57 protein-coding genes and 1 tRNA gene (2 of these 58 only partly in view) are annotated in these 57,671 nt (G+C 50.8%); 11 read left to right on the plus strand and 47 right to left on the minus strand.

Annotated elements, in window-relative coordinates; genetic code table 11:
* Positions 1–2,105: the 3' portion of an AAA family ATPase gene (locus tag AC5JQH_RS23260; protein WP_493806180.1), read on the plus strand. It extends 232 nt beyond the left edge of the window; 2,105 of the gene's 2,337 nt are visible here — the last part of the coding sequence; its start codon lies off the left edge, out of view; it ends in the stop codon at positions 2,103–2,105.
* On the opposite strand, the gene AC5JQH_RS23265 is transcribed toward AC5JQH_RS23260, so the two are convergent.
* Together AC5JQH_RS23265 and AC5JQH_RS23270 are read right to left on the minus strand one after the other, a co-directional pair.
* Positions 2,102–2,611: a hypothetical protein gene (locus AC5JQH_RS23265; protein WP_136629479.1), complete on the minus strand. Its 510-nt coding sequence runs from the start codon at positions 2,609–2,611 to the stop codon at positions 2,102–2,104. The two genes, AC5JQH_RS23260 and AC5JQH_RS23265, sit on opposite strands and share 4 nt — an antisense overlap.
* A 3-nt stretch (positions 2,612–2,614) precedes the next feature.
* Positions 2,615–3,802 carry a coiled-coil domain-containing protein gene (locus tag AC5JQH_RS23270; RefSeq protein WP_136629478.1) on the minus strand — a complete coding sequence of 396 codons (1,188 nt, stop codon included), beginning with the start codon at positions 3,800–3,802 and terminating at the stop codon, positions 2,615–2,617.
* A gap of 180 nt (positions 3,803–3,982) precedes the next feature.
* On the opposite strand from AC5JQH_RS23270, the gene dnaG reads away from it, so the two are divergent.
* From dnaG to AC5JQH_RS23295, 5 genes are read left to right on the plus strand one after another with little or no spacing between them, the layout of a single operon-like run.
* The gene (gene dnaG / locus AC5JQH_RS23275; protein ID WP_493806181.1) at positions 3,983–5,827 is read left to right on the plus strand and encodes a DNA primase; all 1,845 of its coding nucleotides are present in this window, start codon (positions 3,983–3,985) and stop codon (positions 5,825–5,827) included.
* Positions 5,828–5,842: 15 nt separating this feature from the next.
* Positions 5,843–8,341: an ankyrin repeat domain-containing protein gene (locus AC5JQH_RS23280; RefSeq protein WP_493806182.1), complete on the plus strand. Its 2,499-nt coding sequence runs from the start codon at positions 5,843–5,845 to the stop codon at positions 8,339–8,341.
* Positions 8,342–8,356: 15 nt separating this feature from the next.
* Complete coding sequence (locus tag AC5JQH_RS23285; RefSeq protein WP_493806183.1) at positions 8,357–10,402, plus strand: RecQ family ATP-dependent DNA helicase; 2,046 nt, start codon at positions 8,357–8,359, stop codon at positions 10,400–10,402.
* A 55-nt stretch (positions 10,403–10,457) separates the two neighbouring features.
* Positions 10,458–11,168, plus strand: a complete 711-nt coding sequence (locus AC5JQH_RS23290; protein ID WP_136629473.1) for a hypothetical protein — start codon at positions 10,458–10,460, stop codon at positions 11,166–11,168.
* Positions 11,169–11,171: 3 nt separating this feature from the next.
* Positions 11,172–12,326, plus strand: coding sequence for an ankyrin repeat domain-containing protein (locus AC5JQH_RS23295; protein WP_153637274.1), 1,155 nt, complete (start codon positions 11,172–11,174; stop codon positions 12,324–12,326).
* 274 nt (positions 12,327–12,600) lie between these two features.
* Here the strand turns inward: AC5JQH_RS23295 and AC5JQH_RS23300 are convergent, their stop codons facing one another.
* The 24 genes from AC5JQH_RS23300 to AC5JQH_RS23415 all read right to left on the minus strand — a co-directional run bounded on the left by AC5JQH_RS23300 (position 12,601) and on the right by AC5JQH_RS23415 (position 29,718).
* Positions 12,601–13,122: a hypothetical protein gene (locus tag AC5JQH_RS23300; protein ID WP_493806184.1), complete on the minus strand. Its 522-nt coding sequence runs from the start codon at positions 13,120–13,122 to the stop codon at positions 12,601–12,603.
* Positions 13,123–13,150: 28 nt separating this feature from the next.
* On the minus strand, positions 13,151–13,588 hold the full coding sequence (locus AC5JQH_RS23305; RefSeq protein WP_153637272.1) for a type II toxin-antitoxin system VapC family toxin: 438 nt from the start codon (positions 13,586–13,588) through the stop codon (positions 13,151–13,153).
* The gene (locus tag AC5JQH_RS23310; RefSeq protein WP_136630282.1) at positions 13,588–13,806 is read right to left on the minus strand and encodes an AbrB family transcriptional regulator; all 219 of its coding nucleotides are present in this window, start codon (positions 13,804–13,806) and stop codon (positions 13,588–13,590) included. The genes AC5JQH_RS23305 and AC5JQH_RS23310 overlap by 1 nt, the downstream gene beginning before the upstream one ends.
* Positions 13,807–14,045: 239 nt before the next feature.
* The gene (locus AC5JQH_RS23315) at positions 14,046–14,177 is read right to left on the minus strand and encodes a hypothetical protein (protein WP_264766268.1); all 132 of its coding nucleotides are present in this window, start codon (positions 14,175–14,177) and stop codon (positions 14,046–14,048) included.
* Positions 14,178–14,210: 33 nt separating this feature from the next.
* On the minus strand, positions 14,211–14,465 hold the full coding sequence (locus AC5JQH_RS23320; protein WP_136630281.1) for a hypothetical protein: 255 nt from the start codon (positions 14,463–14,465) through the stop codon (positions 14,211–14,213).
* A gap of 29 nt (positions 14,466–14,494) precedes the next feature.
* Complete coding sequence (gene ybiA, locus AC5JQH_RS23325) at positions 14,495–15,115, minus strand: riboflavin biosynthesis intermediates N-glycosidase (protein WP_136630280.1); 621 nt, start codon at positions 15,113–15,115, stop codon at positions 14,495–14,497.
* A 48-nt stretch (positions 15,116–15,163) separates the two neighbouring features.
* The gene (locus tag AC5JQH_RS23330; protein WP_493806185.1) at positions 15,164–15,460 is read right to left on the minus strand and encodes a hypothetical protein; all 297 of its coding nucleotides are present in this window, start codon (positions 15,458–15,460) and stop codon (positions 15,164–15,166) included.
* Between the two features lie 25 nt (positions 15,461–15,485).
* Positions 15,486–15,722, minus strand: a complete 237-nt coding sequence (locus AC5JQH_RS23335; RefSeq protein ID WP_493806186.1) for a hypothetical protein — start codon at positions 15,720–15,722, stop codon at positions 15,486–15,488.
* A 32-nt stretch (positions 15,723–15,754) separates the two neighbouring features.
* Positions 15,755–15,970: a hypothetical protein gene (locus AC5JQH_RS23340; RefSeq protein WP_482901976.1), complete on the minus strand. Its 216-nt coding sequence runs from the start codon at positions 15,968–15,970 to the stop codon at positions 15,755–15,757.
* 28 nt (positions 15,971–15,998) lie between these two features.
* A complete protein-coding gene (locus AC5JQH_RS23345) occupies positions 15,999–16,283 on the minus strand; it encodes a hypothetical protein (protein WP_493806187.1) in 285 nt (94 codons plus the stop codon).
* 224 nt (positions 16,284–16,507) lie between these two features.
* Positions 16,508–17,113 carry a hypothetical protein gene (locus tag AC5JQH_RS23350; RefSeq protein ID WP_493806188.1) on the minus strand — a complete coding sequence of 202 codons (606 nt, stop codon included), beginning with the start codon at positions 17,111–17,113 and terminating at the stop codon, positions 16,508–16,510.
* A 29-nt stretch (positions 17,114–17,142) separates the two neighbouring features.
* Positions 17,143–17,700 carry a hypothetical protein gene (locus AC5JQH_RS23355; protein WP_493806189.1) on the minus strand — a complete coding sequence of 186 codons (558 nt, stop codon included), beginning with the start codon at positions 17,698–17,700 and terminating at the stop codon, positions 17,143–17,145.
* Positions 17,701–17,743: 43 nt separating this feature from the next.
* Entirely contained in the window at positions 17,744–17,974 is a 231-nt protein-coding gene (locus AC5JQH_RS23360) for a hypothetical protein (RefSeq protein WP_085682308.1), read from the minus strand.
* Between the two features lie 59 nt (positions 17,975–18,033).
* On the minus strand, positions 18,034–18,600 hold the full coding sequence (locus tag AC5JQH_RS23365) for a hypothetical protein (RefSeq protein ID WP_136630277.1): 567 nt from the start codon (positions 18,598–18,600) through the stop codon (positions 18,034–18,036).
* Between the two features lie 34 nt (positions 18,601–18,634).
* Positions 18,635–18,883, minus strand: coding sequence for a hypothetical protein (locus tag AC5JQH_RS23370; protein WP_493806190.1), 249 nt, complete (start codon positions 18,881–18,883; stop codon positions 18,635–18,637).
* Positions 18,884–18,926: 43 nt separating this feature from the next.
* Complete coding sequence (locus AC5JQH_RS23375) at positions 18,927–19,595, minus strand: hypothetical protein (RefSeq protein ID WP_493806191.1); 669 nt, start codon at positions 19,593–19,595, stop codon at positions 18,927–18,929.
* Between the two features lie 16 nt (positions 19,596–19,611).
* Positions 19,612–20,499: a hypothetical protein gene (locus AC5JQH_RS23380; protein ID WP_493806192.1), complete on the minus strand. Its 888-nt coding sequence runs from the start codon at positions 20,497–20,499 to the stop codon at positions 19,612–19,614.
* Between the two features lie 289 nt (positions 20,500–20,788).
* Positions 20,789–21,103: an antitoxin Xre/MbcA/ParS toxin-binding domain-containing protein gene (locus tag AC5JQH_RS23385; RefSeq protein ID WP_092033719.1), complete on the minus strand. Its 315-nt coding sequence runs from the start codon at positions 21,101–21,103 to the stop codon at positions 20,789–20,791.
* A gap of 612 nt (positions 21,104–21,715) precedes the next feature.
* Positions 21,716–22,162: a hypothetical protein gene (locus AC5JQH_RS23390; RefSeq protein WP_493806193.1), complete on the minus strand. Its 447-nt coding sequence runs from the start codon at positions 22,160–22,162 to the stop codon at positions 21,716–21,718.
* A 19-nt stretch (positions 22,163–22,181) separates the two neighbouring features.
* On the minus strand, positions 22,182–23,144 hold the full coding sequence (locus tag AC5JQH_RS23395) for an IS30 family transposase (RefSeq protein WP_493805864.1): 963 nt from the start codon (positions 23,142–23,144) through the stop codon (positions 22,182–22,184).
* A gap of 66 nt (positions 23,145–23,210) precedes the next feature.
* Positions 23,211–26,168 (minus strand): PIN domain-containing protein, encoded by a 2,958-nt coding sequence (locus tag AC5JQH_RS23400; protein ID WP_493806194.1) that lies wholly within the window; start codon positions 26,166–26,168, stop codon positions 23,211–23,213.
* Complete coding sequence (gene gapS6a / locus AC5JQH_RS23405; RefSeq protein ID WP_138437830.1) at positions 26,161–26,490, minus strand: GapS6a family protein; 330 nt, start codon at positions 26,488–26,490, stop codon at positions 26,161–26,163. Before gapS6a ends, AC5JQH_RS23400 begins: the two co-directional genes overlap by 8 nt.
* Positions 26,491–26,975: 485 nt before the next feature.
* Positions 26,976–27,590 (minus strand): tyrosine-type recombinase/integrase, encoded by a 615-nt coding sequence (locus AC5JQH_RS23410; protein WP_138437831.1) that lies wholly within the window; start codon positions 27,588–27,590, stop codon positions 26,976–26,978.
* Positions 27,591–27,834: 244 nt separating this feature from the next.
* Positions 27,835–29,718 carry a sigma-54-dependent Fis family transcriptional regulator gene (locus AC5JQH_RS23415; RefSeq protein WP_493806195.1) on the minus strand — a complete coding sequence of 628 codons (1,884 nt, stop codon included), beginning with the start codon at positions 29,716–29,718 and terminating at the stop codon, positions 27,835–27,837.
* Positions 29,719–29,927: 209 nt separating this feature from the next.
* On the opposite strand from AC5JQH_RS23415, the gene AC5JQH_RS23420 reads away from it, so the two are divergent.
* The 4 genes from AC5JQH_RS23420 to AC5JQH_RS23435 all read left to right on the plus strand — a co-directional run bounded on the left by AC5JQH_RS23420 (position 29,928) and on the right by AC5JQH_RS23435 (position 35,559).
* Entirely contained in the window at positions 29,928–30,851 is a 924-nt protein-coding gene (locus tag AC5JQH_RS23420; protein ID WP_475064055.1) for a transporter, read from the plus strand.
* 39 nt (positions 30,852–30,890) lie between these two features.
* Positions 30,891–33,002 (plus strand): PQQ-dependent dehydrogenase, methanol/ethanol family, encoded by a 2,112-nt coding sequence (locus AC5JQH_RS23425; RefSeq protein WP_493806196.1) that lies wholly within the window; start codon positions 30,891–30,893, stop codon positions 33,000–33,002.
* 14 nt (positions 33,003–33,016) lie between these two features.
* Positions 33,017–34,531 carry an aldehyde dehydrogenase family protein gene (locus tag AC5JQH_RS23430; RefSeq protein WP_069183782.1) on the plus strand — a complete coding sequence of 505 codons (1,515 nt, stop codon included), beginning with the start codon at positions 33,017–33,019 and terminating at the stop codon, positions 34,529–34,531.
* A 251-nt stretch (positions 34,532–34,782) separates the two neighbouring features.
* Entirely contained in the window at positions 34,783–35,559 is a 777-nt protein-coding gene (locus tag AC5JQH_RS23435; RefSeq protein WP_083231811.1) for a LuxR C-terminal-related transcriptional regulator, read from the plus strand.
* 518 nt (positions 35,560–36,077) lie between these two features.
* Here the strand turns inward: AC5JQH_RS23435 and AC5JQH_RS23440 are convergent.
* The 20 genes from AC5JQH_RS23440 to AC5JQH_RS23535 all read right to left on the minus strand — a co-directional run bounded on the left by AC5JQH_RS23440 (position 36,078) and on the right by AC5JQH_RS23535 (position 56,360).
* Positions 36,078–38,255: an AAA family ATPase gene (locus tag AC5JQH_RS23440; protein WP_493806197.1), complete on the minus strand. Its 2,178-nt coding sequence runs from the start codon at positions 38,253–38,255 to the stop codon at positions 36,078–36,080.
* Positions 38,248–38,688 (minus strand): VPA1267 family protein, encoded by a 441-nt coding sequence (locus tag AC5JQH_RS23445; protein WP_092032536.1) that lies wholly within the window; start codon positions 38,686–38,688, stop codon positions 38,248–38,250. The genes AC5JQH_RS23440 and AC5JQH_RS23445 overlap by 8 nt, the downstream gene beginning before the upstream one ends.
* A complete protein-coding gene (gmtX, locus tag AC5JQH_RS23450) occupies positions 38,681–39,316 on the minus strand; it encodes a gamma-mobile-trio protein GmtX (RefSeq protein WP_493805113.1) in 636 nt (211 codons plus the stop codon). The genes AC5JQH_RS23445 and gmtX overlap by 8 nt, the downstream gene beginning before the upstream one ends.
* Positions 39,309–42,608 carry a gamma-mobile-trio integrase GmtZ gene (gmtZ, locus tag AC5JQH_RS23455; RefSeq protein WP_493805114.1) on the minus strand — a complete coding sequence of 1,100 codons (3,300 nt, stop codon included), beginning with the start codon at positions 42,606–42,608 and terminating at the stop codon, positions 39,309–39,311. The genes gmtX and gmtZ overlap by 8 nt, the downstream gene beginning before the upstream one ends.
* Complete coding sequence (gene gmtY, locus AC5JQH_RS23460) at positions 42,598–43,977, minus strand: gamma-mobile-trio recombinase GmtY (protein WP_493805115.1); 1,380 nt, start codon at positions 43,975–43,977, stop codon at positions 42,598–42,600. The genes gmtZ and gmtY overlap by 11 nt, the downstream gene beginning before the upstream one ends.
* A 267-nt stretch (positions 43,978–44,244) precedes the next feature.
* Positions 44,245–44,970: an MBL fold metallo-hydrolase gene (locus AC5JQH_RS23465; RefSeq protein ID WP_493806198.1), complete on the minus strand. Its 726-nt coding sequence runs from the start codon at positions 44,968–44,970 to the stop codon at positions 44,245–44,247.
* Complete coding sequence (locus AC5JQH_RS23470) at positions 44,967–45,212, minus strand: hypothetical protein (RefSeq protein WP_493806199.1); 246 nt, start codon at positions 45,210–45,212, stop codon at positions 44,967–44,969. The genes AC5JQH_RS23465 and AC5JQH_RS23470 overlap by 4 nt, the downstream gene beginning before the upstream one ends.
* Positions 45,213–45,234: 22 nt before the next feature.
* Positions 45,235–45,540, minus strand: coding sequence for a hypothetical protein (locus AC5JQH_RS23475; protein WP_493806200.1), 306 nt, complete (start codon positions 45,538–45,540; stop codon positions 45,235–45,237).
* A gap of 40 nt (positions 45,541–45,580) precedes the next feature.
* A complete protein-coding gene (locus tag AC5JQH_RS23480) occupies positions 45,581–46,009 on the minus strand; it encodes a hypothetical protein (protein ID WP_493806201.1) in 429 nt (142 codons plus the stop codon).
* A gap of 335 nt (positions 46,010–46,344) precedes the next feature.
* Positions 46,345–46,563, minus strand: coding sequence for a hypothetical protein (locus tag AC5JQH_RS23485; protein ID WP_136630273.1), 219 nt, complete (start codon positions 46,561–46,563; stop codon positions 46,345–46,347).
* Positions 46,564–46,576: 13 nt separating this feature from the next.
* Entirely contained in the window at positions 46,577–46,882 is a 306-nt protein-coding gene (locus AC5JQH_RS23490) for a hypothetical protein (protein WP_227549471.1), read from the minus strand.
* 20 nt (positions 46,883–46,902) lie between these two features.
* Positions 46,903–47,262 (minus strand): hypothetical protein, encoded by a 360-nt coding sequence (locus AC5JQH_RS23495; RefSeq protein ID WP_136630272.1) that lies wholly within the window; start codon positions 47,260–47,262, stop codon positions 46,903–46,905.
* A gap of 30 nt (positions 47,263–47,292) precedes the next feature.
* Positions 47,293–47,685 (minus strand): hypothetical protein, encoded by a 393-nt coding sequence (locus AC5JQH_RS23500; RefSeq protein ID WP_482902086.1) that lies wholly within the window; start codon positions 47,683–47,685, stop codon positions 47,293–47,295.
* Between the two features lie 20 nt (positions 47,686–47,705).
* Complete coding sequence (locus tag AC5JQH_RS23505; protein ID WP_136630379.1) at positions 47,706–47,921, minus strand: hypothetical protein; 216 nt, start codon at positions 47,919–47,921, stop codon at positions 47,706–47,708.
* Positions 47,922–47,941: 20 nt separating this feature from the next.
* Positions 47,942–48,154 (minus strand): hypothetical protein, encoded by a 213-nt coding sequence (locus tag AC5JQH_RS23510; RefSeq protein WP_136630380.1) that lies wholly within the window; start codon positions 48,152–48,154, stop codon positions 47,942–47,944.
* A gap of 20 nt (positions 48,155–48,174) precedes the next feature.
* Positions 48,175–48,498 carry a hypothetical protein gene (locus tag AC5JQH_RS23515; protein ID WP_136630381.1) on the minus strand — a complete coding sequence of 108 codons (324 nt, stop codon included), beginning with the start codon at positions 48,496–48,498 and terminating at the stop codon, positions 48,175–48,177.
* 16 nt (positions 48,499–48,514) lie between these two features.
* Positions 48,515–49,180 carry a site-specific integrase gene (locus AC5JQH_RS23520; protein WP_136630382.1) on the minus strand — a complete coding sequence of 222 codons (666 nt, stop codon included), beginning with the start codon at positions 49,178–49,180 and terminating at the stop codon, positions 48,515–48,517.
* A gap of 202 nt (positions 49,181–49,382) precedes the next feature.
* Positions 49,383–50,318, minus strand: a complete 936-nt coding sequence (locus AC5JQH_RS23525; protein ID WP_153637267.1) for a hypothetical protein — start codon at positions 50,316–50,318, stop codon at positions 49,383–49,385.
* Positions 50,319–50,643: 325 nt separating this feature from the next.
* A tRNA-Phe gene (locus tag AC5JQH_RS23530) sits at positions 50,644–50,719 on the minus strand.
* 97 nt (positions 50,720–50,816) lie between these two features.
* A complete protein-coding gene (locus AC5JQH_RS23535; RefSeq protein WP_493806202.1) occupies positions 50,817–56,360 on the minus strand; it encodes an LPD23 domain-containing protein in 5,544 nt (1,847 codons plus the stop codon).
* Between the two features lie 128 nt (positions 56,361–56,488).
* On the opposite strand from AC5JQH_RS23535, the gene AC5JQH_RS23540 reads away from it, so the two are divergent.
* Positions 56,489–57,373 (plus strand): EAL domain-containing protein, encoded by an 885-nt coding sequence (locus AC5JQH_RS23540; RefSeq protein ID WP_493806203.1) that lies wholly within the window; start codon positions 56,489–56,491, stop codon positions 57,371–57,373.
* A gap of 11 nt (positions 57,374–57,384) precedes the next feature.
* Here AC5JQH_RS23540 and AC5JQH_RS23545 read toward each other — a convergent pair whose 3' ends face one another.
* A protein-coding gene (locus AC5JQH_RS23545) for an EAL domain-containing protein (RefSeq protein ID WP_493806204.1) crosses the window boundary here: on the minus strand, positions 57,385–57,671 show its 3' portion. It continues 1,321 nt past the right edge of the window; only the last 287 of its 1,608 coding nucleotides appear in the window; the start codon falls outside the window, past its right edge; the stop codon is at positions 57,385–57,387.

Below are 57,671 nucleotides of genomic sequence, written 5' to 3' on the forward strand. Positions count from 1 at the left end.
CCTTTGAGGCCATATTCCCGAACACAGCTTACGACACCCTTCAGTTTCTTTTAGACGGTGGCATTCCTTATCTGTCGAGCGTAAGAACGGCCATGGCCTTCATTAAGGCTGGGAACGGTGGGAAGATGCCATCAGGGCGTTGCTCGGCTATCCGACTGCTCGCTAGTAACCCTGAGGCGATTTCGATCTCGGGATTTCCGCAAGCAATCATCAAACAGATGAGTGATGCCATTAACACTGAAGGGCAGAGGATAACGACCATTAATTGGCTTGTCCGCAATATGGGCATCAAGCGTGAAGAGGCGATTTCTCTTGAGAGAAAAATCCCCTGTGACCCCGAGGAATACATTCGCAGATACCCATATAAGGCTGGCAAGTTATTCAACCTTGAGTTCAGTATTTGCGATCAAGTCGCAAGGGATTTTGGAGTTCTCGAATCTCAGAAAGGAGATCGCATTGACGCCGCTCTCTACTCCGCATTTAGAGATAAAATTGATCGTGGCTCTACTGCCATCCCGTTCAAGGAACTAAAGGACACTCTTACCAACAAGATTGGTGCTTTTCAGGACGCGAACAGCATTCTCGAAGCGCTTAAGGTGTCGGACAACTACACGCATATTCAGATTGGCGACCATCACGTAGTCCAGCAGAAAAAGTGGTCGCTGGTTGAAGAACAAATCGCCAAAGAGCTTCACCGCATCGCAACGGCCGAATCTGTGCTCCCGCAAAAAGATTGGAAACTACCGCCCCCTAAGCCTGGCCAAGAAAAGGCCGTAGATCAGGAGAAGGGGATACTTATGGCGGTTAAATCCAACGTCAGCATACTTACTGGCGGCCCTGGCACCGGTAAAACCACTACAGTCGATAAAATACTTACCATGGTAAAAGAAGCCGGAAAGAGTGACGGCTCACCAGTCCGCTTTTCATTGTCTGCACCTTCAGGTCTTGCAGCACTTCGGATGACGCAACAGACAAAGCTCCCTGCAAAAACGCTTCATAAAACACTTCAGATGACCCACACGGGGGAGCCTAAAAGAGGGAGAGAAAACCCTGTAAATGCTGATATGTTCGTCATTGACGAAGGTTCTATGCTGGAGGCCGAGATATTCCTCAAGGCATTGCAAGCTGTTCCATCGGGCTCAAAACTGCTTTTGGTAGGTGACCCTGATCAGCTACCTGCAGTTGGAGCCGGCAACGTTCTCGAAGATTTAATCAACTCTGAAAACCGATTAATTCCCAGCACCAGACTTAGGCAAGTTTTCCGTAACGCAGGTGACATAGCTACAAATGCTCACAAGATAAACGACGGTGATATGCCTGCTATTTCACAACGACATGTCGTTGATGAAAAGGAACAGTGGAATGTCTGGCAAATGAAGAGTGATGCTGAAAAGAAGACAGCCCTGAGGCAGCTGATCCGCAATGACCTTATTCAGAATTGCGGTTACAAACACAGCGACATACAGGTCTTGGCCCCACAGCACAAAGGCGAGCTTGGAACCGAATCGTTAAACGTCATGCTCCAGGAAGTCATTAATCCCATGGGACCAGGTAAAGTCTCGATGAAGATTGGCTCGAGCGGTGAGTATCGCACGGGAGATAAGATTATTTATCTGACCAACTCCCCTGAGAAGAACTTAGTCAATGGGGACACGGGTTACATCCAGATGATTGATGTGCGAAAGAAAGAGGCAACGGTTAGATTTAACGGCGTGGATGTGAAGCTCGATCGCCGCACGTTAAGCCAGAGGACCAAGCTGGCCTACTGCCTGACTGTCCATAAATCACAGGGTTCTGAGTACCCCTGCGTGATTCTGCCCATGTCTGAGAAACACAAGTGGACCCGCCAGCTTTACTACACAGGTGTTACCCGGGGAAAGGGGCATGTTTTCACGCTCACCGACGAGAACACGCTTGAGGCGGCCGTTAACGATTCCCACAGGGAGCACAGGATCACTGGCTTGCAAGCTGCGGTACATAAGTATTGCCCAGAAGGCTCTGATTTTGAGCTCAAGATAGATAATGGATTCGAGAAGCTTGTTCCGAAAGAAAAAGCGAAAACCCAAGAATATTCGACGTTGAAGGCGGAGCCACTTACATTCTAAGCGTTTTCCGAACTAATTCTTCGAAATCCCCAGACAAATGCTTTTCCGAGCGCCTTGAAAGCCACGACCAGTGGGTAAGTTATGAGCAGGCACAGCAGAAATATCCCGGCACCTGAGGCAATGGGACTTTCCACATAAGAGAGTTGGTTTGCGTTATATGCAAACATGGTTTGGACTTCTGGATTGTCAAACGTAGAGTTACCCGGGAATCGGACAGTTTGACTACCCGATTCAGCCTCAGCTCGGATTAATCTATGAAGCCTTTCGAAGCTTTCTGCTGTTGGCGCCTCAATGGCCGCGTTATATGCCACGATTATTTCTTGGCCTGCTGGTGTTGCCCCCTGGACTTCCATGTCCGCCAAAACTTCTTGCAGTGACTGAGCAGCCACACTCTTAACCTTGCTCTCACCTTTGTATGCCGTATAGGTGGCAATCACACCTAAAACAAGTGCAGTAGCAAATAGCCGTTTCGCGCCTTTAAGGCTGAGCTTGAAGATATCTAGCACTGTTTATTGCCACGCTAAGAAGAAAGCAATCATTGAGGCGGTGAAAGAGCCAACCAAGGCCAAGCCGATTAAAGCGAACATTTTGCCACGACGGGCCTGCTGCAACTGGGTCATCAGACGGATCCTCGCTGCGCGTTCTTCAGCAGCAGTTCCCGTTGCAGTTACTAGCTCTGCCTTATTTTGACGAATCTTACCGGTAAGTTTCCGGTTCAGTTTTTTGCCAGACTCAACCGATTGATTCAGGTTGTCGATCTCAGCGCTTTTTTCACGGATAACAACTGTGAGCTTCCTGTTAAGCTCACGAAGGAACGTTATCGTCCTTTCTTTCTGCTCGATTGTTACCCGGGAATCGTTCTTGCGATCTTGTATTTTCTTCAGGAATTTTCGGGCCTGCTCAGCTTCTTCCAAAGCGGCGTTAAGCTCAGCGCGATAATCGTGACTTACGTCCGATGGCTCGATTGAAGCGATTTCCCGCCTTAGATCCTTGATGAGGTCAGCGTTAGCCTTCAGCTCCAGAAAGGTCTGCTTAAGCTCTGTCTGGAGCGATTCAGCCTTGGCCCTTTCTTCTTCATAAAGGGATACAAGGTTGGCTGCATTGCCAAACCGCTCACTAAAGTCGTCAGGGATGCTACCCAGAAGACAAGTAAGATGATCAAGTTCCAGGCCTAGATCATACGCCTTGGCTTCTTTCTCGCTCTTTTCTACAGAAAGTGCGTCCAGTTGTTTTTTGAGATCAGCAAGGCGAGCGTCGCTGCGATTTTTGTTGGTAGCGGTGAGGACATGCCAAAGCTCTTGGGCGTCGGCTGGGTCGCGATCGAGCTGCTTCTTAACATCATCGTAGAACTCGATAACTTCTTGCGGGTGAAACTCTGACGAAATATTGTACTGCTTCGCGATTGCCGCGGCCCGGGCCTTGAATTCCCACTCAGTCCACTCAAAGCCTTGCCGCCCCGGCAGAGAGATGCTTGCTACAAATTCTTTCAGGGTGGTGTAGGTGCTGTCAGAACCGACAACCTTGATGCTGCCGTTTTTGTCACGGCTCCTGACGGTTGTGGTTGGCCTGCAGATGACGTGCTCAAAAAGAGGGACACCTGCCTGCTTTGCCGTTTGCTCGACCTCGCTATACCAGTCGAGTTGAACCGCCTTATTTGGCTCCTCAGTTACGCCAAATTTTAACACCTCAGCACTCATGAATTTACCCTCTAGCCAAAAGCCTTCTAAAAAGATATTTCAATATGATACATCAATCAAGTTGTTGATACGAGACATCTCCGATCATTTTTTACTCACATTTTGGAGTTGGCAGTTGCCACCCGACCGGCAACACTATAAAATAAGTTTTATAAAATATCGAAATGCTTTGAGGCGGACATGGCGAAAAAAGGAAAGCTTGTTTCTGACGCATTCATCTCTGAATTGCTTGACCGCGTTGACATTGTGAAAGTCATCGATTCGCGGCTCGGCGGAAAGCTCAAGAAAGATGGCGCCAACTACAAATGTCAGTGTCCTTTTCATGATGAAGATACGCCATCCTTTGTGGTGTCAGACAAGAAGCAAATATTTACCTGCTTTGGCGGCTGCTTCGGAGGCAAAGGTTCTAATGCAATTAACTTTGTTAAAGCCTTTGATCAAGTAAGCTTTCCTGAAGCCATCAAAAGATTGTGCGAAGAAGTTGGCATGGAGCCGCCCTTTGACAATGAGGAAAATCTCGATCCGAAGGCGGAGCGCAAGCAAAAGATTTTCGCTGCGCTATCTGACGCAAAAGATCTTTACCAGGGATTTCTCCGAGACCCGAAGTATCGGGACCGGGCAGTGGAATACTTGAAGATACGAGGTTTTACTGGCGAGGTAGCCAAAGAGTTCGGTATTGGGGTGGCTCCTAATGAGTGGGCTATAACCATGAAGCGCCTTAGCCAGAAGCATGGTACGGATGTCCTGAAGGATGCCGGGCTGGTTAGCGAGAAGAACGGGCGCAAGCATGACATGTTCCATGATCGGATCATATTTCCGATTAATGATCAGAGAGGACGAGTAATAGGCTTTGGCGGTCGGCGCCTTAATGATGAAAGCTCAGCACCGAAATACATCAACTCCCCGGAGACATTGGTCTTCCGAAAGTCCAATGAGCTCTATAACTTCGATAAGGCTCAAAATGCTGCTCGTAGAGCAGGGAAGCTTTACATCGTCGAGGGCTATACAGACGTAATTGCTCACGCTCAATTTGGAATTCACAACACAGTGGCACCTCTTGGCACGGCCTTCACTGATGGCCAGCTTTCGAAGGTGCTGACAGTAACAAGCGATCCGGTAATGTGTTTTGACGGTGACAGGGCCGGCAGACAGGCGGCATGGAAAGCAATGATGATGTCCCTGCCGCATTTGAACGATGGCATCCGCATGCAATTCCTCTTTTTCCCCGAGGGACAGGATCCTGACACATTGCTCAGGGCTGAAGGGGTGGATGCATACCAGGCTCGACTTGAGGACGCCATGCCTCTGTCGAGATTTGTCATTACTGAGCTGACGAACCGGTACGGAAACGATACTCCTGAGGCCAAAGCCTCAATTGCTTCCGAGGCGGCAAACGTCATCTCGAAAATGCCTCACGGGATCTATCGGGAGGTTATGCTCAAAGCAACGGCTCAGGCGATCGACCTGCCTGAGCAACGGCTTGTTGATGCAATGCTTAAACAGCACCCCCAGGCCACGGTTACACCAAGTCATCCGACAAAAGGGCGCCCTAATCCGGAGCCTGTTCAGCAAACCGCTTCGAAGACTCCGGCCCCAACTGCCAGCGCGAACCCTGCCAGCAAGCCGGGTAGTCACTTTACTGGTGGTGGCTTAATTCCAGGCATGCTCACCCCAAAAGTTGGGTCGGCGCCACGCTTTCAGCAATTCCAGGCCAGACACGAAAAAGAGATCAACACTCTCCGCTCAACCGGAGATGTGGAAGGCTTTACCCGAAAGGCTGTGAAAGCAGAACTGACCGCCAGCCGGGGCGCGGTAAACGCACGCTACCTGGCAGACAATCTGACCAAGACCATTGAGTCTTTCGTTGGGCAGGATTCCGCAAAGGACATGGCACCGAAGATCCGGAATTACACGCTTGCTGCTACACAGGAGTTCAACAAGCGTCTGGCAGAACAGGAAAACGGTGTAAAGCAGACAATGAAGCCGGGAAATGGTCCATCCCAAGGCATGGGCATGAGCCGATAGGCAAAGGAGCAGGTTATGAACGAGAGTTTGCGCAAATTACTCGACGAGCTGATGGACAACCCCGCATTGTCTTTGCAGGACTTTGCCCGGGAGTTGCAGTTGGCCATCACCTCAGGCGCTCGCATTGATATGCCTTCCCCTGATTCGAGGGAGAATCTTGCGTTTCTGCATGAGCTTGCCCGGGTCGCCCCGGATCGTGCTGACTTGATTTTGCATGCATGCACGGCCGACCCCGAAGCAAACATCAATGTTACAGACGTATATGGTCAGACGTTCGGCGAGCAGCTCGCCAGCAAAGGGAAGTGGGAGACTATTCGGGAGCTGGTTGATTCAGACACCCCGATATTTATTGATTCCCCGGTTTCACGAATGACAGGTGCAGAGTCTATTTATCGTCAGGCGATTAAGACTGCTCCAATGTCGATGGTGAGGGCGCTTGAGAGCTTTGCGGATAGGATGGAGGACCGTGGTGTCACCGCCAGCAAGCTTTATCGAGACAGGGCAGATCGTTTTGGGGAAACAGTTCTGCATGGAATTGCCTCCCGGAATGACCTCAATGCCCGGGACTTCAAGCAGTATCTTGATATGACCGCCAGCGACATGCAGGGCGAGGAACTGAAGTCGCTGCTCGAGGCACTCGGCCGCAATGGCGAGACCTTCTTCAATCGCATCGTATCGAGAGACCCACAAGTAGCGTTAGAAGTTCATCGGATGCTAAAGGCAGAGCTGGCGCCGGCTGAGTACGATGTTGCCGCAATTCTTGGTGGTGATGCGGAGCGGCCACTGAGCGACCGCCATTTCTCGTTACCCGAGAATACCGTTCCGGCTTTACAGCTAGCCGACAACAGTTCTCCTGAAGCAGAGCAGCTAATGATGGAGATCATCAACGAGGTTGGAGGTTCTAAGCTCCATTGCCAGGCGTCTAACGGGCAAACCCCGTTGAGCATCATGGCCAAGCACGGCTGGATCGATGGCATTGTTCGATCGATAGAGCAAGGCCTTGATATCAACTATGGCGTAGATGGTTATGCCAAGAACCCTCTGAATGAGGCAATGAACAATACGGCCCGCCCGGATGTTTCGTACATAACTGTGAAGCGTCTGGTCGGCTTTGGGATTGATAAGCGTTGGCTGGCGCCTGCCACGTTCAGTGATGCGTCCGTTGTCGGGTTTGCGGTCGACCATGGGGATCCGGAACTTCTGTGGGACGCCATCATGAAAGGTGCCGATCCCAATGGCCACCCGGCGGCTGATCGCTCACCCATCCGCTCAGCAATTGAAAACTACAGCCGGGACGCCGAAGCATACGAGGTCATTATGCGGCGCCTGATTATGAGCGGTGCATCGCTGAAGAAACTGGATTCTGACATGCTCAGTCCAAGTGACCGGTTGGAGCAACCGGAAATGGCTGCAGCCCGTGACTATGTTCACCGCCTGGCAACCATCAATGGCCTGAAGGACCGTTACGGGTATCAGTTCGCGGAGCTTGCTGTAGATGGTTTGAGTCAGCCCCATGGGCAATTGGCAAAGCCAGAAGTCTCTATTGGCACGCTCCAGATGATCCCGGGCGTCACCAGAGCGCTGTCAGATGCGGTGGCCCTTGAGGCATCCGGGCATGAGCGAGTAGCAGCGATGCTTAAGGTTAACCCGCAGCATGACCCTGAAGTGAATGTTCAGGACATGGTGAATATGTCGCGGACATTGCTGAAGGTGCCTGAAAGTAACCGGCAGAACATGCTTGTTGAGCTGGATAAGCTGCGCTCTGCACTGACCAATCTCAGCCCGGAACAAGTGTCGCCTGAGGCGCTGACGAAGTACCAGAATCAGGTGATGTCGGTTAACCGTATCCACAACTGGGTTCGAGGTAGCTTGACGCATTCAGACAACTTGATGGATGCCGGAATTCTGATGGGGGAGCATGGTCGTTACCTGGAACGAAGCCTCAGGGATCTGGCAGATGTGGCTGCTGCTTCTCCGCTGATGTTGAACCCGGCCGTCAGTGAGTTCCCGCTTACCATGAGCATTGATGGCAAGTGGCAGGCAGAGGTATCCATTGCCGGGGACACCAATCAGGCGCCGAGGCCGAACCAACCTGCCAGCTTCCTGTTTGCCCAGCGGAACGAGGGGAATGCTTTCTCTAGCGCCCGGCTTCATAACGCGCAGCCAACAGATAAGCCCATTGCGTATCTCTCGGATATCACCATGGGCAGTGACATCCCGAAAGATCTTACCGCAGGCTATATCAAGTTCGACAACCCGGCAGTTGTCCATGTCGAAAACAGCTTCATGAACGAATTTGATGTTGATGTGGGTATGATGCGCGAGATGGGTCATGACGGGGTGGTGGTCTACGACAGCCAGAAAAACTCAGTGGTCGGTGCGATCGATCTTGGTGGCCAGCGCATGGAGTTCCCGAAAGGCGTTACCGTCGAGAGTACCCAGGCACCGGAGGTTGAAGAGCCGGAAATGGACCTGAAGGTAAGCGAACCACAACGCAGGAGCCCGGGGTTTTAATCCCGGGAACCCTGAATGACTCCCCGGGATGCGTTACAGCATTACTTTGGGTACCCCGACTTTCGGGACGGCCAGGGCGAAATCGTCGAGGCCGCGCTAGAAGGTCGGGATATCCTTGCTATCCGGCCTACCGGGTCGGGTAAAACCGTTTGCTTCCAGCTCCCGGCCATGCTCAAAAAGGGCGTTACGTTTGTCGTCAGCCCGCTTATCTCTCTGATGCAGGATCAGGTGGATGAGCTTGAGGGTACCGCGGTCTCTGCAACCTTCCTGAATTCGCAGCTATCTGGGGGTGAGTACAGCCAGCGTCTGAAGGAAATTGAGGCTGGCCAGTACAAACTGGTGTACCTGGCCCCTGAGCGACTGACGCAGGAGAAGTTCCTGTTCTGGATGCGCAAGATCGAGATTGCCATGGTGGTTGTCGATGAGGCGCACTGTATCAGCCAATGGGGGTCTGATTTTCGATTCTCCTACGCTCAGATAGGCCACTCCCTCGACCGCTTGGCCAGCATCAAGAAGCGCAAGATTCAGCGGATGGCATTGTCTGCCTCGGTTACGGAGGAGATCCAGGCCGATATCCGCAATCGGCTGAACCTCTTTCACCCCCAGGTATTCCTTGGAGGATTTCATCGCTCAAACCTACGGTACCGCGCCATCTACTGCGCATCACCTGCAGGCCGGTGGCATCATCTCACGCGATTCCTCAAACGCCTGGAGGAAGGGGCCGGCATCGTCTACTGCATCAGCGTGAAAGACGTAGACCGTATCTGGGGCAAGCTTGTCGACGAAGGATACTCTGTCACCAAATACCATGGGCGCCTGAAAGCCAGTGAGCGGGAGGCCAATCAGGAAAGCTGGATGAACGGCGAGTCCCGGATCATTGTCGCTACCAACGCCTTTGGGATGGGGATCAACAAGCGCGATGTCCGGATGGTGCTTCACTATGGTTACCCGTCATCCCCCGAAGACTACATGCAGGAAGCGGGCAGGGCGGGGCGTGACGGTAAGGACTCCGACTGCGTTGTGCTATGGTCCAAGCAAGACGCCATGGTTCAGAGCATCTTGCTTGAGAGCCGTTTCCCCTCCCAAGAGCTGATGTCATGGGTACTGGCACGACTGCATAACCGGCCAGACGACAAGAAGACCATGCCTATCAATCCTGCCGATTACTCTCAGAAGGCACCGTACCGGTCATCTGCAGCGCTGATAGAACAATCCCTGCGTTTCCTCGAGCAGCAGAACATCCTGAGCCTGAAGCGGGGACCTCGACCGGGCCTGATCGGCATTGCGAACTACAACCCACAGGCCCAGTTTGATTACGGGATGGTCTCGGCCCGGCATTCCAAGGCCGACATGCGCCTTCGCAAGATGAAGGACTATCTGGAAGCAGTTGAGTGTCGGGCTGTGAACCTGGTGCGGTATTTCGACGAAGACACCGATGTTTCCGCATGCGGGGTTTGCGATAACTGCCTGACAGCTCAAAAACCGGTCGATGGCATTTCCTCTCTTGAACTGGCAGCCCTGCATTTGGTCCATGCCACGAAACAACGCTTTGGTCGATCAAAGATAACCCTCACCCTTGATGGGGTCAGGGATCCGAAAGTACTTGCCTCCAAGCTGCACCTGTATCCCGGGTTTGGGGTGTGTAAAGGCAGTGCCACGAAAGCCAGTTCGCTGATTCAGGATCTGCTGACCAAGAAACTTCTGCGGATGACCGTGGAACCTCAGTACAAAGTGCTGGCCTTATCCGATCTCGGGTACCGGATGCTCCGGGATAATTATCAATCCCTCCACGATTCCAATCAGGCAAAAGCAACGCCGGCCGAGCCGGAGCCCGACCTGGTTCAGGCGCTGCTTGATCTCCGCGCTGAGTTGGCTGACCGCTATGGCGTATCGGTTGATAGCATCTACTCGCGCAAAGAGGCGGACACCATCGCCAGCGCCTTTGATTGCGATGATCCCGACGACATGATCAACGGCATTATTGGCCCGGAGCGGGGTCTTCAGTTCGGTTTCAGGATCATCGAAACACTGGAGAATTTAACCGCTCAGAAGCCTTCCTGATCTTGATTATTTGTAAAATAAGTTTTATCGTAATGGGAGGCTATAGGAGGCATTTGTGAAGTATTCCCGATCCCTGATTATTGTTACCGGACACTCCGGCGCCCCGGTTCAGCCGATGGTTGATCACATCCAGTCAAAGTCTGATTATCAGGCTATTCGCCCTGTTGGTAGTGAGAAAGCAATCGGGTACTCGGGGTTCGATATCGAGAATGCGATGTCCCGTGGCCAGGCTGCGGTTCTGGCTACTTATGACCCGTCTTCTACAGCAAATCTTCAGGACTGGGCAGAGCGCGAAGGTATCAATACGTTTACTGTCTTTGTCAGTGCTCCCCAGGAGCTTTCGTTCTCCCGGGCCATGGGTAATGCGCAGCAGATGAAGCAGGGGAAGCCTATTCAAACCCTGCTTCCTGAAATTGAGCCCATGAATGAGCGTGCACTGCTGGAAGCTTACGAATCTGGCGAACTGGCATGTATTGATAAGCCGCACTACCAGTCATCAATGACGCCGGATGACTTCCTGGCCAAGTTCAGCTCCATTATTCACAGTGAGCCTCTGTGGCGCGACTCGATCGAGTACGATACCACTGTGGATTTTGAGCCGGCGTTCGGGCCTAGTCTGGAAGATCTGGCCGGGCAGGCATTGAGCCGCCATCAGAGCGTTGCCCTTGATGCAGGCTATGCCAAAGGCGATCCGGCCATGGAGCAGGCGCCGGCCGTACGCCAGAGCACCCCTGATTTGTCGAGCAGTCCGAAACCCAGGATGTAATTCATGAATAAAGCTTTTTCTTCCACGGCGGCCTTTCTGGCCGCCGTTTTAATCTCTGGCTGCGCCAGTCAGCAGAGTCTCACGGATGCCGCCAGCAGAAACGATATCGATGCGGTCGTCAAAATGGTTGAGGCCGGCATGGATCCGCTTGAGCCCAACGAGAATGGGCAGACCGCGTTTTCGATTGTCTATGACCATGCCTTTGAGAGTACCAGGACCGACCGGGCTGCCGAGGCCAGCCTTCCGGCATTTGCTCGGGAAATCGTGCGCAAGAGTGAACGCTGGGCCAGTGACTTGTGTGGCAAGGTACGAAATCGATCAATCACCGTTGAAGAGTTTGAAGACAAGCTGAACAACCCATGGGAAGGCGTGGTTCTCGACGTCCGTGGCAGCTACATGACGATGGACAACTACGTACCGTTAGCCCACTGCCTTGTGGTCGGCAACCGCACCGAATACCTCGATGTGCTGCTTGAGAATGGGGGTGACCCGAATGCAATTGGCAAGGACGATAGAAGAGCGTTGGACGTTGCGGTTTTCTATGGCCTGGTCAACGTCACGGAAATGCTATTGGACCGCGGTGCGGATCCGAAACTGACCATTGATGAAGAATCCAACGTTCTTGAGTACCTGGTCGGGAATTCCCAATTTGGCAACCGCGTCAATGACAAAGCGTTGCTACAGATGATCATTGCTGCAGGCATGGATGTGGATGCCCGAATCAAGGATTTGACGCCCATTGAGCATGCAATCCTCAATAACAATCTTGTTGCCGCTCAGATGTTGATCGACGCTGGCGCGGACCTAAGTCGGGCCCTCCATGTGGCCGGCTACTATGGAAAGGAGTACGCCACTGAGCTGCTCCTCCAGGCCAACGCGCCAACGGGCTCGCATCCGGAGTTCAGTGACGGCACAGCCTTACACACAGCCATCAGCGGCCTTGTTGACGGCCAGCACAGCAATGTAGATCTTGTCTTGGCCGTAGCTTCAGCCAGCACTCACTCTGAGCTAAATAAGCCAGATGATGGTGGGTACACGGTACTCTCCATGGCGAAACGCCTTGGTGACCAGAAATTGGTTAACGGTCTCAAAGCTGCCGGCGCTTCTCTCGAAGAGCAGGTGGTTTCAGCAGATGATTCAGCATCTGAAGGGAGCTGAGGAAATGGGGATTGAAGCGCTTGTTGGTAAGAGCCCTGCCCGAAGAGGGTTTAATAAGATGACAACAGCTGATCACCTGAAACTTGCCGTCAAAACAGCTCAGAGCCCTTTGGATTTTGTCTTCCACTTGGATACCAGCAGTTCGTACTCCCACGCTGGTTTCGTCGCTTATTCGCCCGTCAGAGTGTCCACAAAGCATGGCTCAACGGTTACCACGGATGGTGGATAGGAAAAGTGGGGGAGCGTAGCTTTTGATCGGCTTTCCTTGCCTTCGTTACTTCACCAATGATAGATGACTGGCGGTCTTGCCTTCGCACACCTTGATCGTTGGACTCATTCTCATGATCGTGAAGCCCATGTTTTTGAACCACGAACAGTCAAATCTTGGAAGATCGATAAAACCATTGTCCTCCGACCAGAAACGGCGACTAACTGAGTGAACCATGTCGACGTCACACATGCCGTCAGGATAAGCGCAGACGATCCACTGCCAGGAGCTATCAGGGCGTATTGGCCACGAGAAATCTTCAGGAACCAGCCGTCCGCGTTGCCCGCGATCGTCTCTGCCGCTGAGGCCATACACGAAAGCTCGGATGTGCCACATCGCTACAATTTTGTTTCGCCGTTCCCATTCCTTGGCGAGATGGCGAAAGGCTTGAAGTACCAATTCTCGCGGTAACCTTACCCGGAAACATGCCATGCCTTTTCGATACCACTCTTCGAAGTCCATGTTTGGGTAACCCGCCTCATCCACCGCTTTTAGATGAAAACTGGAAGCCGATAAGTCAGTCGTCATTGCAGAAAATCGAATTCCTATATAGCTACTATTTAGGCTCTTTAGTCCCATCAATCTTCAGTGCCGCTTTATCAAAGGTATACAGTGGGTACACTGACAGCGTTTTATTGATCCCGTATCTCTGGGATTTGTTCAGAATCAGTGCATCGGAAAAATCGGCTCGTTTGGTTTTCCCATTCACCTTTATGGGCTTGGCATTAACAAAATCATCTAGGGCGCACCAGACTGCATGGCCATCTTCCCACACGACATTCGGCTCTTCGGTTAGGCTGTGCACCACTTCCGCCAGCGCCTCTCTGGAGAGCGCATACCGCTTGCCTCGAAGCGTCCAGATAGTCTCAACTAAGACCACATCGGTGATTAGGATTTTCTCTGACCCCAGGAACAGGCTGCTTGCCTGTGCCGACTGCTTCGCCTCATCTTGCAGCAGATAGCGGAGTACCACATTTGTATCAACGGCAATCATCAGCTAACAGCACTCTCAAGAGATTCTTCATCGCTTACCTGGTCATTGACTGAAATCCCTTTAAGCAGACCACTGGCAGCTCCTTTGTGCTTAATAACTATGGAAATAACACCCTTTCGACTGACAAAGCTCTCATACTCATCGCCAGGCTGAATGCCTGCAATGGAGCACTGTTCAGCAGGAAGAGTCACCTGTCTTTTTTGGCTGACAACTGGCATACGAGACCTCTTTACTATGGAGTACAAGTAAAGCTTATCACCGATTTACAAAGGACGCAAAGTAAAGAGTGTGGGGCTAGCGGCCCGGCAAACTGCAAGCAGGGCGGTTTCCCATTGGTGGATCTATTTTTTCTGACGTAGATCTAATCTCGGGACCAGTGTAACTGGTCAAGAGAAAGTTACCAACTCTATTAGTAAGTTACCAACTTTATTGTGTTGTTACCGACTTTATTACGATCTCACAGTTCGTTACCCGCCGCCTCACGGTATTTGCGATTCTTTCGCGGGCTCTGGTTCAGTAGCCTACTTCGAATCTTCTGGCTCACTTCTTTGCGCCAGGCTTCTGAGAGTTGTTCAAGTGTGCGAGGCATAGTCGTATCCCGCCCGTTGTCAGTATGGCGCCTTCAACCGTTATCAGAACCAGGCTTGTTCATCATCGCCTGAAGCATGACATTCACCACCTCAATGCTTGAGGTCTTTTGATTTCTGGTAGAAAAGTTGATTCCGGCTAGCAATCCAGCAATCTGGGTTTTCGATGACTGAATTTCCTTTTCAAGCAGGTGATTTTCAGCGTGTGCCAACTCAAGCAATCTGCTTAGTCGAGCATTGCTCTCTATCAACCGTTCAATGATTTCGGATTTGCTCGTGCTATCAGCCATTCGATTTCCAATGTCAGTATTTCCTATGTTTATCCTGGCGACGGCCCCGGCTCATGAATTTCTTCATTGTCAAGCGCAAGAACAGAAGAGGCTGAATCTAAAGAAATTTCAGATAAGGCTTGCTTCATCGCCTCATGCGCCCGCTCAGGCAAGGACTGGTGTATGTAGTTGTTGATCAAGAATGAGCGCACCTCAGAGATGACCTTTCCGAGTCGGTTATCGCCGCGCCAGCGTTCAGGATAAATCGCATCGGGATGATCTGCCTTTAAACCAATTCCCCAGATTCTGTCGTAAGGGCTTGCCTCTACAATCATCCGGTCACCCGTCGCCAAAAGTTCCCTCAGCAGATCCGGGTTTTGCAGAAATTTCTCACGACATCCGATCCCAACAATTTTTTCGCACTCCTGGTCCCAGGTTTTCTCCACAAACCCACGAACCTCTCGACCAAGCGCTTTACATTTTCTGGGGTCCCGCGTGTTCAGGATTTCCTCAGCCACAGATCGGTCCCCAAAGAGCTGGGCTTTCCCGAACATCATGAACTGCTCGACATGGGAAAATGAATTCCCTTTGTAGCGGAACGGGGATGGGTGCCAGTTTGAAAAAGGATCTTTGTTACCCCAGAAGAACACAAAATCAGCCGTAGTTTTCATCGCAAACCTATTTGGTTAATGAAGGTTCCCAGCCGTCGGTTTCCTATGTCATTTCGCCCGAGCGTAGCCGTCGGCCTCAAGGCGTTTCATCAGTTGCTGTTCGGTGCCAGGCATGAACCAAGTGTCTTTGCTCCAAGTCACCGAACGGTTGCCGATTTGGCTTGAGCGGACACTGATTCCCGGAAGGCCACCGTCGAACTCGGAGTGTCCAGGCTGCATCACCCGAATGATCTCGATCGCGTCGGACGGGCCGCACTTTCGCCAGACCTGACCTTTGGCGAGCGGGCTCGGTGCGAATGGTTCAGTGAACTCCCAGCCGCCCGGCAAATTCTCAGGAAATTTCATGGCGTCCTCCCGTATTCCCATGCTGTTACTGATTAGGTACGACGCTGGCCTTGCTCAACCAAGCGCCAAACGTGGGTACCGGGGTCGGGGCCATACGTTCTTTGCCGCCCGGTACACGCCAGAAGACCTCTCCTAGCACGGTACGGTGATCAAACTGGCTGATCTCAAGCCCTGATACTCTAGTAACTTCCCGTCGCTTGCCGTCTCGTTCAAACGTCTTTCCAACAAGGGACTCTGCTTCTTCAATGCTTTTCAGCGCCATCATTGCCTCCGGCCCGAATTCCCATCAGAAATTTAGCTGTATGCGCCGCCGATCAGTCGCGTCAAAAGCGTCGATCCATGCAACGCCCAAAACAAGCTGGAACCACCAGTGAGGAGGCATGCTACGGACCAAAAGATCATCGCTTCCGGCAGCAAAGAATCAAATGACTCGCTCAGGAAGAACAATCCTCCGGATATGCCGGCCAGTCCTACTAACACCCCCAGCGCTCGCAATACCTTGTCGAACATATCCACGCTCCGGTTTCCCATCCTGTTATTACTGGTTCTTGAGCACTGCGAGGGCTTTCTCGTATTGCTCCCACTTACGATCTAAGACATCTTCGCGGCAGGTTTTGACCAACGCCTTAATAGGGTCGATTGTTGAAGCCATATTCGCGTCAATTTGGGTGATCTTGTCTACCCGATATTCAAACCCATTCACCAGCCCGCCGCCTTTCCAGCGGGGTAGAACAACAAACGCTTCGTTCTGACGTTCATCCACTCGTTCTTCGAGATGTATTTCTACTGTTCCACCTTCGAATTCAAATTCGTCTGCAATCATGCTCAACCTCGAATTCCAATTTCAGTGTGGGTTTGGGGTATTGGCTTCGCTACGCAATCGTTCAAGCTCCGCAACGGCGTCAGGATCATCACACGCAGCCATGCACATCAGGCAATCACCTCCGAGATTGCGATGCTCGGGCGCAGAGTCGAGGACAACCCTGCAAATAGCACACCGTGGTGCGTTGTACTCTGCCTGTGGTTCGCCGCTCATACGTTTTCCCATCAGTTAATTTGAGCGGCCAAGGTGTCTATCTCTTCCAGAATGGCGACTACCCGGCATCGCTCCCTCTCTAGCAAAAGTTTCAAATGACGTGCTGCGTCATCAACCTGGGATTGCAGGTTTGAAGGCTCAATGTCCGCTGTTACGCTAAACACAAACGCCCAGTTCGGATCGTGGCGCGATTTTCCGTCCACATCAGGGCCAGGCACCGGTAACGGTGGCTTAAATGACCAAACAATATTCCAGGCAGCCGGCTTGTATAGATCTTTTGCAAGCTCAAGCGTCCCTATCCTGACCTGTATGTGTTCGATGGTATTCTTGGCCTGCCCGCGAAGTTCACAGCTCCGCTTACTCTCGGCTTGAAACGCTTCAACAAGGTCATCGCTCAGTCGCCAGCCCTCTCCGCCTCTTGGGCCTGGCGCAGGGATTATCCACTTATGCTCCGAAAGCTTTAGCCACCCCAGAAAATCGTCCTTGGGCCAGAGCTCTTGTCCACCCGCATGGCGGTACTGTCCTTTGAATCGACGCCACAAGTCTTGACGGGTAAAACGTTCCGTGCCGAACCACCCCCAAAACTCTCGCATGACGATAGTGAGTCTTTTCCGCATCAGGCCTCACCAATTCCCATCCTAATTCTTCAGCCCAACCAGCTAGGGCGAGGTTCCGTTTCTTTAGCGTCGATCGGCCTATGGCCGGATCTCCATGCCAACCGATGAATGTCGAGGATAGATTGCGCCACTTTCGCGCTATCCACCGCATCGAGCCTTACGGTCGCTGTTACTGTGCTTGGCCCATCCATCTTCGATCCAAGGGGAACGAGCTTGAGGGTTATGTATGCGTCCCGGTAACCAGGAGCATCCCCATACGTTACGAACTTTGCCTCAAGATCTACTGGCTCGCCGTCTGCTGCCAAATCAACAAATCTCTGGTCAGCCTCTTGTTTCTTAACCTGGCGTCGGGTCTGCTCCACATCGTCCAACTGGGCAACAACACGCTTAGATGCCGTAGGTATCAGCGCAGACCAGTCCGGACCTACCCGGTCCAACGCCTCGGCGATTGTCATTCCGCGATCAGCCAGAGCGGCATGGTCATTGAGTATCAACGCCGCAACGAGCGCTTCCCCGGTAGAGAGTGTTCCATAACCGTTTCGAGCCGCAGCCAATGCGCTCGAAACCATGTGGGTTAAATGATCCATAACCGGATTCCCATTGGTGGATCTATTTTTTTCTGACGTAGATCTAATCTCGGGACCAGTGTAACTGGTCAAGAGAAATTGCAAGCAACACCGCCCCTAGTAATGCAAACACTCCGGTAACAACTTTTATAGTTAATCCGCCTTCAATAATCCCTTCGTAACCAAAAACAGTAAGGAGAGCGGCTAAAATGACCAAAATTGAGCCGGCCCACATAAATCTGGATGAATGGCCTCTGCTATTGTTGGTCTTCGCGTTATTAACAGGTCGTTCCATTTTAAGTGCTCCGTTTTCCCATGATAATCACCCAGTTTTTCGGGCGACGGATTTCTAAACTATCTTTCCAGACCGAAGCTTTCCCAGACACGATCGGCAACTTTTTTCAGATAGCCGGGCTCTTCCACCTGCCCGGCAACTGGCCACCAAACCTGAATAAAGCTTTCATGGACAGAAGTAGGGACTGCCAAAAAATCATCCCCAAAAATTCTAATAACGGTTCCACCTTCAGCCGAGATGTTGCGCATCACATCTTGTGGTTGGAAATAAGGAAAGAGATCGTTAATCCAATCTGGATACCCGGTTACCATTGGGTATTGGTCCTCAAAAACAAGGTCGAAAGCGCTCTCTTTCTGAAGTAGCCTTCTGAGATTACTACCCTCAGATTCTTGCATTGTTTTCAGCAGGTCTATCTGCTCTCTAACCAGCTCATCGGAAACTACCTTGTAAGGTTCACGTTTATGTCCGGCAGTTTTTGATAGCTCCTCTAATGCGGTGTTCATGTCGTTCTCTGCATCCGTGAACACCTCGATCAGAAAGGCTATGGCTACATGAAGCTGATGATAATTATTCGAGCTTCTGACAAGTTCATCGCTATATACTTCGAGGTGCTTTTTCTTAGTCATTTCTGATCCTATCTCCCCAGAACCGATTTCCCATCTATTTATGTCTGACCTTTGGCTTCTGAAAAGCGAACGGCAACCAACTCGCTGCAAACAAGAGAACACCAATGCCTGCCAGTAATTGACTGAAGGTGTATTTGGCACCGAAGAACATGACAGAAGTTGCACCAACTGCGAACAGAATCATCGGAATCAGAAAAGCCACGCGGGCGGAAAAGGTATTCAGCGGTCCATCAACCAATAGGCTCTCTACTTGGCGTTTCGTCAAAAAGTAGTCCTCATGCATCGATTCTCCCGGATTCCCATGTTCTGAAAATCTTGTTGATGCGTTAAAGCTCACGCATGGAGCGGGCGGTCGCAATCTTCTTTTGCTGGGCCTCATTCAAAAACATTGGGCTGACATCATTGGCAAATGGATGATCGAAAGTCTGTGCAAAGACCTTTAGCATTTTTGCTGAGAAACCACTGGAGTCATTAATCTGTCCAGAAAAGATCATAGGTAGTGATCCAAGGCCTCCGAAGCGGTTTTCTCCTTCGGCGTAGAAGTGCTTGAGTATCCCGTTCACCGCGCTCTCCAGAATGTCTTCTGTTCCGTCGTCGTCAATGATGATGACACCATTGAAATCATTAGGTGGTGCTGACCGCGTGTAGGTGGTCAGCCACGCATTCGTCCTCAGATCATGGGCTTGATAATTTCCCTCTTGCGCTCGTGCCACCAGGGTTTTGAGATAACTGAAAATCTGGCTCTCGGTCAGAGCTCCTTTGGTGGCGCTCTCTAGGGAGTCATCAAAGAGCTTGACCATCACACGGTCACGGATCTCGGGATAATCGCCAATCAACGTGTCTCGGACCCTGATGCCCAATCCTTTCCAGTCGGTCTGCTTGAGATTGTGGAAGGGCAGCGACCCCGTTTGAGCCACCTTTTCGCCGAAGCGGCGGTCATCGGTCAGTATCGATAATGAAAAAAACAGCGTGTATGTAGTGCCTTGTTTGTTCATGTTTGTCGAATTCTCATTAATTGATTGATGACCCATGGCTACGTATGGCTATCTCTCCAAGACATGCAGCAGCCTCCGAGAAAACGTTAAAGAAGATATAGGTCCCGTGTACTTGCGTTACGTGATGACCACTTTCAATGATCAGCTCACTTAGAGCTTGAACAGATGGGTTATCGCTGTGATTTTTCATGATCGATTGGATAGCTTTCTCAACCATGCTCTCGTTTTTAGCCAGCCAACAATCGAACACATGGAGGTAGGCGGGGGAGCCCTCGCCGGTGCGGTTCGTCAGCTTAGTTGTGAATTCGTCCCAGGTTATGGACCTCAACTCATCTCCCCACTCAACTGGCTCAAATACTGGGCGGAGGTATTTGCCTTCGGACTCGAACCTTTGTTCAAGGTAGGGCTCAGAGATTATTTCGCTGATCCAGTCCGAGATTTCAGCCAGAAGGGTGCTTCTGTTTGAAACAAAATAGTCCTTGATCAGTTCCGCAATTTGTTTAGCGTCGTCCTCGGATATTTTCGGTGCAAGCTTTGTGGATACACGGCCCTGGCCATCGATTGTGATACTCGCGATCAAATCTGCCTCGTTGCTCTCCTCAATCGTATTGTTGGGCCTAGTTATAAGCCCATAGAGTCTCCGTAATACGTTGACCAGATCACGCACAGGAATGCCACCGCATCGGCTATCCGCATAATCAGAACCTGAATCATTGAGTAGGTTATGGGGTACGCTGTCTAGGAATTTCCACAAATATGGCCCGGCAAGCTCTAAAGAGTCTCCATTCTCAAAGAAGACCGCTGCCGTCTCGGCTCTTTGATGCGCTACGTCGATAATGTCGCCTGCGCACGGTTTAGCCATTTGGATTTCGATATGCTGAAGACCAGGCAGTATTTTTTCCATGTCGCAACTATAACTATAAAAACTATCCCAATCGAGTGAGTGAGTGCGTAAATGCTCATTTTCTATATTAGTACCTGTACTAAACATGAATACTAAAACTCTCGTTGGGACTACCTACCAAGATTGAGGACAAAGCCCGCTCGCCGCAAGAGGCGATAAAAAAGGATCTTATGCTCACCCAGTGGTCGCAAATCGAACATTACGACGGGATATTTGACAAGATTTCCTGCACAGAGCTCTATCATTTCGCATATTCGTGTTTTGAGTAGACATAAATCCTAGGGTAGGCTCAACTGAAATCACCATGCTCAATTTTTTGAAGCACCGACGCTATCCGGCAACAACCGTCAGGGGTACCCAGCAGGTCGCAAGGTCTTTCATCTTCAAGCCCTGGAATCGGGCGCTGGATCCACTCCAGTGCTTGTTCCCGAGATTCCAAGATTCGTATCGACTGATGAACAACGTCGACTGAGTGCCGCGTGATGACCAGTTCCAATCCAATCGGCACCATCCGTTCCCACTCTCGAAGCGTGTCTGGAATCGGGGCGTCTGGGTCACACTGGGACACGAGATCACCCAAGTTGTAGGATTTTCTTTCCGTCATCCAGATCCCTCCGACTTGGCATCAAAAGTCCATTCTCCACCGAACAATCCACAAAAGGAAGGCGTCTTACGTTGCTCATATCGCGGCCTGTGGGCACTAGCGAGAGAATAGTAAGCTAAGAGTCTCCACATCAACATAAATTGGCTGCGCTTGGGTCGCAAAGCGAACATTCAGATGGTCCGATAACGCCAGCGGTATCCGGCACCGCAGCACAGGGAACCATAGCCCGAAAGCGATATGGTGTCCGGTTGACCGCCCGGTTAGGAACCGTTTACCCGTTGTTTTGCTTTTGGTACTCATTATCGAACGCCAACTCCCAATACTTTGTACCAGCTTGACCCAAAGCACCAGGAACCAGAGTACCGAACAAGCAGGCTTTCCCTTAGGCTAAACGGGATAGCCACGCAACCTTTGGACTGAATAACCGGCCGAAGGCGATAACCGACAAGGGGTGTGTTACTGCCGATGCCAAACCCCTGAACCGCCCTAACGGCCATCGGAGAGAAATTCCTGGTCAAACCACAGAGCAGACCGATAGCGTCTGGCCCCAAGGCCAACCTGATGATGGCCTTAGATCTGCTTTTGAATCCCTCTAAGAACGGGGGATTACTATTACTCGCCTTTAGCACCAGATTGAAGATCGCCTAGACAACTATTGATCTCAGTAATTGATAAGAAATGTCCTTTGGCATACACACTTCCAGCTCTTCTTACTAGGTTGATTAAAGACGGCATTTCGTGAATTGTGTCGAACAACTCAAGGAAAAATCGTGCAAGACGCTCTTCACGGGAAAGTTTTTCATCATTTAGTTGGATAGTAGACGCGATAAGACAGCATGTATAAAAAACGGACAGGGTACCACTACCGTGCCGGAGTTTTAGCCGGCCTTCAGAATCGATGACCTCCCCGGCGCGCATCGCACCTATTAAGTTTGCGATACAAATTTTCTTGATTATTGAAAGCGCGTTTGGAATGCAACTAAGTTCGTCCTGATACCTTATTAAGGCATCTTTCAAAATCTCGTCATGAGCGACTTCTTGACTCGTGGATTCAACCAATAACCGCAGCACCGCTCATTTATAGTGCCCCGGAATATTCACCCCAGAACACCTCTGCCGGTGTCCGGTAACCCAGCCGTTTCCTGGGTCGGTTATTCAGCTGCTCAACCACTCGATTGATTTGAGTTTGGGACAGCTTGGCGAAGTTCGTCCCTTTCGGGTAGTACTGGCGTAGCAAACCATTCGTGTTCTCATTGGTGCCTCGCTGACCCGAGCAATACGGATCACAAAAATAGGCGTCCAAGTTCAGCGCTTTGGCCATGTGTTCATGCTCTGAAAACTCACTGCCGTTATCCAAGGTCAAAGTTTGAGCCGCGCCCCGAATCGGCTGCAGAAGACGAATCACGGTTCGCGCTGTCTGTTTGGCCGTGATCTCGGGTAGACGACCTGCAAGCAAGTAGCCACTCCGACGCTCAACCAGAGTTACTACACCAGATTGCTTGTGGCCCTGAAGAACTGTGTCGCCTTCCCAGTGCCCCAGCGCGCCGCGGCTTTCAACTTCTTCCGGGCGATGTTCAATGCCCGTGCGATTGGGTATTTTGCCTAAGCCTGCATCCTTGGCATTGCGCCTACGACCGCGGCTGTTTCTGTGCCGGCAATAGCGCCAGAGATTGCCGCCGCTGAGCCGGTCACGATGGATCAGATCATAGATCCACTGGTGACTGACACGAACCGGCGTCTTCATGCGATTCATGAAGCCGGCGATCTGTTCAGGGCTCCAGTGTTGCTTTAATCGTGTGCTGACCCACTCTGTCAGCCACTGCAATCTTTTGTGCCATTTAAAGGCTCGGCTGCGCCTGGCGTTCGACTGTTGCTGCGCGTGCTCGGGGTCATAGCCCGAGGTGCTGTTTCGCCTTAACTCACGGCTAACGGTGCTGCTGTGGCAACCGATTATTCCGGCGATCTGTCGTTGGCTTTTGCCGGCCACACGCAAGGCCGAAATCTGATATCGTTGTGTCTGGGTCAGTTGTCGGTACTTCATCACTGCTTCACTTTGGTCGGTAAAGTCCGTGAGGGTACCGGCAACGGCCCTCCCATCTCTACCTGGTTACACCAAAGTGCTGCAGTTATTATCTGAATTCACGCTGAAAGCAAGTTGGATTAAGTGCTCAATAGTTATCGAACAGGGAAAGTCATGGAACAAATGAAGTTGAATTGCAGTGGCCATAGCTTCAATTTCGCGATTTGCACCAAGCTGCACCGAAAAACGAGAGACATTGACTGAACGCCCGCCTTTCCCACCCAGCAATCTTGCAAAAAAAGGATCGATCGACATCCAATCTAAATCGTTTGAAAACGCGAGAATAATACTCGATTCAACGGACTCATCGATTAAATCTCGACACTCATTAATTTCCTCTGGAAGGTCAACTGAATTAGGCGATTGGATTTCGGATGATTCGATAATAAATTTCATCCACTCCTGAAGATCAACGGTACCGTTATAGATTTCTGTACTACCTGACCGGATCAATTCCCCGTCGTCGGTCAAATCAATCGTCAAGTAATCGTCGCGATTAACATCATCAATCCAATTCTCTATGATAGCCTTAGTTTCTCGTGTAATAATCGTCGATATTCCGCTTGACCTAAACGTCTCAGAGAGTCCAGAATAAAAAATATAAGTTATTGACCATATATCTAGAATTATTTCTGTAGGATTTTCAGAACCAAAACTTGGGATGCCCGAGTTTTTGTATTTACGATCGAAAAGTATTGCGATCATACCCTTAATAGGATTAGAGAGGTCGAACCGCTTACCTCTCATGTATATTGGAATGTCTGAATTTTCTAAGATAGGATCAGCATCTTTCTTAAGAAACTGCATCTTCTTCTTTATACTGCTTATAAACTCCTCAGGGTCCGCTGGCATCGTGAAACTTTGAAATGAATCGGTACCATCATTGATTGAACTCCTAATCTTCGTAGAAATACGAAAAACACCAACATATGGAGGAAGGAATTCGTTTACCTCATACTCACTCATACCAATATTAAATTTGCTGCCTTTGCTTGAGTTGAGCAGGGCATCACCTAAAGGAGTACGAGAGTCTATGAACGCTGAGTGTTTGTATTCTGGATTTTTAACTATGAGTTTCAGCTGTTGTTCACCATCGACTGTATAACTGACGGCCAACACGCAATCGTCAACAGTATCACGAAGATCAAGATTCTGCCCCTTCATTTCTATTACAGAAAGATGGAAGTCAGTGATAAGCCTTGCCGACCCTTCTGGGTCTTCAAGAAACCATTTGATCAACTTGGTTTCCATCAGTTCAACGTGCCCTTGGGCAAGGAATTCAGATAAAAGCCTAGCCGCATTTTCTGAAGGCTTGTCCAAAATATCGGTAGATATTAAATCAAGTATACCGGCAATCTGTGAATCATCAGCACCTTGTCGTCTATTTAAATAAATCAAATTAAACCATGATTCGATCGACGTTGGTTTAAAGTGTAAGGCATTTTTTATAGCACCCACTGCATCTGGTAAATGGTTAAGAGTCTCCTGCTTTTTCGCCTCAATTCTCCATACATTATAATTCCAATATTTTTTTGGAATTCGATCCAGTGTCACACTTAAAGTATCCAGTTGAGTACTGTGTAAGAGCGCGTGCAAATACAATTCGACGAGTGGTGAGAGCCAGAGGTTACCCGTTGGTATAAAATGACTCAGTATCTTGCATGCAGGCGTACTTAAGTTCGCTTTCAGGAGATGGTGACAAAGTGCGTGAATTCTGAAAGGATTAATATCTTTTAGGGAATCTTTGTGATCGTCCAAGAATCGATCACTTTTCTCTCGTAACTGCAATCTCTCTTTTGGGTTGCTTTCCAGCACAAATGCATGCAACTCAAGCTCGACAAAGTCTTTAAGTAAAGCGCTATCTTCAGTAACGCCCCCGCCACTGTTAATCCACTCCTTTATTTTCTCCTTATCGCCAACATTAAGAAGAATCGCAGATTCATCAATGCTAATATAATTGCTTTTCAGTATCTCTGAAACTTTGTTTCTTCGAAAAATCTCATCTCTTTCGCACTTCCCAATCAAAAATGGTAGGCCATCTGAGTAATCAAAGTTTCCCGAGTTAAAGCCACGAATTGCCTTAGCTATATTTGGAGTTGTTTTCTCAATGGTGGCAATGAAATCAGTACAAATATCTAATAAATCAGAAATTTCACCGGCAGAAAATTCTAGGAGGTTGGCCGACCAAATAAATAGGCGATGCTCCTTCCCTTCAGTAAAATTTATTAAATCAATGATCTCATTGCAAATCCCAAGAAGGATTTGGTAGTTGTCATGATTTAATGTCCAAAAATTTTGAACGCCCTCAGTTTTAAAAAAGGATTGTATTCTACATGCAATATTAATCGTTTTACTATTGACACTATCATATTGATCTACCAGGTGGTCAGATAACTCCTCAGCAACTTCTGGCTCACCAACTCGTAGCAACCCCCTAATGAGCCCGCAAAGCACAGGCTCAGAAAATTCAAACCGCGTCCTCTCTGCTTCTTCACTGAGGCGGTCGATGTCTGCGACATATTCAAGATAGGCTTCCTTGCTTAGAAATTCTTCTTCAAGGGGGATTCTGATACCTGAAAAGTCCGGGGAATCCCTTGTAGCAATCGCTCTGATCAAAGTAGCGTTCGCTAAATCCTTTGCGAACGTACTCTTACACCCCGTCCTTAGCTCATTTAGTTTCTTGAAAGATGCCTTGGTATCTTTACCTACGGCAAAGTCCGTCAGGATCTTTATTAACTCCAGCAATTTCCTGGCCTCGCCCTCTAAACGCGACGAACCCTCTAGAGCTTCTACTGCCGCTTCGGCAGAATCGGTGATCCGATGCCGGATAAAAACTAAGATCTGTACCACTGAGCCTTCGATATCATCTACCGAAATACCGGGGGAATATATTTTATCCCCAGCTACATTGTCCCCTTGCCCTTTATGCTCTTGAGTTACTTGTGCTTGGCAACCGGAAGAAGTATGGGGTTCACGCTCAATCATCCTTCACCACTTTATCTCGACCCACGTTGTCACCAGTTCCATTGTGTATTTGGTTAATATTTGTTTGATTTGAAGGCTGTATTTCTTTCATTAATTGGGTCAAACGATCTGAATTCTGAATTTTCCTCTTGATAGCAGCTTCACTCATGTCCTGATTTATACCTATTCCATTGATCTCATTGGCAATTTCGTCAGCCGAGTCATCATCGAGAACCCACTCTTTGAGGCGGCTTTTAAGTGCTTGCCCTGTGACCTTCGCCTGGTATTTAAGAACATCATAGATTACGCCGGATAACACTGCTGCTGACATTAAATCCAACATTTTACTTTGTACTCCAGTTCGTGGTGTCTTGATTTATATGGCACGGGTTTCGTTCATATTGACAGGTTATTGGGCGGACAGATTTTAGCATCGGTATTGGATCGACCCTTTCCCGCAGACTGGTTCGATGTCTTTAGCAGAATCTCGTACCCAAAAGATGGTGTGAGAAGAATTCTAGTCTACATAACCGGTCTTTCTAGCCCAAGTTTTGACAGGCAGCTCAAATCCGGTCGGACGGGAGATAACTTTGGACTTACCGCAACAACCTGGATACGCACCATCAGTTAACCCTCTCGAACTCTGGCTGATTCTGCACCCCTTTTCGTGGCCACGTTGAGAAGGAGCTTTTCAGGATATCTTTCTAAAGGCAAATGTTCGCTTTTGTTTAACGACTGGAGAAGCCTGATCGAAACCCGAGGGTGATCATCGACCGGGGCTGGCAGCGTCTGCGGCATCCACAGTGACCAAGGAAACAAGTTACGCAGCTAGATCTCAATACTCTCAGCTATCTCCAGAGCATCCTCGACCTCGACACCAAGGTACCGCACGGTGCTCGACATATTTGTGCGTCCCAACAGCAACTGGACGGCTCGAAGATTCTTGGTCTTCTTGTAGATCAATGTCGCTTTGCTACGTCTCATTGAATGGGTTGCGTAGACTGAAGGATCAAGTCCAATGCTGGTAATCCACTTTTTGACAAGACGGGCGTATTGATGAGTGGTGATATGGTCATACTTTCGCATCCGGCTCGGCCACAAATAATCCATACCCGACAGTCCGCGCAACTCGATCCATGCTTCGACCGATTCGCGAGTCTTTTTGGTTATCTCAAACTGAACAGGCTGACTAGTCTTCTGCTGGATGACTTGCGCCCGATCCAGAACCTCACCGTTTCTGGAAATATCTCGAACCAAAAGCTTTACCAGATCGCAGGATCGAAGTTTGCAGTCAATAGCCATGTTAAACATCGCCAGCTCGCGGATGTTCTTCGCTATCTCTAGACGAATACGGACAGCCCATATTTGTTCGAGTTTGAGCGGTAGCTTCTGGCCGACGAGCTTCCCTTTGTTCCAGGGAGCTTTGCTGGTAGGAACCGTCATGACGTGGCCCTCTTCGGAGGGTAAGGGCCTTTAAGTATGGTTCAGAAAATTGTTCCCTGCTGGCCAGCCTGGTCGCAAAGCGGACATTTAGAATGGGCGGACAACGACCGGCACAGCCAAGCTAATGCCCCACAACTAAAAGCCGGATACACCTGACAAACTGTAATGCCCAGGCGCTTACTCGCTGAAAAGAGCGGCGCGTTTTATCCCCTCATGAGAAATTCGGGCTAGTCCACGAATTACCTCAGAGGACAAAATGTTTAATTTTCCGATAGAGAGTGGCTCGTGTTATTCCTAATTCTCGAGCCGCGGCACTGACGTTGTGATTGTGTTTCTCGAGCACACATCGCACCGCTTGGCGCTCCGCAGCGGCGAGTGTGCCGCCCTCGCCTACGTCCACATCCGCAGTATCATTTTTGGCCTTGATGTCCTCGGGCAAGTGCTCAACATCGATAATTCCCTGAGTAGAAAGCGCCTGGCCAAGATTCAGTGCCTGCTGGAGCTCTCTAATATTGCCTCTCCACGAATGGTGCCTTAAGAGATTGCGAGCCTCAGCTGTCAGAATTGGCGGGGAATCTTCCTGTGACATTGATGCCAGCAAGTGATCAATTAAAGCATCGAGGTCTTCACGCTCCCGCAGAGCAGGGAGCTGCACCCTGAGGCCATTGATTCGGTAGTAAAGATCGCTCCGAAAGTCCCCACTCTCCATAAGCTCATCAAGGTTCCGATGTGTCGCACAGACCAGAGAAAACGAGACGGGCCGAGACTTCTCTTCTCCAAGCTTGGTGACAATGCGTTCTTGCAAAACACGTAACAACCGTGCTTGAAATTCTACCGGCATATCGCCTATTTCATCCAGGAAGAGCGTACCGCCGTTCGCTTCCTCAAATTTCCCCTTGGCACCCCCACGTCGGGCACCAGTAAAAGCGCCGTCTGCATAGCCAAACAACTCTGATTCTATCAGGCCGGCAGGAATAGCCGAGCAGTTCACGGCAACAAACGCGCCTTTTGAAGAAGGCCCATTGGCATGTAGCGAGCGCGCTAAAACCTCTTTGCCTGTTCCGGTTTCCCCAGTCACCAGAACCGGAACTCCAAACTGAAAGGCCCGATGCGCCTTGTCGAAAAGTGGTTTTGTAGGCTCGCCCACGTAAAAAGACTGAACGATGTCCGGCCGTCTTTGCTGTGGCATCGAGTTGACGCTCAAAGGCCCTTTGCGAAGACTTTCAACTTTAAGAAAAAGCCTTGCCCCATTGTGACATTCAACCTCAAGAGGGCTTTGTTGTGATCCCTCAATCTCGGCAGCGCGGCATGAGAATAAGTCTTTGAAACAGACATGACTCTGCATCTTCTCGAGAGAATCGATATCCAGCATCTGCCTGGCCGAGGGGTTTGCACCTAAAACTTCACCATCCTCGCCGAAATGTATCAAACCACGCATAGGTGACTGCGTAAGCTCCGGGCGATAGTGAAGCGCGAGGACTAAGGCGCCACGCAAATCGTCGACCATTCGATTCTCAACAGACCGAGTTGCGAGCGCAACTGCCTCAAGAATCCCGACCGGTCGGCCATCATAAGGTTTCGAAGCATTCAAAGCCCCGACCAGCGTCCCTGCAGGGTCAAAAATGGGCACTGCCACGCAGGATAGATCGCGGAGAGAATGCAAGAAATGCTCACTTCCACACACAAGCGACGGCCTGCCTTCTATCAAAGCGCAACCGGGGGCATTGGTTCCAGCTATATCCTCTGAAAGGTCCATACCAGGATTCAAAGCGGCTCCCAGCAATTCGTAGCAGGGACTGTCATTGCCGAAATATTTAATGCTGTGGCCTTCTCTTTCCACACACGCCAAAACCCAACCTGCAGAACTGATTGCACGAAACAACCGATGCATTTCAGGCTCCGCAAATGTCATGAGACGCTGATGTTGATTGCGGATATGAGAAATCTGGTCGAATTGCGCGGCCTCAAGTAAGAGCTGATCAGAGGGGGACACGCCATGTTTTCTGCATCTTAGCCAAGAGCGCAAAACCTCATCCCGCACCCACTGGGATGGTACAACACGCCCTTCGTCAAACAACTCACGGGCTTGCTGGACCTGAGTGTTCAGATCAACGATCTTTTTATGCATAAGGACACCCACCACTCTGTATTTTTTTTATTCAACCATCCAATTTTAGTGTATTGAAACGATCCACTTTTTTCCAAAAACTAAAACATAGATGCTATAAAGCCGCATAAGTAATTGTTTCATAATAATTTCCTAAGGGTCAATCGATCTGGCATATTGATTGCTTAACTTCGAGTGCAATACCAACAAAACTAATAAGAGGCTGCATCATGTCATCTGTATCAAACTATAAGCACAAAAGTTTACTCCGTTCCAGAATTGGGAATTTCTGCGTCGCTTCTGCTGGCCTGGCCACTATGTTGCTGGCTTCTGGTAATGCAGTAGCTATTGAGGTTGATGCCGGGGATTACACAGCATTGCCCGCCGGCACCAATCTTGGAATGGTCTACTATCAATACGCCACTGCCGATTCCCTCTACTCGGATGGAGACAAGGCCCCCATTAACGCTGGATTGGACTCACAGGTAGGAATCCTGCGTGGGGTGCATTTCACTGAAATTGGCGGTTACACAGTAGACCCTCAATTTCTCCTCCCATTTGGCAAGGTGGAAGGAAAAGACGATACCTCTTCCCTTGGTGACACCAGTGGCATCGGCGACCTGATACTTGCGGCGACAGTTTGGCTTGTAAACGAGCCCGAAAGTAACACCTATTTCGGCATTACTCCGTTCCTGTATGTTCCGGTAGGGAGTTACGATCGAAATGACACATTAAATCTTGGCGAAAACCGGTGGAAATATGCATTGCAGGCGGGTTACATCACCGGTCTTACCTCTAAAATCTCGTTAGACCTGATTGGTGATGTCACTTTTTTCGGCAAGAATGACGAACTTGGTGCCTCCAAAGCCACTCTGGAACAGGATCCCTTGTACCAGTTCCAAGGCTTCCTACGTTATAACGTAACACCTCAATGGGATCTTCGCACCGGCATTTCTCATACCCTCGGCGGTGAGACACAAGTAAACGATATAAACCAGGACAATGACCTTGCAACTACCAAGATGACTATCGGTACGGCATGGTTTGCGAATCCGGGACTGCAACTAATCGCAAATTATGGAAGAGATTTGTCCGTAGAAAATGGATTTAAAGAACAGCACCGACTCAACTTTCGTATTCTAAAAGCGTTTTAAAATCCCATAAAACAGTAATAACAACGAAAGGATATAAAAATGAAACTGACTAATAATCACTACAGAAAACGTCTATCAAAAAAACTAACAAGTAGTGCATTAGTTCCATTTTTCGTAATCGGAGCCAGCACTGTTATTGCGGCTGATCAGGTAAATCAAAGCTATATCATTGAAAATGCCAAAACCGGCAAGGACTGGCCCACCCATGGTTTTGATTATGCGGAGACGCGCTTTAGCCCTCTTTCCCAAATTTCGGCGGACAATGTCGAAAACCTCGGGCTTGCATGGTCCTACAACCTTGGGTCTGAGCGAGGTGTCGAGGCCACTCCACTTGTTGTGGATGGCGTGATGTATGTCTCTGCCTCCTGGAGCATTGTACATGCACTTGATGCAAAGACCGGCAAAAAACTCTGGACCTACGACCCTGAAGTACCTGGGGAGGCGGGCTCCAGGGGTTGCTGTGATGTTGTAAACCGTGGCGTGGCAGTGCACTACGGAAATGTCTATGTTGCATCCTACGATGGTCGACTGATCGCCATTGATGCAAAAACCGGCGAAAAAGTTTGGGAAACGAATACTCTGCCCGACAACGGCATGAGCTACACGATTACCGGCGCACCTCGGATTGTTAATGGCAACGTGATCATAGGCAATGGTGGGGCCGAATTTGGAGTCAGGGGCTACATCACAGCTTACGACGCCAAAACCGGGGCACAGAAATGGCGTTGGTATACTGTGCCGGGAAATCCGGACGAACCGTTTGAAAACGAGGCCATGGCTCGCGCCGCAAAAACCTGGGACCCGAGTGGAAAATACTGGGAGGCCGGTGGCGGTGGCACTGTATGGGACTCTATCGTTTTTGATCCGGACCTGAATCTCTTATATATCGGCACGGGTAACGGATCTCCATGGTCACACAAGAAGCGTAGTCCGGAAGGTGGGGATAACCTCTATCTCTCCTCGATTGTTGCTCTCAATGCCGACACTGGTGAGTACGTATGGCATTACCAAGCAACGCCCGGGGACAACTGGGACTATACTTCAACGCAGGACATGATTCTCAGCGAGCTCACGATTGATGGAGAGCGTCGCAAAGTTATCATGCAAGCTCCCAAAAACGGCTTCTTTTTTGTTCTCGACCGGACAAACGGTGAATTCATATCGGCCGACAATTATGTCGATGTTAATTGGGCCACGGGATACGACAGCAATGGTCGTCCAATAGAAGTTCCTGAAGCACGATCCATGGACGAACCCTTCGATATCGTCCCTGGGCCTTTTGGTGGCCATAATTGGCACTCAATGTCTTTTAATCACCAAACCGGCCTGGCCTACTTCCCGTCTCAGCACATCCCTATCACAATGGTCGAGGACCCCTCCTGGGAAAGCATAGAAAGCAATGAGCCGGGACAACCCATGAGTGGCATAGGTTGGAACACCGCTTTCCAACTCAACGTAGCGCCACCATCAAGCAAGCCATTCGGGCGACTTACAGCCTGGGATCCCGTTACGCAGCAGGAAGCCTGGCGTTACGAGCACGTCTCTCCCTGGAACGGCGGAACCCTGACAACGGCCGGCGATCTGGTATTTCAGGGAACCGCAGACGCTCGCTTTATGGCGTTCAACGCGCAAACGGGTGACCACCTATGGGAATCCCCAATGGGTACCGGCGTCATTGCAGCGCCCATAACCTATGAAGTAGACGGCACTCAGTATGTCTCTATTGCAGCAGGCTGGGGCGGTGTTTTTGGACAATCCCAGAGAGCCTCCGACCTCAAGACCGCCGGTACTGTTTATACGTTTGTCCTGAACGGTGATGCCGAGATGCCTGAGTTCACCAAGTATCAGCTGAACTCACTGGTTTCCGGCGTTGACTATAATCCCGACTTTATTGGAGAAGGCACGGCTCTCTACGTCAGTAATTGCGTGTTCTGTCATGGTGTTCCTGGTGTAGACAAGGGCGGTAATATTCCAAACCTGGGCTACTCAAAGAAATCAGTTATTGAAAACCTGGACGCCTTCCTGTTTCACGGTCCATTCGTTTCCCGTGGCATGCCTGATTTTACCGAAACGCTGAATGAGATAGATGTCGAGAAAATAAAAGCGTTTATTCAGGGTACTGCAGATGCTATCCGTCCGAAAAGTCAGTGATTTGAGGGAAACCAATGAATACGTTCACAAAACATCCACATGATTTAGAGAATAAAACCCGGGCGTTCCTGGCTCGTCAAAATCACCGTATGCTGATAGGCGGACAATGGGTTGATGCTCTGGAAAACAAACGTATAGAGGTAGAAAACCCAGCTGAAGAAACGGTTATAGGAAGCATACCCCTTGCACATCCTGATGACGTTAACAAGGCCGTTAGCTGTGCAAAAAGTGCGTTCAATGGTGATGACTGGGGCCGAATGAGACCCTCCGCCCGTCAGAACATGCTTCTCAAACTTGCAGATCTGATTGAGCGAGATGCCAGAATCATTGCTGAGCTGGAAGCTATCGACAACGGCAAGTCTGCTGCTATTGCCGAAGCTGTTGACATAAGCCTGGGTCTGGAATTCTTTCGCTACATGGCCGGGTGGGCAACAAAAATTGAGGGCTCGACTCTTGATGTGTCCATGCCCTTTGCCCCGGCTGACTCTGACTTTTCTGCATATACCCGACGCGAACCCGTCGGTGTTGTTGCCGCAATCATACCGTGGAACTTTCCTTTTCTGATGGCCTGCTGGAAGCTGGCTCCGGCACTTGCAGCGGGTTGCACGGTTGTGTTGAAGCCTGCGGAACAAACTTCCCTTTCTGCCCTCTATCTGGGCGAGCTGATCGGAGAGGCAAATTTTCCTGACGGGGTTGTCAATATCATTACTGGCGAGGGCCAGAGCACTGGGTCGGCACTGATAACTCATCCTGACATCAACAAGATTAGTTTTACGGGATCCACTGAGGTGGGTCAGATCATAGGCCGTGCTGCGATGGATAATATGGCGCGAGTTACCTTAGAGCTGGGGGGCAAGTCTCCAATGATTGTCCTGGCTGACTGTGATCCGGAGAAGGCTGCGCAAGGGGCAGCGGCAGCAATCTTTTTCAACCATGGACAAACCTGCAGTGCCGGCTCGCGACTTTACGTTCACCGAAGCATTTCTGACAAGGTCCTGGATCGGCTCGCCGAGTTAGCAGAGGCAATCCCCCTGGGGCCTGGCCTGGATCCAGCTGCGCAAATGGGACCACTCGTGTCCAGGGTTCAGCTAGACCGGGTCTGTCGCTACATTGAGACGGGCCGCCAGGAAGGTGCCCGCCTGGTTACCGGTGGCGAACGTGCTGACCGCAAAGGTTATTACGTCAAGCCCACCATATTTGCGACCGAAGACGACTCTATGGTCATAGCCAAAGACGAGATCTTTGGTCCCGTTCTGGTGGTCATCCCGTTTGATGATATCGAGGATGTCGTAGACCGGGCCAATGATAGTCGCTATGGCCTGGCAGCGAGTATCTGGTCAAACAATCTTTCTCAAGTGCAACGCTTAATCCCGAAATTAAAGGCAGGCACTGTGTGGGTAAACGGGCACAACATGCTTGATGCAAACATCCCATTCGGGGGCTATAAACTCTCCGGGGTTGGACGTGATATGGGTAAACAGTCACTCGATTCATATCTTGAAACAAAGTCGGTTGTCATTGCCCTCTAGGACGAATGCTAAACCCCAGCTCTGAGAAGCAGGGGTTTAGCCTAGATAGGTCAACCATTCAATTTCCGAGAGTCGAATAACACCTTCCTCACAGGTGAGCCACAAAGCTTCACCGATATGGGGATGAAGAGAATGACGCAGGTCTGCTTTAAGGCTCCTTGCGCGATGCCGCTCGAAATAGTCAATCCATGCGGCGAGGAGTGCGGGCGGAGCACCGGTCAATGTATGTACAGTTTGGCGAGGAATAACAAATGCTAAAAGAAGCCAATAACTTCAGAAGCTTGGCAAAGAGCCAAGCTACGCTGCACTCGCTTCCAGTTCCTGACATTGGGCAGGACGAAGTTGAAATGGCGCGATTGCCCAAGGTCATGATTGCTGATCATCAGCCGCTTTTTCGCGACGCCATACGCGACATTATTTTAGTAAATCATCTTTGTGAACATGTCTTCGAGGTATCCAGCTTGAAAGATGCCATGGAAATCGTGAGTGAGCATGGCAGCCTTGGTCTCATCTTCTTCGATCTCGACATGCCGGAAATGCAGGGGCTTGGCGGTCTCGCTAGCTTAAATGAGATCGCACCTTCGCTACCCATCATAGTTATGTCGGTTAGAGTAAATAGGTATATCACTTCTCAGGCGATTGGCCGGGGGGCCATGGGAGTCGTAGCGAAAAATGCATCAAAAAATGAAATTGTCGACGCTATTCGACAGGTTTTGGATGGCAAGATTTGCATTTGTGCAGGCTCTGACGAATTCGAAAGTGGTAATGGTCTTGCTGCTGGCCGGGCCGGATCAGAAGCAGAGATAGATCGCAGCCAGTTTCAATCTTTAACAAAGCGCCAGTTGATAGTTTTAGAGAGAATAACACTTGGAGAGTCCAACAAACAGATTGCGTACAACTTACACCTGGCCGAAACGACCGTGAAGGCTCATGTTTCGGCTGTTTTACGTAAGCTAAATGTTCAGAACCGCGCGCAGGCGATCCTTGCAGCGAGTTGTCTCGACCTAGTTTCCCGAATGCGCAAATAGCCGGGTGTTTCGCTTCAGGGCAAACCTAAAACGGGGCCGGAGTCGAAAACTGACTGAAAAATCAAATCAGCCGGTGGGTGCTGAGAGAGTTCCAACTGACAGTTTTCGGAACGAATGTCAGGAACATTCGGAGCTTATGTAAACATCCCTGTTTTAGTTGCACCGCGGATTAGGGTTCTCCGCACGGTTGTGTTTTGCCAAACATTCCAATGTCGGAGGGTCTTTCGGTGACTCGTGGGGGGGAAGGCAACCAGGTCACGCGGCCGAAGAAAAGGTCCGCTTTATTGTTCAATTCGGTCGTTTCTGAATGTCCGCTTTTGTTTAGAAACAAACGTTTTGGATCGCTTCAAGTGCTTTCATGAACACAATTTGATGAACAGGAACAGGGCTCTGCCTTCTCGCCGCAAGCGGCGATTCACCAGAGGTATTTAAGGACCAGGGATGATCCGCTAAGCTGGAAATGCGGCACAGCCTGAGGCCCCATTGGCCGCGACCGGCGATGAGGGGGTAGTGCTCTGTCAGACAACCCCCGAATCCCTTTTCCTCTCTGTCAGTAGTTCTCTCAAAAAACTCGCTCGCCGATTCGCATGGCTTTCCGCTTTTGTTATTACCTCGAAATCGCTAACTTGCCCAACAATATGGATTTCTGCCTCGGCGCGGGTAATCGCGGTGTAAAGCCATGCTCGGTCGGAAATGCGGCCCTTCTGTACTACCACGATAATTCTTGGGAACTGGCTACCCTGAGCCTTGTGGAGCGTGATCGCATAGCCAAGTTCCATGCAGTCGAACACATCCTCGGTGATGTCTATCTCCTCTCCGGTATCCAGAGTTACGACACCAAATGTCTCCTGGTCGCCTTGAAAAGCGCGGTCTGCTGAGGATAGGACACCAAGAGATCCGTTCTGGATGCCGACAGTATAGTTGTTCCTAGTGAATAGGATCGGGTCGCCTACCCTCAGATCAATAAAGAAATCATCCCCATGCAGCTTGAACTCCAGCCTCTGGCCGCCTGGATTGATTAGCCGTTGACATTCCAGGTTTAACTCGCCAACCAGGGCCTTCGTTGCACCGATCATCTGTGTATTGTGAGCCGATTCTGCATATAGACTCTTGCACTTATCGACAACCAGCTCCGGAGGCGTCTCGTGGAAGGTGATTGCACCAAATGATAACGATGGAGGAACATCGCCCCGGTTGATGGTGGCAGAGTATTCAGGGATACCCGTTGAGCCTTCCTGACGCTTCACGATATTCAGCTCAACATTGGCAACTGCGCCAGATTCGATTATGTCTGAGAGGACTTTGCCACAGCCTATGGGCGGCAGTTGGTTTGGGTCCCCCGTCAAGATGATACGTACCGACGGATCAAGGTGCGTGATGATCCGATACATGGTCGGCAGGTCGATCATACTGCTTTCGTCGATAACCAAAAGGTGCTTGGGCTGAACCAATGAGGGTGAGATAGGCTCTTCCCGCAAAAGGCGAGCAATCGTCATTGTAAAAAAACCGATGCTTTCGTGCAGTCGCATAGCCGCCCGCCCGGACAAAGCCACGGCGTGTATTTCATAGCCCAATGAAGCATAAGCCTTTAGCACAGTCCGAAGTACTGTGGTTTTTCCAGTACCGGCTCCGCCGGTAATGCAGGACACACCGTTGGTAAGACTGGATTCGACCGCCTTCAGTTGCTGACCAGTAAGACTGTAGGGCAGCTCCAGGGCCGATTCGGTCATCGCTTTGAAGACGGATTCATCTTGATCCGTGATGATTGCCAGTGTTTTGAGCCGCTTGGCGACGACCGACTCCATCATTATCTGGGCGGTCGGGTGATAGGTGCCGGTCTGCGGCCTGAGAATGAACTGGCCATTGAGATAGCCATTGGCAAAGACCTCGGCAACCAGGTCTTTATCGCCCAGAAGCTTTATGATCTCGGGCCTTAAAACTTGATGCGTTGCGTAGGTGTGACCTTTTTCGACCTGCCTGCGGATTGCGCTTTCCAGGGCAGCTGCGAGCCTCACTGGAGCTGATTTCTCAAAGCCCAATTGCTCGGACATCGCATCGATGTCGGCGAACGGCATCCCAAAGCCCAGCAGAGCCCAGGGATTGGCTTTTAGGATATCGACAGTGCGCTCATCGTGATATTTGAGAATACGCTGCTGAATACGCAGCGGAATGCCCAGTGAAGCGAGCAAGTTCGCGTGTGCGAGATTCCGATACTTGGCGTAGCCGTTATGCAGGGCTTCAATTGAGGCGTCGCTCAGAACGTCTCTCAGACGCTCTCTGTGCTCTTCCGTGTCCGATTGGAGCAACGGGTGCAGGTCGCTCCCGAAGGCTTCCCAGAGGGCGCGAGCTTTCGACTCACCAATTCCAGTGAAGTCTTTCTCGGTAGCGATGAAGCGAATGAGCGCTTCACCCGTTTCCGGCAGCGTGCATTCCATCTCAGCCGGATCGTTATACAGATGCTGCTGAAGCTCATAACCGCCCGCCTGGACGGCCTCAAGGGCCCGCTGGCCGCGAACCCGCCACTGCTGCCCCACCGACGGCTGGATCGGTAGAGACTGGTTTTCGCATCGGATGCTGACAATGTACTTGCCCGAATTGATTTTGTAACTGTCGGCTTTGAGAGGTACGCCTGTGAAGATCGTATACTTTGAGCCACTGTGTTGGCAGCTGGTAACACGGAAATAGTCTTCATGCATCGGGCGCTACCCCGAACTCGGTTAGGACCTCCGATAGCTCGCCATAACGCTTGAGCTTGGCTTCGAGGGTTGCCACACGAGCTTTCAGCTCGATGTTTTCCTGCTCCAGTGCCGAGAGACGCCGGGACTCCAAAGCTTTCTGGTTGACCGTGGGATCATAGCGTTTGGGTTGAGACCTCTGAACCGAAGCCTCCTGAGTGAGTGGTGGCAGCACACCCCGCTCACGTAGACCTTGCTCTAACGTTTCCAGGGCCTCCTTGATGGCTGGATTCTGACGCAGAGCGCTTTTGCCGATGCCAATGGCTTTCGCTACCTCGCCACGGTTTAACTGGCCCCGGTGAACGATTTGCTCAAAATCCTCGTCCGTTTGCGTGGCCGCCCAGCGTTGGAAGCCAACGAGGTTCTGGCGAGCTTTCTCTTGTCCATTAGACATGCTTTAAACTCAGCACTTTTTCAATGACGTCAACGAAGCCATTACGGAAGATCACCTTGCCGTTTTGGTCCTTGATACTTCCACGTTCCCCTCGAACCCAACCCTGTCGCATCAGGAACTCATCAGAAATCGCTTCCTTCAGTGCGTCCAACTCATGACTCAGGAAATTTGGAAGTTGTGATTCAACCGCAACTTCCGAACCGGAACGGCAGTCAATTTCTAACTTTTTGATCGACGCAAACCCTTTATTTTCGGCTCTTAGGTGCCGCACTTGCGCAATCAAATCGAGGGCAAGGTAACGATGAGTTGGGTTTCCCAGCTCATCCACCCAGTCGTATTTCCCAGACGGAGTGATTCGACCTTTGATTTCTTTTTTCTTCTGATCGCCAAGCGCCTGCCATGCATCAATCACAGCTCGATACGGTTCGCCCGGCTTATTCCGAATCGTTTGAGTACTTGGAACCCCACGATTCGCGCCAAGCTTGGCAATCGTTGCGATTCTAAAATCAACGGCACCCGAACCATGATGCTCCTGACAGACTTCATGCAGCGCTTCCAGAGATTTTCTCGAGCGAGCGCTTTTTAGTTGGCTCAGAACCGCCTCGTAGACTTCGTTTGGATCACTCATCGCAGATCTCGATTCCTAGCGGGAATTTCAGAGACCCGTTCATGACCGATTCGATCTCTTTGCGTATGTCGCCGAATTTCAACGGTTCAGCAAGGTCTTCTAGCGAGATTTGACCGTTCACCAAGCTGTCAGCAAGGTGCCAGTCATTCCCTGTTTGCTTCATGAGCAATTGAACAACCTGGTTGGCAGCGCGTAGCTGTTGGTCATCGGTTAGCCTGAACATCGCCGGAGCGATCCCATTGGTGTCAGCAAGTTTATCTAACATCTGAGTGAGCAAAGGCTGTGCCCTGGACGCACTTGCGCTTTCGTAGATTTCGGCGTTCGCACACACTTCAGCCAATAGCCTGAAATCGCTTTGCTGCTCGTCCAGATGCATATCCATTTCCACGTAGTTTTCACTGACAATCAATTGCTGTTTATCCGTCTCAGTTTTGTTTAAGAGTTCCGTAGATTGAGTGATGAGCCGATATAAGTGCTGAAGGTCGCACGCCAGCATGTCGAGTTTTCTGGCTTTTTCTTCATAAGCAGCAGTGACTTTTTTGAGTTTTCTTTCGTTCCCAAACATCTTACCTGCACTCTCAGCATCGTAGCGTTCATCATCGAACGCTTGCCTTTGTTCCTCAAGCTCGTGGTATTCCTTACGGATGACGTTAATTTCGAGAATAATTTCGTTGACGATGGCCGATAAGCCACCAAGGAAAGCTGGGCCCGTGATGAAGAACCGGCATCGTGGGCAATTTCTTGTTCCCAGATAGCCGCTGGGAACCGGCGCGTAAAAGGCCTCTTGTTTCCGCTCGACCAACGGCTCACCACCTTGGTCACACTTGGCCCCGCCCACGGGACAAATTCCGATACTCATCAATTGAAAGGCGGCGGCTGGCCAGTTTGAATTCAAACACTGATCCAGAGTGGTTCGATCTGTGGCGATGAGTTCTGATCTAGCCTCATCGATCTTCTTCTGAATGATGAGGTCCTGGTAGCGGTCCAGACTTTGTTCGAGCGCCCGTTTCTCGGCAGCAGCCAATTCCTTTCGCATCATGCTATGGCCAACTTTCGTGTAGTAAATCGTCATTACGAGTGACGCATGGCCAACCAACTTCGAGATCACGGCGATGGACATTCGCCCATCGACAATATACGCCGTAATCAGACTGACCCGTAAGGCGTGGGGGGTGAACTGGCTTTTGTAGTCCACGCTGTTCTTTTTTTGAATTCGCTCAGCCAGATCCTCACCGGGGCTCTGGCTATGGAAAAGCAAAGCGGGCAAGGTACGTGCGAAGGCGGTTGTCGTGAACATGGGCGACACTTTGTCTTCGCAAGCCAACGAAGCCGGATTGCGAAACAAAAACGCCTGCTTCCCCCTTCTCTTGAGGATGTCCTTGTTGGTTCTTTGTCGAAGCTTGATTGCAGTCCAAGGGGTTAACGTTTCGATTGGGTTGTACTTGGCTTGCCAATCCCGTAATCGGATCACCCAGTAGGCGAGGTCGTCGGGCATATGGGGTACGCTGTAGCCCCCGAGTTTCTTTCCGGTTTTGTTCGTCGTGATGTAGGAACTCAGTTCGCCGTCTTCGCCTCTTCTCAGGAAGCCCTGATTGCGCTTCGGAGTGGCAAGATGGCTGATATTCTTGACCCAGAAAACCTTCCCGCCGCGCAAAACCGGAATAAACTCATCTCCCTCACCGCTGTCCAGCCAACAGATCTGTTGGCCTCGCAAGGGCATGGATAACAGCGTGTAATTCGCCACAATTTTGACCGGCGACCAAAGTTCGTAAGCCTCCTCAAAATAGCGCTCACCATTCTGCTTTTTTCGGTCCTTGGTCACGGTTCGATAGATGCAGTTTGGGTCATTCTCATCGATCAGTCTTGGATCGACCTCAAACCAACAATCCTCTAAAAACGGGTGCAACAGGTAGAGGTCCCGCAACGATGTTGCCTCAGGCGGAATCAGGTGCGTTTTGGCTCGCAAAATCGCGTCCAAGGGCAGTGGCGGTTTGTTGGACTCGCTCCGTCGGTAGCTGGGAAACTGATCCAGCAGGCCCTTGAGCACCGTTCGTAAGGGGTTGCGGAATCCTGGCAGGAAAATCAGCTCGCCCTCATCATCCACATCCGCGCAATAATTCTTCAAAACCCATTCGAGAAAATCCGCACAGATGTTATGCCTAGGTTTTTTTACGGTATCGCCCGTTGCGTGAACAAAAGCCTCATAAGCACTCTCATTAAAAGGGATGTCCCTCGACAGCATGGCCCCAGGATCGTCGATCAGCTTCTGCCCCGCCACGTAGACCCTGAGAAAAGCCCTCAAATGTGAGTATTTGGCGGCTTGGTTTGTGCCTGCCTCCACATAACGCTGGATGGCTTCCCAAAACCTCGGATAAATGGTCAGCAATTCAGGGTCAAAGGCGCTTTCGTTTCCTAGAAACATGGGCCAGCTTACCCAGTTCTCAGCGTAGATTTTATCAGGAACGCTCGGCAGACTGGGGTCTTGCCGGTAGCCCTTGTTGTATTCAGGTCGTGATGTTAAGCCCAGTTTCTGCGCGGCCTCGGACGCTTCGGCGTAGGTGGCGTAGAATTTCTCGCCGGGACGCTCTGTACCCAGAAAATCGTACCAGTCCACCCAGTTCTCAGCGTAGGTTTTATCAGGAACGCTCGGCAGACTGGGGTCTTGCCGGTAGCCCTTTTTGTATTCAGGTAGTGATGTTAAGCCCAGTCCCTGCGCGGCCTCGGACGCTTCGGCGTAGGTGGCGTATTTCTCGCCCGGGCGCTCTGTACCGAGAAAGTCGTACCAGTCCACCCAGTCCTCAGCGTAGGCTCTATCAGGAGCGCTCGGAAGCCTGGGGTCTTGCCGGTAGCTTTTTAGGTATTCAGATTGTGATGTTAAGCCCAGTCCCTGCGCGGCCTCGGACGCTTCGGCGTAGGTGGCGTAGAATTTCTCGCCGGGACGCTCTGTACCGAGAAAGTCGTACCAGTCCACCCAGTCCTCAGCGTAGGCTTTATCAGGGGCGCTCCGCAGCCTGGGATCTTGCCGATAGCCTTTTGCGTATTCAGATTGTGATATAAAGCCCAGTCTCTGCGCGGCCTCGGACGCTTCGGCGTAGGTGGCGTATTTCTCGCCGGGACGCTCTGTACCGAGAAAATCGTACCAGTCTACCCAGTCCTCAGCGTAGGCTTTATGAGGAGCGCTCGACAGGCTGGGGTCTTGCCGGTAGCCCTTGTTGTATTCAGGTTGTGATGTAAAGCCCAGTCTCTGCGCGGCCTCAGACGCTTCGGCGTAGGTGGCGTATTTAGTCGTCATGCGAGAGTCCTCTCGAAATTGCAGATATCGGATGCTGTTCGGGTGAGAGTCTCTTCAAATGCGCCCGCATCTGTTTCTCAGTGAGTTCGGTGTATACCTGCTGACTTTCTATTGATTTATGATGCAGCGCGTTTTTAATGATCAGGGAACTGGATTTGGCGTCAGACAAAGCCCGCCCGTATGAGTGACGATGGGCATGGGCCGTTGTTCCAGCTTCTTTTGAAAATGGTAGGCCGACCCGCTCTACTGCTCTTTTGAGCGACTGGTTGTAGCCTTTAATCGAGTGAGGAGCGCCAGTGCGAGTTGTAAACGCAAACGGATGCATTCCATCATCCGAATACCGCTGATACATCAAGTACAACCGCCATAGCTCATTGAAAGTTTCGCCGGCAGATTGCGGAAACCACCAAACCGTCATGAAGTGGAGGTCTTCGTTATCCTCCTTCGGATTTTTCCATCCTGCATGCAGGGTGTGAGACTTCGGATACTCGAATCGGGGCTTTAGTCCGAACCGCTGAAGCAGCTCTTCACGTCTACTTGGGCTGTTCGGACTTAGCTTCCCTTTTTCGGGGTGAAAAACTTTGACGAGCGCCGTTCCATCCTCCCAAGGGATAATGTCTTCTACCCAAAGGTGGAAGCACTCGCTGAGCCGAAGCCCTCCATAATGCATCAACATGGTGATCAGTACATTTTTCAGGTCGAGCCGCTCATGAATCCTATCGCTGGTCTCGAAGCCGTATCGAACGAATCCGTCCCAAAGCAAATCATCAATCCGTCCTTCCGGAAAACTTTTCGTGCTTTCGGTACCTTTTGAGCGAGAAACCTTCCTGGGCATGACATATCGAAAATAAGAGGGGTCCGGCTTGCTTGCCCAAAGATGGGAGAAAAAGGCACGGCGCTTTTTCTGATAATGGGCTGCCAAGCCCATCCATTCCTCATAACGGGTTGGTTTAACCTTCGGGTTTATCTGGTATTTTTTCTCTTCGTGTTGCTTAGCCAACCAGTCTGTGTAGTGTGTAATGAGCTTGATAAGAAAAGCTGCATCGTTGTCTGAGCGTGGCTTCCAACGCAACCAACTGGGGTCATTACCGTTTTCACCAATCGTTCCCGTGTACAGGCTGTTGGAAAACTCTCGGAAAAGCTGATAGTGCTTATCAAAACAGCCCTCGTTTTGCTTTGTGTAATCGATCAAAAGCCGGACTGCGAAGGCGCTTCTGTCTTTCCAGCTCCGTGACTTGTTCCGATGGACGATCAAATAGTCCAGATAGCTTCTCAACAGGCCATCGTGCGTCACGATTACCGGAAGACTGACCTGGAGTCCGGTGTTATCTACTCTGATGTTCGCTTCCAGACAAACACTATTAAGCACATTTTTTCTCGTATCTGTAGTATGTTTTTAATAGTACTATAGTGGGATTAAAGTGAAGAAGAAAGTGCGGATTAGGAACTTTGGGGGATTTTTAAGGTGTTTTTAGTACAGAAACTTCATTCTACTAATCGCTGAAGAAGACTGCAGTCTCGAAGTGGCATCCGAAAGGGCCTGCTAAATTATAAATATTGCGCATGTTTTTTAATTTCCAAGGCCGTTTTGGCGAATTCCCATATCGAAGATTTAGAAATTTATTTTATAACGCCTCTACGCTTTAAAAGAGTATCGCGAACCGGGTGACGCGGTTCTCCAGCCATCCTTCTCTGCAAGCAGGCGCTCCTGATCATTGGAGAAGTGATACAGTACGACTCGGCTTAAGAAATTGTGGAAAGCGTATTCGCGCTCGATATCTTCAACACCAGAATGCGATGGGTTTGAACTCATAGTTGCATCGTGGAAAATTATTTCGTCCCGCCCAGCATGTGCAACTAGCTGTTCTGGGATGGGCCGAGTATCTCCAGTGTAAACAAAGTGCCCCGGCAGACAGAGGCCGAACGCCTCACCCGGAAAGTGATGACGTACTGGAAACACATTAAAGCGATAACCCGCGTGATAGAAATACTCACCAACAGGAATAAGTTGAAAGCAGTCCCAAAAGTTTTTGCCACCTTCGGCGACCTGAGTACCGGCCATTGCGAGGACTTGGTGCAATCGGAGCACGAGGTTGGCTGGCACGAACAATTTGATCAGCGCGTGACTTGAGAAAGCAATGTGAAAAAACAGGCGCTCAAGTCCGCCAATATGATCAAGGTGGGCGTGTGTGATAAATATCGCTTCAAGGGGCAGATCTAAACTACGGACCTTAAAAAAAGTTTCAGAACCAAAATCGATAAGTAGATGCTCGTTGCCTGGCAGATGAATTAAGGCGCTTGCATTACCAAGGTCTTCGCTGTGGGCACCGCCACACCCAAGAAATTCCAGTCCTATGCTCATAGTAATTTACTCAGATTAACCAAGTTAATGATCAAAACTTCGCCGGGCTGTTGGCCCCGGTAGTTATCAGAAGGGTCTGGTGCTTTAAAGGGGCGAATGCGTTGTTTGACTGCCCCCACAACTTCGTCAGCATGCAGTGAAACAGGAATGCTAACTGTTGTTTCATGAATTTTGCTATTGCGGTCATCCTGTAAGGTAAAAGCTACCAGTAAGGTTACTGATGTTTCGTTGTGTTCATTCATGCCTGAATTCCCATGCTGTGATTTAGCCTTGCCTCTGGTGCGCGGTAGGCGCCCTGATCAGCTCAAGCTCTTTCATAATGTGGTCAGGGAAAACCTTACCCTCCTGAACGTAAGCGTTCAGATACTGACCGGCCCTTGAGTTGATCAATTCCCAGACTTCTTCCTTTGGCTTGTCTGAGTTGTGCATTGCGAGCGCAATGAGATCAAAAATATCCGACGCCAACATGGGTTGCTGTTCCGGTTTTGCGTGGGCAAGGCCTGTGCGTATTTTTTCAGTAAGCTCTGAATCCAGAGCTCCCTGGTACCCATATCTATTTTCGTCAGTCATTCCAGCTTCTCCCGGTTTCCAATCTGGCTTCTACTCACGCTCAGTCTTCATCGTCTCTTTCGGCCGCAAAATGGAGCAGGGACCCAATGAGCAATCCCAGCCAGAGCATCATTCCCCATCCGATGGTCCGGTGAAGGGGCTCGAACCCCCAGTGCTCAAATATTCGCGCCATAATGAAAATAGCGGCAAATGTCAGGATTACTCCGGCGGTGCTGGCCCAGCCTCCGTATAGACGGGCAATGGTCAGTCCAAATCGGGCCCCTTCACTGATAAGCAGGAGGGCTGAAAATATCAACAATAAACCCATCAAACTGGAGAACCAGCTTTCTGCCAGAGATAGCTGCCAAACGCCGAGAAACGCCGTTAGAGCAGTTAGCAGCGCGGTTCGTAGGAAAGAGTGGCTCTTGTAAGAGATGGCTTCGTGAACACCGTTGATCAGAGCATCGTCACGTTCCTGTTGAGTTCTCATGGCACTTCTCCGCATTCCCATTATCTGTGATCGATCATCAAAACGTTGCTGGACAGACTTGGGCGAGTGCCGCGCTCCCGGAAGAGCGCCAAGATTCTCTCCGGTACAACCCATTCGACCGATTCTTCGCTTGAGAAAAACCCCCGCTCATCAACCCAGAAACCATTCGAAAACGCCATGAAACCAAGCCCAGCAGGGGCGTGAGCGAATGCCTTTCCGCCGTATCTCTCATACTGGCAAAAAATCACGGAATCAGCCCAGTCGTGTTCTACACTGCTAGTGCTAGTGTCCTCGCTTATCGGCTCAAGCATTGCGTCTCACTCCGAATTCCCATGTTATGTGTCATCGCGACTTTTGACGGTCATGCGTTTCTTGTGCAGAGCAGATCCGCCGATAATTGCCAAAATACCGGTTAACGCAAATGCGCCAATTAATATTTGTAGCCATGCATTCAATTCAGGATTGATACCTTGCACGAGGCCGATTATGCCTCCAACAATCAGGCCGACTGACGACATGCTGCCAATAACAAAAACCTTAGTCAGTGTGCTCATGCCGATTTCCCATCTACTGAACGGTCACATGAACGCGATTGTTGGCGCTCTTCAGAATTTCATCGGCTTGAGACTTGCTCGTTGCTCGGGCCAGTGCATCCGGATCTGCCTCATTTTTTACTTGGACGGCAACGCCATGCTTTCGGCCATACATTCGAAAGAAATCGAGCACATGAGCTTCGCGTTCGGTGAGCATTGCGAATATCTTGCCGTCCAATGCCTTCACTTCATCTGTCGTAGGCAGGTTGTGTTTCTGGAACGCAGGGTTCAGTTTCTGGCCTTGGTTTTCGTCATCCATCACTTTCTTTTCACCTGTCATGCTCAGCTCCCGGATTCCCATCACGTAAATTCAATGTAGCACTGGCCTTTGGCCATATTGTTCGCGACATTTACCAAACTGATATGCACGCCTTCGATTGATTCAGGCGGCACCAGCCATTGAGCTTGCGAGTCTTCGGAAACCAACTCCCAGAGATCCCGACCAACGTTTGCGTCAGCCTCGTAACCAAGAATGCGAACTGCTTCAGCTACGAGCTGGCCAACTTTGGCTTCCTCCGGATGGACAGGCCGTGCATCTCGGTTTTCGAACGCATAATCAATCAGCCTTGCCATCTCTACGGAGAGGATGTCACTGTCTGCGTATGCTGGTTCGCGCCCAGCAATGACGCCGGACACCACTTCCTGCAATTTTGAACTCATGGACCGGTTTGGTTTCCCATCACTTGAAGTTCACAATCTCAATCCATTGGATTCAATCAGACCGATTGCCCAATCTGGACAGCCGTCTTGACTACTCTCATCCGAGAATCCGCCTGTTATTCTCATCGCCGCTCTTGACGCTTTCGCTATCCAGTGAATGCCACCGGCATAAGGCGTATACACTTCGACTGACTCTTCATCAGAGTACGTAGCCTCGTTGAGTCTTCGATAGAATTCGTCCAGACTTTCTTTTGGCTCTGGTTTGGATTCCCATGCATCCCATTCCGGATCGGGAAAGGGATCGTCAATTACTTCTTTTTCTGAAGAGACTAGGACGTAGTTGATGGCGCTGCTTGTGCCATGGTAGGCGGTATAGAAAACATCACCATTATCGAAGCGAACAACCGCAACTTCGTTACTCATATCGAATTCCCATTAGAAAATTAGCTGAATTTCCCGCCGATCAGTCGCGTCAAAATCACAGATCCACGCAGCGCCCAAAACAAGCTGAAACCGCCAGTGAGGAAGCATGCTAGGGACCAGAAGATCATCGCCTCCGGCAGTAACGAATCGAAAGACTCGTTCAAGAAGAACGCTCCAGCGGATATGCCGACAAGCCCCGCCAGCACACCCAGAACTCGTAGCACCTTGTCAAACATATCCAAGCTCCGTTTTCCTGTTAGTGTTTGATGCCAGTATCGCAACGGGGGCAGTCTGCGTCATAGCTTCGATCACGACCGCTTTCGATGAAATGCTTCATCAGCGCATCCTTACGCTCCGTCGTAATGGCCCGCGAAAGCCGTCCCTGTTCAAAATCGGTAAGGGTAACCGATACGCATCCGCACAGTTCAGACACTGGTGCTGTTTCAAAATAAAGGCGTCCTTCAGTCACGATCTTCCCCCAGTTTTCAACTAGCAATAATTGATGATTCGGTCCAGCGCTTCTAAGCGCTCCTTCTGAGCTGTCAGACGCTCAATCTCCGCATCTGCTTCATCGGAGAACGGTTTTTCGCGCTCCCGATAAATCCGTTCGGACAGCCTTCGGATGGTGCCAGTAATCTCTGTCCCGGCAATCAAGCCCTCCGTGACACCCTCTGCAAGGTTGAGGTGCGCAACAATCAGGGCCGTATTGTAGTGGGTATCCTGCTCAGCCAAGATTGCGGAGAAAGCCTCTTTTACCTCTTTCAGCATTGCAGCTTTGGTTATGCCTGCATCTTTCATCGCTTTCGTTCCCACAAACACCTCCTAACACTTATTCTGCCACACGGACCCGGCTATATATGTCCTTGAACACCTTCGCCAGATCCTGGATCGCGGGGCGAGTTTTTCTGTCGATCGTCTCTTTCTGTTTTATCCCGGAAACTCTCATCAAGTCCTTGTGATGACATCCATGATCAAACATTGCCTTGATCCAGCTATCGCGGAACGTCGCGACGGTTGCCCCCTCAATGCCTGCCTTCTCAATAAACGATTTCAGTTTTGAGTTCATGGTACGAGGCTGGTAGTCCGTGGAGCCTTTTTTCCTGGGCGACAACTTGAACGGTTCTCCCCGGTCATTCAAAAAGAAATGGCTCTTCGGGTCGACGCCCCGGTACCAAGGCTGATTGCAAGTACGGAGCCCCTCAGCCACTCTCCAGTCGATGTATTGCTCAAAGAAGGGCAGTACGTGATCCTCTGTATGCAACTCTCTCGCATCGCCGTTATAGGAAGCGCTCGCAGGGAGGGTCCAGATTCGGAAAAAATCGCCCGATTGGTCCATTACATCCTCCAGTCTCAGCAAGCTCAGCTCGTAAGGAGTAAGCCCCCAGTACAGGGCGCCCATGATTAAGGCGCTGTTTCGCTTCCCAAATGGCGGTGCCGCATTCATGTCGATCAGCCGCTGAACATCACCTTCGTTAAACAGTCTTTCAATTGGCATTCTGTTTGCTCAAATCAGGTTATATCCGAATATGTGACAATAATATCACAGCTTATTAATGTGTGTAAAACAGTTTATACACTGTTTTGTGACATTGCGTTGGTTCGATCGTCGTGCAGATCAAACCCAGGGCCACAACATCGTTGGCTTCATGGGAATCTAGGGGGTTTGACCAGGCGAGGCGCCCGCCTGGTCAGGGAGATCAGAGGTCAAGCATTAATTCCCGATCCTGAGGCGGCACTTTGTGAACTCGCCCACAAGGCACCAGGCGCTTGAGATCTTTGAGGTAGTCGAGGCAATAGGGTCTCAAATACTTTGCGGTGCGAGCGGTGAACTCGAACCAGCGCCGGGCTTTCAGGAAGTTCCCCTGCCGGTAGTATGCTTCCGCGAGATCATAGGTCACGTTGGAAAGCACATCATTGGCATCCAGTCGGGGGCAAAATGGCGCGGCACCGGTGCTGGGAAAGGTCTGAGGCAAGGTCTCAACCACCGCCGATTCGAAACCATTGAGGTCGCCGGCCACCGCCTCGAAGCTGTCACACGCCCGAACAAACGAGAACAAATGCTCAATGACCATGAGGTTCTCGGGCTGCGCTGCACGCCAGTCCCAAAGGCGCTTGCAGAATACCTCCCTATCAAGAAAGCCTCGCATCCAACACTGATGGTTCTCTTCGATGGTGGGCCACAGGTCACGTGAGCGCTCCGAGGGGAAAAATCGCCACTCCAATCCTCCTGTGTCTGGGGCGATACCACGGACAACATGGTTCACGGCCCAAACGGGCTCCGTGAGCACCGTGGATTGGGGATTGCGAGCCGAGACGCGCAATCGGAGCGCAACCCGCCGCGGTTCGCGGCCAATAAGAAAAATCTGGGACTTGATGGCGTCCTTCTGGAAATCAATCCGTTGTGATTGAACGGCGGGCGAGACATCTTCATCCATCGGTGAGGGAGGGTGAGATCGGGCGCGAGTCGCCTGCTCCAATTCATGCCACGAGGTGTAACCCAGCATTGCTGCTGTCACTCGTTGTGCGGTCGAGAGTGTCATGCCACGCCCCATATCAAAATCTGGACCGAAGAGGTTTTGAACACGACGGGCGGCTTTTTTGGGCAGTGTCAGAGAATGAAAGAAAATACGCATGACGGTTCTCCCACGGGCAACAGGCTAGCTCACTTAACCTTACCCTGGGAAAGACGGGAAAAGGTGGGTGTCATCGATTGCCCTGTCCGTGAGACTTCGCCAACGTGAGCGGCACGATTTAGGTTGACCGTTCATACAAGGATAGGTCAAAGGCTTTGGAATTCCAGCGGGAAGGCAGTCCCCATCTACCGTTATGTGAATGTTAGGGAGATGCACATGATGTGTGGGAGGGGAGAGCGAAGGGGCTATGCTGCCAGACCGCAAGCTGCCCCATTTGCCCCATAAACGAAAAAGCCCACCATGAGTGGGCTAAGTCTTTGAATCTTGGTGCCCGGAGGCGGAATCGAACCACCGACACGGGGATTTTCAATCCCCTGCTCTACCAACTGAGCTATCCGGGCGTGTTGGCAATTGAACTGCGTCAATGCAACGGGCGTGGATTAAACAGGGTGTGCCATTCAAAGTCAAGTTTTTAGGGCTATTTCTACTGCAATCACTTCACATGGCCAGATCCCTTACTGGCGCCTTAATCCTCGGATTGTCAGGGTCACGATGGATCTTCTGTTCGTTTGCCGCCGATACTATCGCTTTCGGTTGATAGCCCGGCTTCGCGCTTGACCAGCATCCCTCAACATTGAGAGTTGCTGCGTGCGCAAATTTGGCCGCTCGCTCCAGTGGCAATCCTGACAGGAAATCTGCATCGGCGGGCTCCAGCACCGCTAGATTCTTCTCAACGACTTCCCGTGGAACAGCGTCCAAACCTGCACATTGGTTCACGATGCTTTCAATGACCTTAGCCCGGTTCTGCTGAGTTGGAGCATTGTTGTAAAGTGCCCGTTGTATGGTTGGGTCGCCTATCCGCTCGAAGGTGTTGATAGCCTGGTTAATGCCTTTTGTCAGATAAGCGCCTAACTCCATGGAAGACAGATTGGGCGGTACCGTTATTACCCCACTGTTTTTGTCGAAACGTGTTTCAGGCCTTTCAGGACTCTGAGTGACCATGACATCTTCCAGTTCTGGGTAGGCGGTAAACACATCGTGATCGCCCATCAGGGCCGTCAGAGGAACTTCTTGACGGGTGATCTGGTTGTAGATGCTGGTTACACGGGTTATGTCGACCTGGCCGATCCTGATGCCCTCAGCAAGCTTCTGAACGTCGCGGGCAATAAATTGACTCACGGTCTGTTTAGCCCGAAGGTCTGGAACTGACAAATTAAACCTGAGATGGCCGGTATCATCGAGCGTCCAACCTGTTTTCGATTTCAGCTCACCGTTGATTTGCCCGGCGAGACGACTGAATCGTTCACGAAGAGCCACACCAGCTGCACTGTAGTCATGCCCGGCCAGTGCGTTGAGAACTTTTGGATAAGCCTCGCTAACACCCAGAGCTTTCTCGGATACGAGCTTTGCTGCAGTCTCAAGCGACGCTAGATTCACGCCCCGGGCATTGGGGCCAATTTTCATGGCCACGGGGCCGGCCCGGCTAACAATTTGATCTTCGGGAGACACGTCATAGCGGGACATCGGATGGACAGACTTCAGTTCCGGGTTCCGGTAGGTCGCTTCTACCGCTCTGGCCTCAACCTCGCCGGCTGTCCGGTAATAGGTGCTGAACGCATCGGACGTCTGCTGCTTGTACATGGGGGTGGTGGAACCCTTCAGGTCCGCACGAAGTTCGTTCGTGATCGCAACCGAAGGGAATTTCTGGTCGCTCGGGGTATCCAGATCCGCGTTAATTGAGCGCCACTCGACTTGCTGACCATAGCTTTTGAGGGCCTTGTTGATGGCCTTTGGAAGCATGTTGTCGTAGAAGGTTTCAAAGCCCTTGGCATCAGTCGTAATGCTTGGGCTGAACATGCTGCCAGACTCTTCCGAGAGAATGGCTTTGGCCGTCTTGCTGTCGAACAATTTCTTGATCTCGGCCACGGTAAACGCATCACTGATAACGTGCTCTTCACCACGCTCTGCCGTAACGAAGATCTTGTCGTCATCATGGGCAGGATGCCATTCCACTTCGTCGTACCGCTGACGCTCACCGCCGGCATACCGCTCAGCTTGAACAGCTGATGGAGACCAGGCTACAGAATCGAATCCGGTTTCAGCGGCGTAGCGAATGAGGCGTTTGGCAACTGTGGCGTACCAATCCTTCCCAAGTGGGAATGATTTCGGAGTGTCCGATGCGCTCCTAAGCGCCCTTGACCGAGCTTGATCGAGATCCTCATATTCTGCTTTGAGCAGCTCAATGTCAGTCACGAGTCCCAAGGAACGATGCACTTCGGAGTCGTAGGCGTCGGCAAGAAACTGGTCATCCGACGTTAAATCGTTGTAGGACAGATCTCCCTCATGGAGATGTTTCACGCTTTCGTTTTGGCCAAGTTCAGCGATTCTTCGCTGACTTTGCTCCAGCTCTTTCTCGGTGTCACCAAGCCTAGAAGCAACTTCATTCAATTTCGAGGTCACATCCTCATAGGCCGCCATAGCCCCATTGGGATCAGATGCATCGCCGATCTGTTGGACTCGAGTACGCCAGTCACTTTGAATTTCTTCGATCAGAAGTGTTTTCTGGCCACCCTCGTTGATCGTCTGGAACCGGGCATGGGCCATCACATTGCGTTGCCCGGGCCAATGCTCTGATACGAAGTCCTCTCCAAGCTTCATGCCTGTGGACTGATCGTCCGCCAACATGAGGAACTCTCGGTACTCAGAACCGCCACTCAGAATGTAGTCCTCATACTGCGGGGAGGCGCCAGGAGCTGCCAGCTCAGCAGAAGACTCAAGGTCATCTACCTTTTTGACGATCGCAAGGAAGTCTTCGTATTTGTGGTGATCGAGGGCATCGAAGATCTCACCAAGGCCCTCGTATTCGGAGAGCGGGGGGATTTCCAAGTCAGTTGAATAGCACCAACCCGCTCGGGACCGGGCCTCGTGGATAAGCTCCAGAGGCTCCTCAAACCCAAAGCCGTGCTCGGATGCCTCTTTGGCGAAGGATTCGCACCAATCTCCCAATTCCTTGCGGAGCGTGCGTGCCGCTGTGAGGCCCTGAGAGTCAATGAAGACTTCGCGTGGACTTAGCCCTGCCTTTGTAATTTCTTGGGCCAGATCGGCTTGAGAGACGGGACCATCGACGTTCGCGTCTTCAAGCCACGCCCCCAGATTCAGCCATTCCAGCTCGGCCTGCTTAACACCCGGTTGCTTCTGCAGATAACCCATCCATTGTTCTGCGCTTGCTTTTCCAAAAGGCGCGGTGTGCACTGCACGAAGCACCTCGGAGTGATACTGCTGGCCGGGGTTCTCCACTTTGGCTGCAACGGATGGAGCGCCCGGCGAGGTACCCAGAGCAAACCCTTCAATTGTCTGTATGGCATGCTGGGTCTCGTGCAGCAGGGTCGGGATAAGCTGCCTGACAGACTGAGGGAACAGCACAATCGTCTGGCGCTGGCTATCGCAAAACGCGGAGCTGGTTGGGAAATCCTCTGACTTCGGATGGAACGCTACGTTCCACTCTTTCAGTTCAGGGTAAGCCTCGAACAGTTCCGGGTGGTTGATAAGGCGATTAAGTGGCAGGAAATTGTGCTGATCGTAAGTGAAATCGGTATCCAGTAGCCGGCCGTTGGGTTCGTCTGTCTCGAAGTCGAAGTAGTCGAGTTCCCCGCTACCTTCCATGATGCTGGACGCAACAGGGACGGGCAGGTTCATCATCAGAAAGGATCTTGAGACTCCCTCGAGCTCAATGATGTCGCTGACCCTTGTTGCGTCTACTGGAATCATCTGTACATCGAAGCCGCCATTAGGGTTCTTTCGATGGACAACCCGGTTAATGCGTGGCGCCTCTAGGGTGTTCCAAGCAGGCTTCAGGATAGAAAGAGCATCCGGATTCAGTGACGTCTGTGAATCGTCAATCTCGAAACGCCACAGCTTATCGACACCCCGGAACCAGCCGGTCTGATCCAGAATGGTTTCACGATCAATGCCTGCTATCTCAAGATCATGGGCCTGACTGAGGCGGCCGGGATTCGCGGTGCGTGCCCTGGCACCGAGGAACATTGCCTGTGGCACATCCTCGAACTGATGCACGACGTATTCATTTGGCTTCGGATCAGTACCGTAAGGAGCGATGCGCCGGCGCTGGCCTTCCGTCATTGCGACCCGGGCCGCGGATTCATGAGCCTCGATTTCACCGAAGGCTTTGGTGTAGGCCTCCGGATCAGCGATAAGACGCAATCGTTCGGCTAATTCGTTCATCCGCTGGATACTCGGGCTATCCTCCTCGAGGACCTGCATCTCTTGCTTGGTTAACTCTGGGTTAACACCGGTTCGCCCATCAAACAGCTCGGCATGGAGTTCCATGTAGATCTGGACGTCCGGATCCGATTCAAGCAACCCGTTAAGCTCATTCTCCCAGCTTTCTCGATGGACATTCATAAAGGGGCTCAGCCCCTTGGCAAACCCCTCGAGTCGTTGCACCAGATGCTGGGTCTCGTGGATAAGGGTCTCACGCAGCAGATCGGCGTCTTCCAGATAGCTTTCCGGAATAATGATTCTGGGGGTGTTCGTTGTGACTTCAGGGTAGGGCGCATTCGGGTCGATAATTACCCGCATGGACTGAAGTTCCGGATAGGCTTCATACAAAGTCGGATGATTCAGGTAAGCCGGCAGGGTGCCGGGTTCAGCTAAATCGAAATGAGAGCCGATCTGGTCCATCCGCTCCATGTAATACGTGGTTTTCCTCGCCGCTTCTGCTGATCCGATCAATCCATCCGTGTGCTGGCGGGTTACATTGTTCAGTTCCTGCTGCAACCACGCCGTTTCTTCCATTGCCTGAAGATTAGTCGTTGCATCGCGATCAGAAATCTCGAATCGCCAGGCACCGTCCGGACCTTCAAACCAACCGGTCGCGGCCCATATTTCCGCGCTGGTGCGACCTTCCATTCTTAATTGTGTGGCTTTCTTGAAGGTTTCAGTACGGTCAAGCCGCTCCGACGCCTGTTCGCCGAGATACATGAAACGCAGCGGGTTTGAACTATCTTTGGCGGCAACTGCCAGCGAAGGTGACACTAGCACAAGCCCATCGCGATCCATGAGATTGTTCAAAGCAGTGATTCGATCAGTGCCATCAATATTGACGATAACGCGCTGGTCTCCCAGCAACTCGGCGCCGACATCGGAAAGCGAGTGAAGTCGAATCGAGCCATCGGCTTCAACTTCGATGCCCCGGGACTCCAGATACTGGGCAAACGACGTGCTGAGTCTTTCGGCAGAAGCATAATTTTCAGCAAGAGAGTCCAGTGTCCCCTGTCCATCCTTCAACAGGTGTTGGTCAAACTGATTCCACAAAGCATCTGGCATGCTCTTCATGAGGGTGTTGAGTTTGGACTGACGTGGGGTAAGGGCACCAGGGCCACGGATAGATAGATCTGCGTTTGGCTCAAAGGCAGCCTTCGACCGCAGATAATCTCGACCTCTCTGGAGAAGGACTCGAACATCGTCGTCGGTGTAGACGATGTTCTCGCCGGTCTGCGAGCTGTACTCCTGTTTTGCAGCCAACTGAATCTTATCGAACAGAGAGGGCTTCTCTCCTGACTCGGCAATCATGGCCACCAATTCTTCCGCTACCAACATCTGATTTTCTTCAAAGCTCAAATCCAGTTGATAGCGATCGGCGATCTCTTGAAGCCGAGGATCAGACTCGAAAGATTGGTAAATTTCACGGAAGGTTTGATCTCTATCGGCGCCCAGGGTGGCTCTAACCCCGTTATGGCCGGTGATCTCATGGCGGTAGGTCATTACAACGTCGTTGGCGCTGTCGAGCCTTGACGCAATCAGGTAAACCCGGTTATCACGAGTGTCGAAAATGCCTTTGGCATTTTCTTTCCTGTACCCGAACTCTGCCATTTTTCTTTGGATGTGCTCCGGCAAAAGGCTGACATCTTCAACCAGCTCTGTCTGTGTGCCGAAATACCTATCAAGCCTTGAAATTGCTTGTCTGGCGAGACTTTCCGGGGCGCAAATTGCAGCAGCTTTTCCGAAATCTTCTGGAGTCATAGCTCATGCCAATATGATCACTTTATGACCTAATTTAGCATTCTGGCTGTATTCTTGACCAGAAAATAATATAGAATTAATCCAATCTTGATTAAAGCAAGCATTAGATTTATCAAATGAGGTCAAAGATGAAGAAATGCCTGACGTTGCCGGCTATCCGAAAACTTGAAGCCAAGGGGTTTCGAGTGGCGAATCAGCCTATAGTTACTGGTGACATTCATGGCATTCCACAGGTAGCAGGGTATGAGCTGCTTCCTAGATTTCTGACAGAGGATCAAACCATTCTCACTGCTCATGATTTCGAGCAGCAAATGGGTATTGAGGATTTGACCACGCTCGATGCGTTGATGGTGCAAGAGGCGATTGGCGCCTCTGTTTCTGCGGAATCCTCTGACCTTTTTTTCAGTTTTAACCTGCGTGTTTCAAGTTTATCTGAAGCTGGCTTCGCTGAATTCCTCACCTCCCGGATAGCTGTCATGAACAACGTGGAGCGCTCACGCTTGGTCGTTGAGATAGATGGATCACACCTCGCCGACGGTAAGTCTTTCTCCAATTACTTACCCCGACTTAAAAAAACCCTGGTCGAGCTTACAAGCATGGGTGTGAGGATCTGCGTCGATGGCTTTAACCATCGGACCAATGGATTTCGACTTGTTAGTCAGTTGCCTGTTGATGCAATCAAGTTTTGCCCTGAAGCAGTTAAAGCTGAGTCCCGCTTCCTGGAAGGAAAGTGCTCAGACTCGGAATCAATGGATCTTGAGGTAATGCGCTCATTTGGAGTGAGCATGAGAGCATGGGGGTGCTTGGTCATTGCCGATGGTATTGAGGCAAGGGCGCAGACATCGGCCGCCAAAGGCATGGGGGTGACTCACTACCAAGGATCTGCATTTGGTCAAGCGCTGGTCGAAGCTGACTTGCCGGACGTTCTTGATGCTCCTGCCAACATTAATCGCTCTTATCGAGGAGGAGACACAGAAGTTAAGGATTTTTGCCAGGCCATGGCTAGCGGCTAATCAGATAGGGTCTAATTCTTCTCAGAAACCTTCAGTTTGTCAGCCAACTCGATAATCTTTCCCTTCTCAGCGCCTACCCCCCACGTTTTTCCGCTTGCAACCAACTCGATAAAATCGGAGGAAGGCAACGGGCGACTGAAGTAAAACCCCTGCCCATATTGCATGTTAAGGCTTTTAACGGCCGCCAAATTCTCAACCGTCTCGATGCCCTCAGCAACGATCTGAAGTCCAGAATTATCAGCAATCATCGGGATATAGCTAGTCAGAGAGGCTTTCGAGTTCTCTGGAGTCAGATGGC

It is taken from the genome of Marinobacter sp. H13 (assembly GCF_059072335.1).

Bases quoted from the DNA above. Each gene is read 5' to 3' on its own strand.
- AC5JQH_RS23320 (WP_136630281.1), bottom strand. From the start codon at position 14,465: ATGGCTGATAGCACGAGCAAATCCGAAATCATTGAACGGTTGATAGAG.
- AC5JQH_RS23395 (WP_493805864.1), bottom strand. From the start codon at position 23,144: ATGAAGTACCGACAACTGACCCAGACACAACGATATCAGATTTCGGCC.
- dnaG (WP_493806181.1), top strand. From the start codon at position 3,983: ATGGCGAAAAAAGGAAAGCTTGTTTCTGACGCATTCATCTCTGAATTG.
- AC5JQH_RS23310 (WP_136630282.1), bottom strand. From the start codon at position 13,806: ATGCCAGTTGTCAGCCAAAAAAGACAGGTGACTCTTCCTGCTGAACAG.
- AC5JQH_RS23525 (WP_153637267.1), bottom strand. From the start codon at position 50,318: ATGCGTATTTTCTTTCATTCTCTGACACTGCCCAAAAAAGCCGCCCGT.
- AC5JQH_RS23425 (WP_493806196.1), top strand. From the start codon at position 30,891: ATGAAACTGACTAATAATCACTACAGAAAACGTCTATCAAAAAAACTA.
- AC5JQH_RS23295 (WP_153637274.1), top strand. From the start codon at position 11,172: ATGAATAAAGCTTTTTCTTCCACGGCGGCCTTTCTGGCCGCCGTTTTA.
- gapS6a (WP_138437830.1), bottom strand. From the start codon at position 26,490: ATGTTGGATTTAATGTCAGCAGCAGTGTTATCCGGCGTAATCTATGAT.
- AC5JQH_RS23435 (WP_083231811.1), top strand. From the start codon at position 34,783: ATGCTAAAAGAAGCCAATAACTTCAGAAGCTTGGCAAAGAGCCAAGCT.
- AC5JQH_RS23495 (WP_136630272.1), bottom strand. From the start codon at position 47,262: ATGAGTTCAAAATTGCAGGAAGTGGTGTCCGGCGTCATTGCTGGGCGC.
- AC5JQH_RS23500 (WP_482902086.1), bottom strand. From the start codon at position 47,685: ATGAGTAACGAAGTTGCGGTTGTTCGCTTCGATAATGGTGATGTTTTC.
- AC5JQH_RS23420 (WP_475064055.1), top strand. From the start codon at position 29,928: ATGTCATCTGTATCAAACTATAAGCACAAAAGTTTACTCCGTTCCAGA.
- AC5JQH_RS23400 (WP_493806194.1), bottom strand. From the start codon at position 26,168: ATGATTGAGCGTGAACCCCATACTTCTTCCGGTTGCCAAGCACAAGTA.
- AC5JQH_RS23485 (WP_136630273.1), bottom strand. From the start codon at position 46,563: ATGAGCACACTGACTAAGGTTTTTGTTATTGGCAGCATGTCGTCAGTC.
- AC5JQH_RS23335 (WP_493806186.1), bottom strand. From the start codon at position 15,722: ATGGCGCTGAAAAGCATTGAAGAAGCAGAGTCCCTTGTTGGAAAGACG.
- AC5JQH_RS23345 (WP_493806187.1), bottom strand. From the start codon at position 16,283: ATGATTGCAGACGAATTTGAATTCGAAGGTGGAACAGTAGAAATACAT.
- gmtX (WP_493805113.1), bottom strand. From the start codon at position 39,316: ATGAGTGATCCAAACGAAGTCTACGAGGCGGTTCTGAGCCAACTAAAA.
- AC5JQH_RS23355 (WP_493806189.1), bottom strand. From the start codon at position 17,700: ATGGATCATTTAACCCACATGGTTTCGAGCGCATTGGCTGCGGCTCGA.
- AC5JQH_RS23415 (WP_493806195.1), bottom strand. From the start codon at position 29,718: ATGCATAAAAAGATCGTTGATCTGAACACTCAGGTCCAGCAAGCCCGT.
- AC5JQH_RS23270 (WP_136629478.1), bottom strand. From the start codon at position 3,802: ATGAGTGCTGAGGTGTTAAAATTTGGCGTAACTGAGGAGCCAAATAAG.
- AC5JQH_RS23505 (WP_136630379.1), bottom strand. From the start codon at position 47,921: ATGTTTGACAAGGTGCTACGAGTTCTGGGTGTGCTGGCGGGGCTTGTC.
- AC5JQH_RS23340 (WP_482901976.1), bottom strand. From the start codon at position 15,970: ATGTTCGACAAGGTATTGCGAGCGCTGGGGGTGTTAGTAGGACTGGCC.
- AC5JQH_RS23280 (WP_493806182.1), top strand. From the start codon at position 5,843: ATGAACGAGAGTTTGCGCAAATTACTCGACGAGCTGATGGACAACCCC.
- AC5JQH_RS23330 (WP_493806185.1), bottom strand. From the start codon at position 15,460: ATGAAATTTCCTGAGAATTTGCCGGGCGGCTGGGAGTTCACTGAACCA.
- AC5JQH_RS23365 (WP_136630277.1), bottom strand. From the start codon at position 18,600: ATGACTAAGAAAAAGCACCTCGAAGTATATAGCGATGAACTTGTCAGA.
- AC5JQH_RS23440 (WP_493806197.1), bottom strand. From the start codon at position 38,255: ATGCATGAAGACTATTTCCGTGTTACCAGCTGCCAACACAGTGGCTCA.
- AC5JQH_RS23360 (WP_085682308.1), bottom strand. From the start codon at position 17,974: ATGGAACGACCTGTTAATAACGCGAAGACCAACAATAGCAGAGGCCAT.
- AC5JQH_RS23285 (WP_493806183.1), top strand. From the start codon at position 8,357: ATGACTCCCCGGGATGCGTTACAGCATTACTTTGGGTACCCCGACTTT.
- AC5JQH_RS23535 (WP_493806202.1), bottom strand. From the start codon at position 56,360: ATGACTCCAGAAGATTTCGGAAAAGCTGCTGCAATTTGCGCCCCGGAA.
- AC5JQH_RS23430 (WP_069183782.1), top strand. From the start codon at position 33,017: ATGAATACGTTCACAAAACATCCACATGATTTAGAGAATAAAACCCGG.
- AC5JQH_RS23445 (WP_092032536.1), bottom strand. From the start codon at position 38,688: ATGTCTAATGGACAAGAGAAAGCTCGCCAGAACCTCGTTGGCTTCCAA.
- gmtZ (WP_493805114.1), bottom strand. From the start codon at position 42,608: ATGACGACTAAATACGCCACCTACGCCGAAGCGTCTGAGGCCGCGCAG.
- AC5JQH_RS23475 (WP_493806200.1), bottom strand. From the start codon at position 45,540: ATGACTGACGAAAATAGATATGGGTACCAGGGAGCTCTGGATTCAGAG.
- AC5JQH_RS23410 (WP_138437831.1), bottom strand. From the start codon at position 27,590: ATGACGGTTCCTACCAGCAAAGCTCCCTGGAACAAAGGGAAGCTCGTC.
- AC5JQH_RS23480 (WP_493806201.1), bottom strand. From the start codon at position 46,009: ATGAGAACTCAACAGGAACGTGACGATGCTCTGATCAACGGTGTTCAC.
- AC5JQH_RS23520 (WP_136630382.1), bottom strand. From the start codon at position 49,180: ATGCCAATTGAAAGACTGTTTAACGAAGGTGATGTTCAGCGGCTGATC.
- AC5JQH_RS23375 (WP_493806191.1), bottom strand. From the start codon at position 19,595: ATGAACAAACAAGGCACTACATACACGCTGTTTTTTTCATTATCGATA.
- AC5JQH_RS23490 (WP_227549471.1), bottom strand. From the start codon at position 46,882: ATGACAGGTGAAAAGAAAGTGATGGATGACGAAAACCAAGGCCAGAAA.
- AC5JQH_RS23370 (WP_493806190.1), bottom strand. From the start codon at position 18,883: ATGCATGAGGACTACTTTTTGACGAAACGCCAAGTAGAGAGCCTATTG.
- AC5JQH_RS23350 (WP_493806188.1), bottom strand. From the start codon at position 17,113: ATGCGGAAAAGACTCACTATCGTCATGCGAGAGTTTTGGGGGTGGTTC.
- AC5JQH_RS23305 (WP_153637272.1), bottom strand. From the start codon at position 13,588: ATGATTGCCGTTGATACAAATGTGGTACTCCGCTATCTGCTGCAAGAT.
- AC5JQH_RS23465 (WP_493806198.1), bottom strand. From the start codon at position 44,970: ATGAGCATAGGACTGGAATTTCTTGGGTGTGGCGGTGCCCACAGCGAA.
- AC5JQH_RS23385 (WP_092033719.1), bottom strand. From the start codon at position 21,103: ATGACGGAAAGAAAATCCTACAACTTGGGTGATCTCGTGTCCCAGTGT.
- AC5JQH_RS23380 (WP_493806192.1), bottom strand. From the start codon at position 20,499: ATGGAAAAAATACTGCCTGGTCTTCAGCATATCGAAATCCAAATGGCT.
- ybiA (WP_136630280.1), bottom strand. From the start codon at position 15,115: ATGAAAACTACGGCTGATTTTGTGTTCTTCTGGGGTAACAAAGATCCT.
- AC5JQH_RS23300 (WP_493806184.1), bottom strand. From the start codon at position 13,122: ATGACGACTGACTTATCGGCTTCCAGTTTTCATCTAAAAGCGGTGGAT.
- AC5JQH_RS23540 (WP_493806203.1), top strand. From the start codon at position 56,489: ATGAAGAAATGCCTGACGTTGCCGGCTATCCGAAAACTTGAAGCCAAG.
- AC5JQH_RS23470 (WP_493806199.1), bottom strand. From the start codon at position 45,212: ATGAATGAACACAACGAAACATCAGTAACCTTACTGGTAGCTTTTACC.
- AC5JQH_RS23315 (WP_264766268.1), bottom strand. From the start codon at position 14,177: ATGCCTCGCACACTTGAACAACTCTCAGAAGCCTGGCGCAAAGAAGTG.